This is a genomic window from Paraburkholderia sp. SECH4, assembly GCF_030511745.1.
Classification (GTDB): Bacteria; Pseudomonadota; Gammaproteobacteria; order Burkholderiales; family Burkholderiaceae; genus Paraburkholderia; species Paraburkholderia madseniana.
The window spans coordinates 338,774-394,786 of record NZ_JALOCP010000004.1 but is presented as its reverse complement, the minus strand read 5'-3'; the positions used below and the strand labels follow the sequence as shown (position 1 = coordinate 394,786).

Sequence of the window (56,013 nt, the reverse complement as noted above, 5' to 3'; positions counted from 1 at the left end):
TTCGACGCCGAGACGCTTCGCGGTCGATTCACGCATCATCACGAGCGCCGCGGCGCCGTCGGAAATCGACGACGAGTTCGCCGCCGTCACCGTGCCGGTTTTGCTGAACGCGGGCTTGAGCGTCGGAATCTTGTCGAGGTTCGCCTTGAACGGCTGCTCGTCGTGATCGATGGTCACGTCGCCCTTGCGGCTTTCCACCTTCACCGGCGCGATTTCCCATGTGAACGAGCCGTCTTCATTCGCGCGCTTCGCACGATTCAGGGACTCGACGGCGAACGCATCCTGCGCTTCACGCGTGAAGTCGAACGAGGCCGCGCATTCCTCGGCGAAGGTGCCCATCAGACGGCCCTTTTCGTAGGCGTCTTCGAGGCCGTCGTAGAACATGTGGTCGATCACCTGGCCGTGGCCCATGCGCATGCCGTTACGTGCCTTGGGCAACAGATACGGCGCGTTCGTCATGCTTTCCATGCCGCCCGCGACGATCACGTCGACCGAGCCCGCGGCCAGCATGTCGTGCGCGAACATCGCCGCGCGCATGCCGGAGCCGCACATCTTGTTGACGGTCGTGCTGCCGGTGCTCAAAGGCAAACCGGCGCCGAGCGCGGCCTGACGCGCGGGCGCCTGGCCGAGGCCTGCGGGCAGCACGCAACCCATTACCACTTCGTCGATCTGCTCAGGCTTCAACCCGGCGCGTTGCACGGCGGCTTCGATTGCAACCGAGCCCAACTGCGGCGCGGTTAGCGTTGCGAAATCGCCCTGAAATGCCGCCATCGGCGTACGGGCCACACCTACGATTACGATCGGATCAGACTTTGTCTCGCTCATGTTTGTCTCACTCGTGTTTAAGCTGTTTGATCACACCTTCGACGATGGCCGGCACGTCGCCGAGCTGGGCCGCTTCGGCGGCCGCCGCATCGTTGTCCTCCTGGTACGCACCGCCGGCCGATACGGCCGCGATGCAGCGCTTGTAGGTTGCATCGAGCGCCGCGGGGTCGTTGATTGTCATGCCGAGGTCGCGCACCTTGCCGTCATGCACGCCATATACCCAGCCGTGTACGGTCAGTTCCTGGCCGCGTGCCCACGCGTCGTTGATGATGGTGGTCCGGCATACGTTCATGACCTGTTCGATCGCATTCAGTTCGACCAGCCGCCGATGGCGCGCCTCACCAAGCGGCCATTCTTCGATCAGCGCAGCATGCTTGGTGCGCACGTCCTGCACGTGATGCAGCCAGTTATCCGCGAGACCCACGCGCCGGCCGTGCAGCGCCGCGCCGACGCCCGAGCAGCCATAGTGACCCACCACCATGATGTGCTTGACCTTCAGCAGATCGACGGCGAACTGGATCACCGACAGGCAGTTCAGATCCGTGTGCACCACCACGTTGGCGATATTTCTGTGCACGAACACTTCGCCCGGAGGCAGGCCGATGATCTGGTTGGCCGGCACGCGCGAATCGGAACAGCCGATCCACAGATATTCGGGTGTCTGCTGGTGCGCGAGGCGCGAGAAGTACTCCGGGTCTTCGGACAGCTTGCGGGCCACCCACGCGTCGTTGTTGTCGAACAGGTGGGCAAGCGGATTGGCAGCGGGAGAAGCGTTCGTGTTCATGTTGAGTCTGGGCGGTTGCTCGACCGATTGACCGGTCGATGTCGTTGCATAAGGTTCGGACGATGCATTCAACGATGCGGGCAGCGCATAGTGCTTACGCCACGCGCACGGTGCGTTCATCTGCCTGGTTCTCCGGTAGTCCGGACGCCGTATCGGCGAATCGTTCCGGATAGCGGATGCAGAAGCGCACGCTGCTGTCGTACGGGAAAAAGTCGGGCAGTTCGCCTTTCAATAGATGATCCTTGTGCCGTTGCCACAGCGCTGGATCGAAGAAGTCCGCGTGATGCTGCATGAAGGACCGGCGCACGCGTGGATCGCCGAGCAGAAACGTGCCGTATGTCTCCGGGAAAATGTCGTGCGGGCCGACCGAGTACCACGGCTCGCCCGACATTTCGTCTTCCTCGTAACGTGGCGCCGGCACCGCGCGCACGTTGCATTCCGTCAGGTATTCGATTTCATCGTAGTCGTAGAACACGACGCGGCCGTGACGCGTCACGCCGAAGTTCTTGTACAGCATGTCGCCAGGGAAGATGTTCGCCTGCATCAATTCCTTGATCGCGTTGCCGTATTCCTTGATGCCGTGCTCGACGTCCTCGTCGCTGCCGTTTTGCAGGAACAGATTGAGCGGCACCATTCGGCGTTCGATATACATGTGACGAATCACCAGGTTGTCGCCGTCGTATTCGATCAAGGACGGCACTTCCTTTTCTAGTTCGCGCAGCAGTGCTTCGTCGAGCCGCGAAATGGGCAGCGCGACGCTCGAATATTCGAGCGTGTCGGCCATCCGGCCCAAACGGTCATGACGCTTGACGAGCTGATACTTCCGCTGGATCTGCTCGCGCGTGGTTTCCTTCGGCGGCGGAAAGTGATCTTTGATCAGCTTGAATACGTACGGAAACGAAGGCAGCGTGAACACCAGCATCACGAGCCCCTTGATGCCGGGCGCGATGATGAACGGATCGCTGGAATGCTTCAGATGGTGCAGCAGATCGCGATAGAACAGATTCTTGCCCTGCTTCTGCAAACCCACCGACGTATAGATTTCCGCCTTCGGTTTGCCCTGCATGATCGTGCCGAGAAATTCGACGTAAGCGGACGGCACTTCCATGTCCACGAGGAAGTACGAATGCGAGAAGCTGAAGATGATCAGCAACTGGTCGCGTTTGAGCAGCACCGTATCGAGTGCAAGCACGCCGGGTTTTACGTGGCGCAGTGGCACCGCGAATGGCAGCAACAAATCGCCGTTGATGATCCGTCCAACGATATACGCCGACTTGTTCCGATAAAACAGTGACGAAAGCACGTGAATCTGGAAGTTGGGCGCTTCGTCGAACACGCCGAACGCATCGTGGATCGCCTGCATCACGCATTCGACGTCGCGCGTCAGATCCTCAAACGGCGGCTCCAACTGGAAGTTCGTGACGATGCGCTCGAGCGTCGCGGCAAGACCGTCCTTGCCGGGGTAATACGCACGATAGGTCGGCTTCGCCGCCGGTTCGTCATTCTCGATGTATTCGGTCGAGATCGCCGGGCGTACGAAAATAAAGTCGTTGTTGAAATACGAACGGTGCAGGATCTTGCAGCACACCGAATTGAAGAACGTCTCCGCGCACTCGGGCTGACGGTGCGTGGTCAGGAGGCCGATGTAGTGGAGCTTGATCTGCTGCCACACTTCGTCGTCGATATTTTCGGCGTCGTATTCGTCTTCGAGCAGTTCGACGCACTCCTCGACGCGATCGTCATACGAGGTGATGCGCTCGCGCGCCAGCGTTTGCAGGCCATGCCAGTCGGCAGCTTCGAAGAGCGTTTTGGCATGGATCGCGGCGTCACGGAAGATGCGGTAGTGCCGATCGAATCCTTCGAGCATCGTCTGGGCGACGTCAAAGCCGATCTGTGACGACAGCAGTTTGGGAAAGTGATTCATGTCGGCCGTGCATTTGTCCCATGTCATGAAGACACCCGTGATTGTATCGTCCGGGTGCACCCGCGGCGCGTCGCGCCGTTCTCCGCTCAGGCGGACCTGGTCTCGCGTGAACCGCCTTCCAGCAGCGCGCGCGCCTGGGTTTCGTACTGCGCGAGGTCTTCGAGCGTCGCGTTCAGATCTTCCAGTTGACGTTCGAGCACGTCGCGATGGCGCGCCACCGTGGCAAGGAAGGCCTGCAATTGCGGCACGGTGTCGGTCGGCGACTCGTAGACGTCGAGCAGATCGCGGATCTCCGACAGCGTGAAGCCGAGCCGTTTGCCGCGCAGCGTGAGCTTCAGGCGGGTGCGGTCGCGGCCCGAATAGACGCGCCGCAAGCCGCTCGATCCCTCACGGCTGGGCGAGAGTAAACCCTGGTCTTCGTAGAAGCGGATCGCCCGCGGCGTGACGTCGAATTCCCGCGCGAGCTCGGTGATCGTGTATTGCGTGTTCATCGGGGCATCCCGTAGCCGGGCAGAAAATCGGATTGAACGATAGAATCGACGTTTACGTTATCGTCAACTTGATCGAAACGCAACTACGGTGCAATACGGCACCGGCATGTCCTGGCCGGGCCGCAACCACGCCGTCCGGCATCGCATACCTCGCCATGCCGGATGGCCGACGGAGGAAGACAACCACAATGAATGCACTCGAACATCAACTCGACTACCCGTTCAACGACACCTTGCCCGAAGCGGGCCAGACGATGGAAGTCGCGCCCGGCGTGTTCTGGCTGCGCATGCCGCTGCCGTTTGCACTCGACCACATCAATCTGTGGCTGCTACGCGATGAGATCGACGGTCAAGAAGGGTGGACGGTAGTCGACTGCGGCATTACGTCGGACACGATCAAGGAGAACTGGGAGAAAGTGTTCGACTCGGTGCTCGACGGCCTGCCGGTGCTGCGCGTGATCGTCACGCATTGCCACCCGGATCACATCGGCCTCGCGCACTGGATCTGCAGCGGCGGCGACAAGAAGCGCTGGAATGTGCGTTTGTGGATGACGCTCGGCGAATACATGCAAGCCCGTGTAATGGCGGCGGGTGACGGTTCGAATGCGGGCGGCGAGGGCGCAGCGCGCCACTTCGCACGTCACGGCTTGAACGACGAGACGTCGCTCGAGAAACTGCGCAATCGCACGAGCTACTACTCGAGCCTCGTGCCAGCGATTCCTGGGCAGTACCGCCGCCTGCGCGAAGCCGATGGCGTGAAGATCGGTGGCAAAACGTGGCGCGTGGTAACGGGCTTCGGCCATTCGCCGGAACACTGCGCGTTGCATTGCGAAGAGACGGGCACGCTGATCTCCGGCGACATGGTGCTGCCACGTATTTCGACCAACGTCTCGGTGTTCGACATGGAGCCCGAAAGCACGCCGCTCGCGCTGTATCTGGAATCGCTCGGCCGCTACGAGACGATGCCTGAAGACACGCTCGTGCTGCCGTCGCATGGCAAGCCGTTTCGCGGTGTGCGTACGCGTATCAAGCAACTGCGCGAGCATCATGACGCGCGTCTGGCTGAAGTGCGCGAGGCCTGTGCGGAGAAACCACAGAGCGCTGCGGATATCGTGCCGTTGATGTTCAAGCGCCAACTCGACATCCATCAGATGACGTTCGCGATGGGCGAGGCGTTGGCGCACTTGCATCTGCTGTGGCTGGCCGGCGAGTTGAAGCGCACGCAGGATGCGGATGGGGTGATCCGGTTTTCGGCGTGATCGCGTCGACAGGTTGATAAGTCGATAAAAAAAGCCCGGTTGCGAAAAGCAAACCGGGTTTTTTTTAAAGCGGCGTGGCGGAAGCTTACTGCACCGCTACCGTCCCAAAGTTCTGCCGTCCGAACGGACTCACGTGATAGCCGCTCACGTTCGTACGCGTGATGGCCGCTGCGGTCGGATAACCCAGCGGAATCCACAGTGCCTGATCGTGGATGATCTGCTGCGCCTGTTCATACGCTTTCGCGCGTTTGGCCTGATCGGGCGTGGTCTTGCCGTCGGCGATCAGTTTGTCCAGATCCTGATCGCAGAAGCGCGCGAAATTGATCCCCGACTTCACCGCATTGCAACTGAAGAGCGGTGACAGATAGTTGTCCGGATCGCCGTTATCGCCAGCCCAGCCCATGAACAGCGTGTCATGCTGGCCTTGTTTGGCCTGCTTGATCAGCTCGCCCCATTCGATCACCTTCACATCCGCCTTCACGCCGATCTTGGCGAAGTCGGCTTGCAGCAGTTCGGCGCCGGCCTTCGGATTCGGGTTCAGCACGCTGCCGTTCGGACGCACCCAGATCGTCGTTTCGAAGCCGTTCGGATAGCCCGCGTCCGCGAGCAGTTTCTTCGCCTTTGCCGGATCGTACGGCCATGCCTTCACGCCCTTGTCATAGCTCCACGTGTTCGGCGGATACGGATTGACGGCCGGCGTCGCGGTGTTGTCGAAGATCGCCTTCAGATAGGTGGTGCGGTCGAACGCCATGTTCAGGGCCGCGCGCACCTTCTGGTTGTCGAGCGGCTTCTTCTGCGTGTTCAGTGCGACGAACGCGGTCATGAACGCCGGCGTCTGCACGATGGCGAGCGACTTATCCTCCTTCGCTTCGGCGAGATCCTGCGGCTTCGGCGACAGCGCGATCTGGCATTCGCCGGCCTTCACCTTTTGCGCGCGCACTGTGGCGTCCGGCGTGATCGCGTAGATCAGACGGTCGATCTTCGGTTTCGCGCCCCAGTACGTCGGGTTCACGTCGTAGCGGATCACCGCGTCTTTCGTGTAGCTCTTCAATTCGAACGGACCGGTGCCGATCGGCTTCGAATTCAGGTCGACCTGTTTGCCGGCCTTGAGCAACTGGTCGGCGTATTCAGCCGAATAGATCGAAGCGAAACCCATCGTCAGGATCGAAACGAAGGTCGCGTCCGGTGCGTTCAGTTCGAACTTGACGGTGTTGTCGTCGACCTTGCTGATCGACTTGATGAGCTTCGGCAAGCCCATCGATTGCGCGTGCGGGAAACCGCTCGCGCCCGCCACTTTGTGCCACGGATTGCTGTCGTTGAGCATCCGGTCGAACGTGAAGACGACGTCGTCGGCATTCAGCGCGCGGGTTGGCTTGAAGTAGTCGGTGGTCTGGAACTGCACGTTCGGGCGCAGATGGAACGTGTAGGTGAGGCCGTCGGCGCTCACGTCCCATTTGTCAGCCAGCGCGGGTACCACCTTCTTCGCGGCCTCGTCGTACGAGACCAGCGAATTGAAGATCACGTCGGCCGACGCATTGGTCGTCACCAGCGAATTGAACTGCACGACATCGAAGCCGTCGGGGCTCGACTCGGTACAGACGGTCAGCGGTTTGGCGAGCACGAGCGCGGGCGCCGTGAACAGTACGGCGGCTGCGAGCAGTTTGAAGCGCATAGGATCTCCCATAACAAGCGCAGTCAGGCAGTGCGTCTGGTTGTGTGGTTATGTTCCGTTGACGGGTGGCGACCGGTCTGGCCGTCGTCTTTATTGTGATACGTTTCCGGCGCTGGCGCATGCTTTGGCTGCTGCGCTACATGCACGTCCTCGCCTTCGCGAAAGCTTATCGAAGGGTGGTTGCGGCGACAACAATTTAATCCGCATATCCATATGGGTTGAGGGTGTTGCCGCTCATGACGCAGCCGCCCGCTGCAACAGGTAACCGATGCCTTCAATGGCGCGCACGCCGTACCACGATACCAACTCCCCATCTATCAACTCAATGCGCTTGCCGGCCAGACGCGGGTCACGCTTCAGCGCGTCACAATGCGCTTGTGTGAAGCGATAGGGCTCGTTGGAGAGGAGTATGCGATCGACGCCGGCAAGCCACGGCGCGTGGCCGAAGTCGAGCACGGGATAACGCGCTGCGCCGGCCGTGCCGCCTTCCACGTCGGGCAGCGTCTGCCAGTTCACGAGCCTCAGCATCGCGGCGATATAGGTATCGCGCGCCACCGTCATCCATGGTTCGCGCCAGATCAGATACAACACGTTTTGCTTGGGAAACACCTGCGCCGCGGCCTCGTGCAGGCGTATTTCGAGCGCCTCGCTCAAGCGCTGCGCTTCTTGTTCGCGGTCGAAGATCGCGCCCAGCAACGCGTACAGCGAGAGATTGTCCTGCGGCGTCTGCGGATGGGTCACGACGATATGCGGCACGAACGCGCGCAATTGCTCGACGGTATCGCGCTCGTTTTCGTCGATATTGACGATCAGATGGGTGGGCCGCAAAGCACGAATCGCGTCGACATTCACGGCCTTGGTGCCGCCGACCTTGTGCACCTGCCGCACCTTGTCGCGGGGATGCACGCAAAAACCGGTGCGTCCGACAATCTGCCTGTCGAGCCCCAGAGCGAACAGCAATTCGGTGATGCTCGGCACCAGCGAGACGATGCGAGTATTGGCGCCCCGAGTACCGACGCCCGACGCATGGGCATCCCCCATTTCGTACGCGACGCCGGCTGCATCGACCGCACGAGGCTGCATGACTTACTCGGTGGCGGCGCGCGGTTTGCGCGGCGCGCGTTCGAAGGCGCGGTCGTAGAGCCAGCGCGGCAGCACGTGCAGCAGCATCGCCACGATGCGCATCTGCCATGGGAACACGGCAAACGCGGTTTGACGCTCGACCGCCCCGGCGACCTTCACCGCGAAGCGGTCGGCGTCCATCAGGAACGGCATGGTGTACGGATTGTGCTCGGTCATCGGCGTGCGGATATACCCGGGGGCGATCGTGACCACGCCGACGCCGAGCGGGCGCATTTCGACGCGCAACGCTTCCAGATACTTGAGCGCAGCCGACTTCGACGCGCTGTACGCGCCTGACCCCGGCAAGCCCCGCACACTGGCGACGCTGGCGATCCCGACCAGCGTGCCTTTCTTCGCCGCGACCATCGCGGCGGCGAACGGCTCGAAGGTGGCGACCATGCCGAAATAGTTGATATCCATCACTTCGCGGAACGTGCGCAGATCGCCGTGCCCGGTGACCGCTCCGCGGCTGATGCCGGCATTGGCAATCACGACGTCCGGCAATCCGTGCTGCGCGATGAACTGCGCAGCCGCTTCGGCGAGCGCCTCGGCGTCGCGGACGTCGACGGAATAGGTGGAGATGGAATTCTGCGGATGGGACTGCTGGAAGGCGGCGAGCGCGTCGCCGCGGCGGGCAACCAGGCCGAGAATCGCGCCGCGCCGCGCATATTCGGCGGCAAGCGCGAGGCCGATGCCACTCGAGGCGCCGGTAATGAAGACCTTCAGGGGGGAGCTCATTCCGGCGTCTCGGCTTTACATCTTCTTGGCGCGGATCTGCTGCACCAGGTAGTCGAGTACCTGGGTCGTACCCGGCAGGCTGTTGGTCGCAGCCGGGCCGGTTTCATACTTGCCCTGCACGGCCAGCGTCGGCACGCCGTCGATCTTGTAGTCTTCCATCAACTTCTTGTCTTTTTGCAGCGCGCTTTGCGTCGAGAACGAGTTGTACGCGTCCATGTACTTCTTCGGATCGACGCCGTTCTTCGCGAGGAACTTGGCTTGGTCTTCCGGCGTCAGCAGGTAGTTCTTGTTGACGTGGATTTCATTGAAGACCTTCGGCGTGAGTTGCGTGGCGAGGCCGAGTGCGTCGAGCGCGTGGTACATCTTCGAGTGCGGAATGAAGTCGTCGCGGAAGGCGACCGGCACGCGCTTGAACACCACGTCCGGACCTTGCTTCTTCACCCACGCTTCGAGGAACGGGTTGAATTCGTTGCAGTGCGGGCAGCCGTACCAGAAGAATTCGGTGACTTCGATCTTGCCGGCCGGCACGTCCGTAGGTTGCGGCGTGGACAGCACGGTGTAGTCCTTGCCGGAAACCGGTGCGGTCGGCGATGCATGCGCCGTGGCGGCAACCAGGCCCAGCGAGAGGAACAGAATGCTCAGCAGTTTTTTCATGTTGTGTTGACCCAAGTAGGCGGTAAAGCGGTGGCGCCACGCAAATGCCCGTCACCGTTTTCAATATCGGCGTTGGACGCTCTAGTCGTCCGTTGTGTTTGCCGGTTGTGCTTGTGACCCGCACCGCACGCCAATAGTTCGGCGGCGGCGCGTTCCGGCAAATCACCGTTTGTTTATTGTTTGCTTATTGCTTCGTAAAGCGGATCACGGCTGTATCCACGCCCGCGTCGGACAGACGCTGACGGCTCGAATTCATGTCCTCGAACTTCGAAAACGGGCCGATACGCACACGGTAGTACGTCACGCCGCCCGCATCGCGCTGCGTGACCTTCGATTCGAAGCCCTGGAAGGCGAGACGCGCACGCTGCTGCTCGGCATCGGCCGAGGTCTTGTAGGCGCCCACTTGCAGGAAATAGCCCGTGTTCGCGTCACCCGCTGTCGGCGCCGCGCCCGAACCCGGCTTGGCGTTGGCAGCCGTGGTGGGCGACGTACCCTTCGGCGCGGAGCCTGCCGCGGTGGCGGCCGGTGCGCTTGCGCCTTGCGGCTTTTTCACCGGTCCGCTGGCCGTGCCGTTGCCGTTATCCTGCGCGGGCTTTGGTGCGACTGCCGTGCCGTTCGCATTACCGTTCGACGGCGGTACTTCGACGATCTGCGGTTCTTCCAGCATGCCCGACTGCGTTTGCGCGTTGGTCTGGCCCGGCGCGGTGTTTGGCGGCGCCGGCTGCGCGGCTTGCGGCACCGGCTGACCCGGCGTCTTGCCTTGCAGCGGACGGTTCGGGTCGTATTGCTGCGCCTGGCTCGCGCCGGTGTCGGGCGCCGCGGGCGGCGCGACCTTCGAGACGAACGGCGTAGGCGCACGGGTGATATACAGCGCCACCACTACCGCGATCGCGAGACCGACGATCAGGCCCAGCACGATGCCGAGAAAAGTCCCCCCGGTTTGTTTCGATTGCGATTGCTTTGTTGTGCGGCGTGGTTTTGCCATCGTATGAATCACCTGCAAAAAGAATCCTGGAACGGCCGTCGATTATAACGACGGCCGCATGCATGTTGCGCCGGAGGACTTACATCTTGACGGGAGCGGAGACGCCGATCGTCGCGAGACCGTTGGCCAGCACCTGACGCGTGGCCGCAAGCAGCGCGACGCGTGCGTTGCGCTCGGCAGCGTCGTCGACCAGCACGCGTTCGGCTCTGTCATTGTAGAACGAGTGGAATTCCCCGGCGAGGTCGCGCAGATAGAACGCAACCGCGTGCGGCGCGAGTTCGCCGGCGGCGTGCTCCAGCATGTCCGGGAACTCGGCGAGCTTGTTCAGCAGGGCCATGGCGCGTTCGCTGGTGAGCGGCGACACGTCCACCGTGGCCAGCGTGCTTTCGTCCGTGCTGTAGCGCGCCTTGCATTCCGCGATGACCGAGCAGATCCGCGCATGCGCATACTGCACGTAGTGCACCGGATTTTCGTCGTTTTGTTTCAACGCCAGGTCGATGTCGAACACGAATTCCGTATCCGCCTTGCGCGAAATCAGGAAGAAGCGCACGGCGTCGCGGCCGCGGCGAATCGTCTCTTCGTCGATCAGGTCGACGGCGGCTTCCGAGCCCGGCGTCGCGCCGCCCGACCATTCGATCAGGTCGCGCACGGTCACATAGCTGCCGGCGCGTTTCGAGATTTTCACCTCTTCGCCGTTGCGCATCACCGTGACCATCTTGTGCAGGATGTAGTCGGGATAGCCCTTCGGAATGCCGATGCCGAGACCTTGCAGGCCGGCGCGCACGCGCGCGATCGTGCCGTGGTGGTCCGAGCCCTGAATGTTGATGACCTTGGTGAAGCCGCGTTCCCACTTGGCGACGTGGTAGGCGACGTCCGGCACGAAGTACGTGTAGGTGCCGTCGGTCTTGCGCATCACGCGGTCTTTGTCGTCACCGTCGTCGGTGGTGCGCAGCCACAGCGCGCCTTCCTGTTCGTAGGTTTTGCCGGCGGCGATCAGCGCCGCGACGGTCTTCTCGACCCGGCCTTCCTTGTACAGCGACGACTCGAGGTAGTACTCGTCGAACTTGACGCCGAAGGCCTGCAAGTCCATGTCCTGCTCGCGGCGCAGGTAGGCGACCGCGAAGCGGCGGATCGCTTCGAGGTCGTCGACGTCGGCCGCGCCCGTGACGGGTTCGCCGTCGCTCGCGGCAACCGTGACGCCGTTCAGATAGTCTTTGGCGATGTCGGCGATGTACTCGCCGTTGTACGCCGAGGCCGGCCAGCCTTGGTCGCCTGGGGCGAGGCCGCGGGCGCGGGCCTGGGTCGACAGGGCGAGCGTCTGGATCTGCACGCCGGCGTCGTTGTAATAGAACTCGCGGTGCACGTCCCAGCCTTGCGAGGCCAGCACGTTCGAGAGCGCGTCGCCGAGCGCGGCCTGGCGGCCGTGGCCGACGTGCAGCGGGCCGGTCGGGTTGGCCGAGACGAATTCGATCAGCACATGCTTGCCGGCTTCGCGCTGCGAACGGCCAAAGGCGTCCTTTTCGGCGAACACGGCGGCGATGACCGCCTGCTTGGCGGCGGCCGCGAGGCGCAGGTTGATGAAGCCGGGGCCGGCTACTTCGGCGGCTTCCACGAGACCCTTGGCTTGCGGTTGCGCGAGCAGCGCGTCGACGATCTGTTGCGCCAACTGGCGCGGGTTGGCGCGCAGCGGTTTGGCGAGTTGCATCGCCACATTGCAGGCGACGTCGCCGTGCGCGGCGACCTTGGGACGCTCCAGCGTGATCGTGGGCGACACGAAGGCGGCTTCGCTCGCGCCTTGGGTTGCGTCAGCAACCTGCTTCACCGTGTCGGCGAGCAGTGTTTCGAGGGTATGTTTATGTGCAGGCAGCATGCTTGTTGCGAGTCCAGTGAGGCAATCCGGTGATGCGGAAGAAGCGGCGGCCGCGCGCGAGGCGCAGCCGATTCGTCAGAAGCGTGGAAAGCGGCAATGCACCGGCCGGGACGCGCCGGGCACGTCGGGGCGTCATCAGGCACGTGGCGTGCAACGCGTCTAGCGCGGTGCGCGGCGCGAGACCAGGACGCTTGCTGCAGCGGCCCGGTGCGGCAGCAGGCGGGGTTGCGGCCAACCGGCCCAGCCACGCCACCTTCACTATGCCGCGCGCGGCGCATTGCGGCGCGCTTTTCCGTCCAGACGGATTTTAGCAGGTGCTAATATGTTCAATGAGATGCCCACCAAGGGCCGTGGCCGCCGTGCCTGATCGGCGTGTCAACGTAACGCGCGCCGACGGCCGGCTTACAAGCCGTTCGCGCGTCAATCCAACATAACGAAAAAGGGAACAGTCATGCTGATTACTTTCAAATGTCGCGCCGCGCCGGACGTGATGATGCTGGAAAATCTCGCTCAATACCTGGTCGGCATCGTCGGCAAGCGCCTGGGTGAGCGTGGTGTCATCACCCACGACGAACTGAGCGTCGCGATCACGAAACTTGAATCGGCGATCAGCGTCGACAAACAGGAACGTGCCGAGCACGACGGCCATTTTCACGAAGGCGAAGACGGCCACGAGCATCATGAGATCCCGCCGGGACTCGCCCAGCGCGCGTATCCGTTTCTCGACATGCTGCGCGCCGCGCAGAAGGAAAACGCGGATATCGTCTGGGGTCTCTGATCCCGCGGCGGTCCGCCGGTGGAGGCGTTCGCCGCGTCTCGCGGTGCTGGTCGTGACGTGTCAATGAAAAGAGCCCGCATTCGCGGGCTCTTTGTCTTTCACGGGTCTTGACGGCCCGTCTGCCGAACCTGCTTACTGGCTGGCGGCGTCCGCCGGAGCGGCCATCGGTGCCGACGCACCCTTCTTGGCTTTCTGCTTCTTGGGCTTCTTGACGTGCTTCTCAGTGGGCGGCGAATACGAACTGACCGCGCTGGAGCCGGCCGGAGCGGCGGGCTGGGCCAGCGCCACCGAGGCGCTTGCGGCGAGCGAAACAGCAGTCAATAACAGCGTCAGCTTCTTCATACGATTTTCTCCGTTGACGATTGCAATTTGATAAGCCGACGCGTTTTGGCCGCGTCTGGCGGGGTGATGCCGTTTCAGTCTACAAAGCCGAAAATTGCACTGCCGCAAATATTCAGCCTAGCGCGCCCGATATAGTAGGTTTCCCGCCCCGCATGGCTTACAGCAAAGGCGCCAAGGCTCGCTCAGCGTCTGTTTTCGACAACGACATGCGTTTTGCGTAGTCTTCCAACTGGTCCTGGCCGATCTTGCCGACCGAGAAATAGGTGCTGTCCGGGTGCGCCAGGTAGAAGCCGGAAACGCTGGCCGCCGGCAGCATGGCCAGAGACTCGGTCACGCTCATGCCGATTTCAGTGGCTTGCAGCACGTCGAACATGTCGCGTTTCACGAGGTGGTCCGGGCAGGCCGGATAGCCCGGCGCCGGGCGGATACCGTGGTACTTTTCAGCGATCAGGTCTTCGTTGGAGAGGGTTTCGGCGTTCGCGTAGCCCCACAGATCGCGCCGCACGCGGGCATGCAGTCCTTCAGCGAAGGCTTCAGCGAAGCGGTCGGCGAGCGCCTTCAGCATGATCGCGCTGTAGTCGTCGAGATCCTTTTCGAACTGCTTTTCCTTCACGTCGACGCCCAGACCCGCCGTGACCGCAAACATGCCGATGTAGTCGGCCACGCCCGAATCCTTCGGCGCGATGAAGTCGGCGAGCGACCGGTTCGGCCGCATCACGCCGTCCACCACCGGCCGCACGCTTTGCTGGCGCAGGTTGCGCCACGTGAGCGCCACTTCGGAGCGCGATTCGTCCGTATAGATCTCGATGTCGTCGTCGTTCACCGTGTTGGCCGGCAGCAGCGCGATCACGCCGTTGGCCTGCAGCCAGCGGCCCTGGATCAGGCGCGCGAGCATCGACTTGCCGTCCGAGAACACGCGGCGGGCCGATTCACCGACGATCTCGTCATTCAGGATCGCCGGGTACGGGCCGGCCAGGTCCCAGGTCTGGAAGAACGGACCCCAGTCGATGTAGTTCGCCAGCTCGTTCAGATCGTAGTTCTTGAACACGCGGCGGCCGATGAACTTCGGCTTGACCGGCTGGTAGCCGGCCCAATCGACCTTGGTCTTGTTCGCGCGGGCTTCGGCGAGCGTGACCATGGGCAGGGCTTTCTTGTTGGCGTGCTGATCGCGGATGCGGTCGTAGTCGGCTTTGAGGTCGTCGACGTACTTCGCTGCGCCTTCATCGGACAGCAGGCTCGACGCCACGGAGACCGAGCGCGACGCGTCCGGCACATAAACCACCGGGCCTTCGTAATGCGGTGCGATCTTGACTGCGGTGTGCACGCGCGAGGTGGTTGCGCCGCCGATCAGGAGCGGGATCTTCTTCACGCGGAAGTAGTCGTCGCGCTGCATTTCCGAAGCGACGTAGGCCATCTCTTCGAGGCTAGGCGTAATCAGACCGGACAAGCCGATGATGTCCGCGCCTTCGACTTTCGCTTTGGCGAGAATGTCGTTGCACGACACCATCACGCCCATGTTGACCACTTCGAAGTTATTGCACTGAAGCACCACCGAGACGATGTTCTTGCCGATGTCGTGCACGTCGCCCTTTACGGTAGCGATGACGATCTTGCCCTTCGCGCGCACGTCGGCGCCGGCTTCGGCCATCAGCTTCTTTTCTTCTTCGATATACGGGATCAGATGCGCGACCGCCTGCTTCATCACGCGTGCCGACTTCACGACCTGCGGCAGGAACATCTTGCCCTGACCGAACAGGTCGCCGACGATGTTCATGCCGTCCATCAGCGGGCCTTCGATCACGTTGATCGGCCGGCCGCCGGCTGCGGCGATCTTCGCGCGGACTTCCTCGGTATCTTCGACGATGAAGTTGGTGATGCCGTGCACCAGCGCATGCGACAGACGCTTCTCGACGGGCTGGTTGCGCCACTCGAGGTTCTCTTCCTTTTTCGCGGCGCCGGTCTTGAACTTGTCGGCGATTTCCAGCAGACGATCGGTGCCGTCTTCACGGCGGTTCAGCACGACGTCTTCAACACGCTCGCGCAACTCCGGATCGAGGTCGGCATACACGCCGAGCTGACCCGCGTTGACGATGCCCATGTCCATCCCCGCCTGAATCGCGTGATAGAGGAACACGGTGTGAATCGCCTCGCGCACCGGATCGTTGCCGCGGAACGAGAACGACACGTTCGACACGCCGCCGCTGATCTTCGCGTACGGCAGGTTTTCCTTGATCCAGCGCGTCGCGTTGATGAAGTCGACGGCGTAGTTGTTGTGCTCTTCGATGCCGGTTGCAATCGCGAAGATGTTCGGATCGAAGATGATGTCTTCCGGCGGGAAGCCGACTTCGTTCACGAGAAAATCGTATGAGCGCTTGCAGATCTGCGTCTTGCGTTCGAAGGTATCGGCCTGGCCTTGCTCGTCGAAGGCCATCACGACCGCGGCCGCGCCGTAACGGCGGATCAGATTCGCGTGATGGCGGAACGCTTCCTCGCCTTCCTTCAGCGAGATCGAGTTGACGATCGCCTTGCCTTGCACACACTTCAGGCCCGCTTCGATCACGTCCCACTTCGACGAGTCGATCATGATCGGCACGCGCGCGATGTCCGGTTCCGACGCGATCAGATTCATGAAGCGGACCATCGCCGCTTTCGAATCGAGCATCGCCTCGTCCATGTTGACGTCGATGATCTGCGCGCCGTTTTCGACCTGCTGCCGCGCGACCGCGATCGCGTCGTCGAACTGGTCGTTCAGGATCATTCGCGCGAACGCCTTCGAGCCGGTCACGTTGGTGCGTTCGCCGACGTTGATGAAGAGCGTCCCGGACGTGACGTTGAACGGCTCGAGGCCGGAAAGGCGCATGGTGTGATCGGTCATGGCGTAGGTGCGGTTCGGTTGCGTGCGGTTACGTACGATTACGTGCGTCGGGTTCGATAGCGGAAGTGCGGCGGGTCAGGAGCGAGCCGCCGCACTCAGGCTGCGTCGCGGTATTGCGTCGGCCATTGGCGCGGCTTCACTTCAGCCAGCGCTTTGGCAATCGCCGCAATATGCTCCGGCGTCGTGCCGCAGCAGCCGCCGGCGATATTCACGAGGCCGGCCTGCGCGAACTCCTTCAGCAATCCCGACGTATCCGCCGGCAATTCGTCAAAGCCCGTGTCGCTCATCGGATTCGGCAAACCGGCGTTCGGATAGCACGACACATAGGTGTCGCACAGCTTGGCCAGTTCGGCGATGTACGGGCGCATCAGCGCCGCGCCCAGCGCGCAGTTCAAACCAAAGGTGAGCGGCTTGGCGTGACGCAGCGAGTTCCAGAAGGCCTCGACGGTTTGTCCCGAGAGAATCCGGCCCGATGCATCAGTGACGGTGCCCGAAATCATGATCGGCAGGCGCTCGCCGGTGTCTTCGAACAGCTCGTCCAGCGCGAACAGTGCAGCCTTGGCATTGAGCGTGTCGAAGATCGTTTCGACGAGGAACAGGTCGCAGCCACCGTCGAGCAATGCCTTCGCCTGCTGATAGTACGCCGCGCGCAGTTCGTCGAACGTCACGTTGCGTGCGCCCGGATCGTTCACGTCAGGGGAAATGCTTGCTGTTTTCGGCGTCGGTCCGATCGCGCCGGCGACGAAGCGCGGCTTGTCGGGCGTCGAGTATTTGTCGCAGGCGGCGCGCGCCAGCTTCGCCGATTCGAGATTCATCTCGATGGCGAGGTCTTCCATTCCGTAGTCGGCTTGCGCAACCGTGGTCGCACCGAACGTGTTGGTTTCGATGATATCCGCGCCCGCCGCGAGGTACTGCTCGTGAATCTCGCCGATGATCTGCGGCTGCGTGATCGACAGCAACTCGTTGTTGCCCTTGATGTCGCGACCGTAGTCCTTGAAGCGCTCGCCACGATAGCGGGCTTCGTCGAGCTTGTAGCGCTGGATCATCGTGCCCATTGCGCCATCAAGAATCAGGATACGTGACTTGAGCAGCGCGGGCAGCGCCGTGCCGCGTGTGTAGGCGGCGTCGGGACGGACTGGCGTGGCGGATTGAGCAGGCTGGTTCATGGCGGACGAGGGCTTGCGCCGGCTTTTTCGGGAAACCTGTCATTGTAGCCGCTGTGGGGCGGTCCCGCCGGACGCGCGCCCGACAGGCGGATGCGCGTGCCGCCCCAACGGTGGCCGGGGCTGTGGCCGCAGCGGAAACAAACAGCGGAAATGACAGTGGAAACTGCAGTGGAAACAAAACGGCCCAGTCAGGTGAAAGCCTGCTGGGCCGTGTTACTTCTGCTGACCGCCTTATAAAGGCCGCCGGCTAAGCCGGTCGGCGCGGTCGATATATGTCGCCAAACCGTTACGTTAAACCCTTCAGTTAGTGAAGAATCACGGGTTGATGCATCAGGCTGTCGAATTGCCCGAGGAATTCGTCTACCTCATCCAGCGACGGTTCCTCTTCGATCAGCTTTTGCACATGCTCGCGGAAACGCGCTGCCATTGCACCGTCAATGTAGATTTCGCGCTGCATGTTCTTGTCGACGATCTCGTAGCCGCCTGATTTCATGGCCAGCGGGCCTTCCTGCGGCGGAAACTCGACGACACAATAGTTGGGGCTGTTATAGATCATTTGCATGGCGACACTCCTTATTTCCGTTGGCTCCTGGCCATTCCTGCGCCATAGGTGGAGCTTGTGGTGTGGAATTCAAGGGGTGGGTCCGGATTGACGCTTGTAAAGTTCCGAACCTACCGGTTAGACCGGCTTTCCAAGAAACGTTTCAAGCAGTGCAGCAAAACGGTGAGATTGCTCGATGGGCGCGAGATGAGCGGCCTCGAGTAGTTCGAACTGGGCGCCTTGGATGGCGTCTGCTATTGCCTGCGTAGCAGCAGGTGGCGTGCCCGTGTCGTGGCGGCCTCCCACGGCCAACGTCGGGCAACGAATTGTTCCCAGCTTACCGCGTAGATCGAAATCGCGCAGGGCTTCGCACGCCATGGCGTAGCCTTCTGGCAACGTATGGCTCAGCACGTCGCGAATCTGCTCGACTGCTTCGGGATGCGCTGCCTGGAAATCGGGCGTCAGCCAGCGGCTCAATGTCGCGGGCACTAGGGACGCCATGCCGTCCGTGCGGGCCGCCGTCGCGCGTTGATCCCATAGCGCGCGGCCTTCGGGCGGCGTACCGCTCGTGGTGTCGGCGACGGTCAGCGTGTCGACGCGCGACGGGTGGTTCAGCGCGAATTGCTGCGCGATCATGCCGCCCATCGACATGCCGACGAGATGCGTGGTGGGTGCGCCGAGCGCATCGAGCAGCGCGGCGAGATCGCGGGACAGATCGGCGATGCTGAACGGTTCGCTCGATACCGCGGTCTTGCCGTGGCCGCGCAGGTCGTAGCGCAGCACGGTGTACTCGTCGCGGAAATAGCCGGCGAGTTGGTCCCAGACAGACAGATCGCCGCCGAGCTGATGAATGAACGTCAGCCACGGGCCGCCGCCCTCATTGCTCAGGACATAGCGCGTCTCGATACCGTTGATTTTCACTTGCATGCGGGCTCCTCGAAGGGGGACGCAGTGGAAAGAGCCGTTTGCGCGCTTCTCCCGCCTTCACTATACCTACGTGGCGGCCGCGCGAACGGTTGCAGTTCATCGTGCGAGTGAGTCGCGTCGCAGAAGTTTCAACGATCTGTTCGAGACCCTGCTCGGGTTCAGGGTTTTTCGGGCGCGTTGCCGGGCCCGGTCGAATCGACCGAGGGGCTGGTTTCGGGCGCCATTGCGGGTGGGTTGGCGGGTGATTGGTTTGCCGAATTGTCAGGCGAAGTATTGCCGGTGCTATCGGTGCCGCTAGTGCCGACAGTGCCACTCGTGCCTTCAACACTGTTGACCGGACTGCCGACGCCGTCTGCATTGAGCTTGCCGCGCCACACCAGTTCGAATTGCGTGCCATTTGGCTCGGTCTGCATGATTCGCGCGGGCAGCCAGCCAAGCGACGGCGCGAGCCAAACGTCGATGCGGCGCAGATCGCCGTCATGGCGAGGCAAGCGTTTGAAGTGGCGCGTCTCGAGGTAGCCCTGTGCGGTGCGGATGGTTTCGTCGCCGATCGTCTCGACTGGCCAGTTCTCGCCGCTGTTGTTATCGATCACGAAGAATTGCCGCGTCACGCCCGGCTTATAGGCGGCCGGGTCGCCGCGCACGAGGCTGGCGAGTTGCATCACCATGCTGAAACGGTCTTGCGCGCCGTCGGGCAGCGGCAGCGTGGCCGGCGTACGCGTGAAGGCGATCTTTTTGTCGGTGCGATTGAAGATCGCCACGTCTTCCGGACGACGGCCGCGCTTTTCGATGTACTGATCCGGTGCAAGTCCGAATGCGTCGATGCGGCCATGGCTCGAATACACGAACGTGCCGACGAACGGCAACGGCACGGAGACGACCATTTCGTAGCTCTGTGCGTTGCTGGTCCAGTGGATGGTGCCGGGCTGGTTGCGCACGCCGTTGTAGAACGTGTCGTACTGCAGTTCGCCGGACGGCGGAACGGAGAACTTCACGCCCGCGGCAGCTTGAGGCGCGCTCGCAGCGGCGGGGGCGCTGGCCGTGCCGGCGGCGGTTGCGCCCGCATTGGCGTTGGCATCGGAGTGACTCGCTGCAGCCGATGCGCTCGCCGCTGCATCCGATGCGGCCGTGGCCGCGGGTGCCTGTTTTGCCGGTTGCGTCGCCGTCAACACGTGTTCACGCGGCTTGCTCGCGACGGCCTTGTGCGCCGGAGCCGGCGTTGCCGCCTGCTGCGCGTCGGCAGCGGGTTTGCGTTCGATACGCTCGGGTGTCAGCAGTGCGACCTGCACGGGGACATGTTCGTTGTCTGATGGATTCAGCGTCGCGCGGTTGCGCTCGACCCATTGCGCCGCAATCCAGTGCAGGACGGCCACTGCCAGCAGAACCGCAAGCCATCGCCCCACCCGCAAACCGGCGCGCGGCCCGACGGGCGGCGTGCGATCAGAGCGGCGTGTGGCAGAAGGTGAGGACATGGGCGAATCGTCAGCGTGGCGCCGCACTATACCCGAGCTCATACGACAGCTTTTGCGCACATTCGCGCAGCGCCGTATCGATCTCGCCGCCCCAGCGGATATCGAACGCGCCTTCGTGACCGAGCGCGATCAGGCCCAGCGCAAGATCGCCGGTCGAGTCGAAGACCGGCATGCAGAACGCGTGGATGGTGGGCAGCAACATGCCTTCCACACGTGCTGCTTCGTGCTGCCGCACCTCCGCCAGCACCCGCTCGACCTCATCCCGCGTGCGCGGCCCGCCCATGTGCGATGAGCGGCGCGAATCGGCCAGTTCGCGCTCCAGCATCGCGGCGGTCTTGCTCGACGGCAGATAGGCGGCAAACAGCAGGCCGGTGGCGGAACTGAGCAGCGGCATCACGTCGCCGAGCTTGAGCGACGCCTTGGCCGGATGACTCGATTCCATCCAGTGGACCATCGTCGGCCCCTGATTGCCCCACACCGCGATGCCCACCGTCAGATCGAGCCGGTCGCGCAGTTCGGCGAGCGCAATGCGCGCGAGCTTCACGCCGTCGACGCGGGCAAGCCGCGCGAGCCCCAATTGCAACGCGAAGCCGCCCAGCTCGTAGCGGCCCGACAACGGATCCTGCGTCACCACGCCGAGGCGCAGGAAGCTCACCAGATAGCGGTGCGCTTTCGCCGGGCTCATGCCGGCGCGCTGTGCCAGATCGCGCAGCATCATCGCGCGCGGTTCGTGGGTCAGCACCTCGAGCAATCTGAAGCCGACCTCGATCGACTGGATGCCGGAGCGCAGCTTTTCCTCGCCGGTCTCGACGCTTTCGTCGTCGGGTTCGGGCGCGTCGAGTGGTTCCGGCGGTTCAGCGGAGTCGGTGTCGGTATGGATCGCGCCGGAGCGGGCAATTGGAGGCATGAGCGAGGCGCATCGAGCGCGTTCAAAGACAGTGAGAGAGGCGTTAGGCGCAACGGTGCTTGGGCCGCGCCGATTCACCATCGTAGAATAGATTCCCTCTATCGTCACTAACGGTTCACTCCCCTATGAAACTTGCCACGCTGAAGGACGGCACGCGCGACGGTCAACTGATCGTCGTGTCCCGCGACCTGCACACCGCGGCCGTCGCCGACGCGATCGCGCCCACCATGCAGCGCGTGCTCGATGACTGGGCCTTCTACGCGCCGCAATTGCAGGACCTGTACGACGGGCTCAACCAGGGCCGCGCGCGCAACACCTTCCCGTTCGACGCCAAAGAATGCATGGCGCCGCTGCCGCGAGCGTTCCAGTGGGCCGACGGTTCGTCGTACGTGAATCATGTGGAGCTGGTGCGCCGCGCGCGTGGCGCGGAAATGCCGCCGGAATTCTGGACCGATCCGCTGATGTACCAGGGCGGCAGCGACGACTTTATCGGCCCGAAAGACGACGTGCTGTGCGCCTCTGAAGAGTTCGGCATCGACTTCGAAGCGGAAGTCGCCGTGATCACCACCGACGTGCCGATGGGCGCCACCCCCGACCAGGCGCTCAGGAGCGTTCGTCTGGTAACGCTCGTCAATGACGTCTCGCTGCGCAATCTGATCCCCGCCGAACTCGCGAAGGGCTTCGGCTTTTTCCAGAGCAAGCCGGCCACGTCGTTCGCGCCGGTCGCGGTGACGCCCGATGAACTCGGCGAGAGCTGGCGCGAAGGGCGCCTGCACCGGCCGATGATCGTCCACTGGAACAACAAGAAGGTCGGCCAGCCCGATGCCGGTACCGACATGGTGTTCCACTTCGGCCAACTGATCTCGCACGCGGCGAAAACGCGTAACCTGCGCGCCGGCGCGATTGTCGGCTCGGGCACGGTGTCGAACAAGGACGCGAAGCGCGGCTATTGCTGTATCGCTGAGAAGCGTTGCCTCGAGACCATCGAGCACGGCGCGCCGCAAACCGAGTTCATGAAGTTCGGCGATACCGTGAAGATCGAGATGTTCGACGAAGCGGGCAAGTCGATTTTCGGTTCGATCGATCAGGGCATCGCGCCGCTGGATTGATGCGCCGGTTTGGTGCGGACCGCGGCATCAGGACCGCGCCGCACGCGCTTCGTCGCTTACGAAAGGGTTTCGCCCGATGTCGCCGTCACGACGCGCCGCTACACTGACTGGCGCGGCGGCGGCCCCGGGATAGCGGCTGTCCGTTGATCGCGAAACCGACGCAAAACGGCACGTGCGCAGGACTGAAGCAGGACACAAGCAGCACATCGGCGCGACATCAAAACGAAAAACCGAGGTGAGGAGACGGCATGCGGCGATTTGAAACCATCGAACGAGGAACCCAAGGCGCTCGTACAGCGAGCGTGCGCGCAACACCATCGCGGCGCGGGCTCGCCCGTTTTGCCGCCGCGCTGTGTGCCGCGCTGCCCGCCATCGCCTTCGCGCAGGTGAAGATCGGCCTCGTGCTGTCGCTGACCGGGCCGGCTGCTTCGCTCGGCATTCCCGCGCGCGACACCACCACGCTGCTGCCCAAACAGATTGGCGGCCAGAGCGTCGAATACATCGTGCTCGACGACGCGTCCGACACCACGCAGGCTGTGCAGGACACCAAGAAGCTGATCTCCGAGAATCACGTCGACGCGATCATCGGCTCGTCGATCACGCCGAATTCGCTCGCGATGATCGACGTGGTGGCCGATGGTGAAACACCCATGATCTCGTTGGCCTCGTCGGCGAAAATTATCGAACCCGTGGATGCGAAACGCCACTGGGTATTCAAGACCCCGCAGACCGACGCGATGATGGCCTCGGCGATTGCCGCGCACGCCAGTACGCACGGCGTCAAAACGATCGCGTTCATCGGCCAGGCCGACGCGCTCGGCGAAACCTTCTACACCGAAGTCGCGAAGTTCGCGCAACTGCATCACATCGACGTGGTGGCGAGCGAGCGCTTCAATCGCACCGATCCGAGCGTGACCGGCCAGGTCCTGAAGATTCTCGCGACCCATCCGGACGCGGTGGTGGTCGGCGCGGCCGGCACGCCCGCCGCGCTGCCGCCGAAGACACTCAGGGAGCGCGGCTACAAAGGGCTGATCTATCACAATCATGGCGTCGGCAATAACGACTTCCTGCGGGTGTGCGGCGCCGACTGCAACGGCACGTTCCTGCCCGCGAGCCCAGTGCTGGTCGCCGCGCAATTGCCGGCGGACCATCCGGCCAAACGTCTCGCGCTCGACTACATCGCGCGCTTCGAGGCCTTGCGCGGACCGGGCAGCGTGTCGGCGTTCGGCTCGTACACGTGGGACGCCGGCATGCTGCTCAGCAACGCGGTGCCGATCGCGCTCAAGGTAGCCGCGCCCGGCACGCCGGAATTTCGCGGTGCGTTGCGCGATGCGCTGGAAGCGACACGTGGTCTTTCGGACACCAACGGCGTGGTCAACATGAGCGCCACGGATCACCTCGGTCTCGATCAACGGGCGCGTGTGATGGTCGAAATCAAGAATGCGAAGTGGGTTTATCAACCGCATTGAAATTTTGCTGGGTTTGCGCGGGTCTTGCGCGGAATATGGCGAATGTGCCCTTAGCTTAGGGCGACGGTTTCAACCGACATACCGATAGACGGATTGCTCATCATGTCTCAGGCACCACACAGTAACGACGCGTTTTACGCGCACTACCACTCGCTGCAATTGCACCGCCATCCGCATGGCGTGCTCGAAGTCGTGATGAGCGGCGAGGGCGCGAACAAGAGCGGCCTTGCCACCGCTAATGCGCGGATGCACTTCGAACTCGCCGAAATCTGGCGCGATATCGATCGGGATCCCGACACGCGTGTCGCGATCATTCGCGGCGAGGGCAAGGGCTTTTCAGCCGGTGGCGACCTGCAACTGGTCGAAGACATGGCGACCGATTTCAACGTCCGCGCACGCGTGTGGCGCGAGGCGCGCGACCTGGTCTACAACGTGATCAATTGCAGCAAGCCGATCGTTTCGGCAATGCACGGTCCGGCGGTCGGCGCGGGGCTCGTAGCCGGGCTGCTCGCAGACATCTCGATCGCGACGAAGTCGGCGCGCATTATCGACGGCCATACGCGTTTGGGCGTGGCCGCCGGTGATCACGCGGCTATCGTCTGGCCGCTTCTGTGCGGCATGGCAAAGGCCAAGTATTACCTGCTGCTGTGCGAGCCGGTGAGCGGCGAGGAGGCCGAGCGGATCGGCCTCGTGTCGCTCGCCGTCGACGAAAACGATCTGCGGCCCAAAGCATTCGAAGTCGCGCAGAAACTGGCCAACGGCTCGCAAACGGCGATTCGTTGGACCAAGTACGCGCTGAACAACTGGCTCCGTTCGGCGGGGCCGGCGTTCGATACGTCGCTGGCGCTGGAATTCATGGGCTTCGCCGGGCCGGATGTGCGCGAAGGCGTGAGCTCGCTGCGCGAGCGGCGCGCGCCGGATTTTGGCGGCGCGGACCCGTGGAGTGGGCAGCCGCGGCACACGCCGGGCGGTGGCGCATCGGGCGGTGGGCGCTCCTGAAGCCGGAGGTCGGCGCATATTGCGCAAAGCCCCGCCGGTCGGCACCTTGAGGTGCAGCGTGAGCGGGACGAACAGCAGCCCAAACTAAGAGCGGTTCGCAGCGCCACGCGCGGTATGATCGAATCAGACGCGCGCGGGACGGCGCTATTTCCTTCCCTTTATGCAGCGAGGCGACAAGCATGACCGATACATCTGGCACCACGCCGCCCTTTCCCGGCTTTCCTGGTTTTCCGCCCGCTGAAATGCTCGAACGCATGTGGGGCATGATGCGTCTCTCGCCGTTCGGCTCGGCGTTTTCAGGCGCGCAGGCTGGCAGCAGCCTGGGGCCGTCGCTGTCGATGATGTCCGACATGATGGCACCGCTCACCAACGTCGAAGAACTCGATAAGCGCATCACCGATATGCGTGCGGTCGAGCAGTGGCTCAAGCTGAATCTGAACATGCTGCAGTCCGCCATTCAGGCGCTCGAAGTGCAACGCGCCACGCTTGCAACGCTGCGTGCGTTTGGTGCGTTCGCGCAGTCGTCGATGGGGCAGCCGGCTTCCGCGGCTGCCGCGCCGAGTCCCTCGCCGACCGGCTGGCCGCACCCGGAAGCCGCTTCGGCTTCTGCCAGTGCAAGCCCATCGGCCGCGCCCGAGCCGGCGCCCGAAGAAGGCGAGGCCGACGTGACACCGCCGTTCGACGCCTCCGCCTGGTGGAATCTGCTTCAATCGCAGTTCAATCAGATCGCCCAGTTTGCGATGACGCAGCCAGGTGCGACGGCCGCCGCGTCAGACGGCTCGGCAACGGACTCGCCAGAAGGCGCGGCGAGCGCTTCGGCATCGGCAGGCGAAGCGGCTGACGCGCCGGAGGGTACCGCAGCGGACGCCGGAGCTGCAGCCAAACGGCCGGCAACGAAACGGGCAACGACGTCGACTTCAACGGCCGCGAAGCGCGCAGGCAGTGCGAGTGCCGCTCCGCGAGCGACGAAAAAGGCTGTTTGACGGCAGGAAAGAAGCGGGTCGGCGCGACCTGTGCGCCGACAGAGTGCAAAGCCCGGCCGACCAGCAGTGCCAACGAAGTGAATTCGCCGCCTGTCATGGTTTTGACCCCGATCGTCGGCCACACTCCGTGAATCGGGTCGTTTATTGAGAGAAGTCAATCAGGCGCGGGAATTGCGTCTGCTACGGCACGGGAACCGTAAAGTCAGCGTGCTATCATTGTGTAAGCTTCATTGGGCTTTTGGGCGTGCGCTGAAAACAACCAATCCGGCCGCCCATGCTCCATTCGCCGCCGGTACCACCGGCGCAGGGCTGGACGGTGCGGATTCATCGCAGACTGGCTCGACCTCAGGCATAGGGTATCCCTCACCCACGGTTGGCCGCGCAGCGCGTAACTTCTGGTTAATAGCGCCGCGCAAACGCCGGACTTCTTTGCTGCCCGGTGCATCTAGGCGGCCGATTACCGCGTAAAATTGAATGCTTGGCCGATAAACGGTGCACAAAACGGTGCGTTTCGTTCGTCATAAGCAAAAGTGCTACACGTAGTAGTTACAGACACAGACAGTATGCGCAGAACAGGGGTGGGACTATGAACACCATGCTTTATCCGGAACTTTATAAATCGCTCGAATCCGTTCGATGGGACATGGAGAAAGACATTCCCTGGGACAAGTTCGATGCATCGCTATTGACCGACGAGCAGGCAGCGACGATCAAGATGAACGCGATCACCGAATGGTCGGCGTTGCCCGCCACGGAAATGTTTCTGCGTGACAACCATCACGACAGCGATTTCTCCGCATTCATGAGCGTGTGGTTCTTCGAAGAACAGAAGCATTCGCTGGTGCTGATGGAATATCTGCGCCGTTTCAAGCCGGAAATGTGTCCGACCGAAGAAGAACTGCACGCCGTGCGCTTCGAATTCGATCCGGCGCCGCCGCTCGAAACGCTGATGCTGCACTTCTGCGGCGAAATCCGCCTGAACCACTGGTATCGCCGTGCTGCCGAATGGCACACCGAGCCCGTCATCAAGGCCATCTACGAAACCATTTCGCGCGACGAAGCGCGTCATGGCGGTGCGTACCTGCGCTACATGAAGAAAGCGATGGTGCAAACCGGCGACATCGCGCGTGCCGCGTTCGCCAAGATCGGCGTCCTGATGGCATCGGCGCGCCGCACGGAAAAGCCGCTGCATCCGACCAACCTGCACGTGAATCAGGCGCTGTTCCCGCGCGACACGATTCAATCGCGTCTGCCGGATCCGGAATGGCTCGAACGCTGGCTCGACGAGCAGATCCGTTTTGACGACGGCTGGGAAAAGAAGGTGGTCGAGCGGATTCTGCACAACCTGTCGATTCTGTTCGAGCGCACGTTCAACACGGCGCAGGAATTGAACCGTTATCGCAAGGAAGTCGTCCTGCGCTTGCAGGCCGATCAGAAATCGGCTGAACAGCCGGCTTGATGGGTTCAGGTTCGCGGTTTTAAAGTTTCAGGAACGGCCCGGCAGGCGTGAGCTTGCTGGGCCGTTTTGCTTCATGCCGTCCGGCGTGTATCGTGGCGGCACTTCTTTTTTCTTTGCGACTCCGTCATGGCCGCCACTTTTGAACGCAAGATTTTTACGCGCGATGCGCTGGTGAAGCTGCGCGCTTCGATGTCCGCGCCGGTTGTATTTACCAATGGTGTGTTCGACATCCTGCATCGCGGGCATGTGACGTATCTGGCCGACGCCAAAGCGCTCGGCGCTTGCCTGATTGTCGGCGTCAATAGCGATGCTTCCGTGCGCATGCTAGGCAAAGGCGATGACCGGCCGATCAATAACGAGGCTGATCGGATGGCTTTGCTGGCGGCGCTGGAGAGCGTCGATTACGTGGTTTGTTTTGGCGAGAAGACGCCCGTGGAGCTGATTTCGGCGCTGCGGCCGGATGTGCTTGTCAAAGGCGGCGACTACGACATGGATGTTTTGCCGGAGTCGGCCATTGTGCGGGGTTGGGGCGGCAAGGCCTTGGCGATTCCGTTCGAGCATGAGCGCTCGACTACCGCGTTATTGAAGAAGGTTCGCGCGCAAGGGTGATCTTTACTGCGGCAGCGCCGATGCCGCGATCGGCGCCGTCGGCGCCGGACCGCCTACCACTGCCTGGTCGGCGGCTTCGGCTGCCGTGACGGGGTGCACCTTCAACCACTCCGCATGGAACTGGCGGTTCAGGTGGTTCGGCTCGCGGCCGCCGGCTGTGGGCGTGGGGCCGAATACGCCGCGCATCGCGACGAATGCCAGCATGTTGGCAAGAAACAAGATGGCGATCAGCCAGCGCAGCATCGTTAGTATTCCCCGTTAATGAGTTCAGCCGCTGTCATCCCGCCGTAATTCGGAAGGCCGCGGCTTAGACGTCGCGTTCCATCGCGCGCTCGGCAGCAATCAGCGCAAGCCCCGACAGCACCAGCGAATCGTGGCGAGTATGCGGCACTTTTAGCGCGCTTGTCACTTCGTCCACTGCGCCGCCGCTTACCACCAGGCGCACCGGCACCTGCCATTCGTCCTGCAAGTCACGCCACATGCGCTCGATCAGGCCGGCTTGCGCCAACGTGCATCCGGCCGACAACGAGCGTGGCGTATCTGTCGCGAAGAACGGGCCGCGGCGCTCGCGATGAGACGGGGCGTCCGCATCGAGCAAGCCGCGCGCTGAGTGGGCGTCGAGTGTCGGCAGTTGCGCTGTGTGCTCGCCTAGCGAGCGCATCATCAAGGTCCAACCCGGCGCAATCAGACCGCCGACAAAGCTGCCGTCCGCACGCAACGCTTCAAGCGTGGTCGCGGTGCCGAACGTCGCAATGAGCAGATTCTCACCGGGAAATGCAGCGTGCGCTCCAATCAGACCCGCCCAGCGATCGCTGCCGAGCGCATGCGGCGTCGTATAGCTATTGGTCACGCCGCATTGTTGAGCGCAGGCGCGGATCGTCGTGCGCGGCAGTTGCGGCCAGTGAGCGTCGAGTAGGGTGGCAATCCGTGCCGCGACGCTTTCGCCCGCCACGTTGGATAACCATGCGCCGCCCGGCGTCGGCAACGTCGACCAGTCAGGCTGGTCAGCGCTGCCGTGCGCGAGCGCGCCGGTCGCGATCTGCGTACCGTCCGGCTGCACCAGCGCCCACTTGACGCGACTATTGCCCGCGTCGATCAACAGATAAGGCGCGCCGCTCGTCATGCCGCACCGTCGGCCAGACGCAGCGAGACGTCACCGGTCGCGACGGTCAGACGCCCGGCCGCCGTGTTGAGCAGCAGTTGTCCGCGTTCGTCGACGCCTGCGGCCACGCCGCGCGCCAGCTCTTTACCTTGCTCCAGCAGCACGACTTCACGGCCTGCGTAGGCGTGCACGGCGTTCCAGCGCGTCTGGAACGGCGCGAAGCCTTCCGCGCCGAAGCGCTGCAGCGCGGGTTCGAGCGCGTTCAGTTCCGCCGCCAGCGTATCGGTGAGGTTTGCATTCGGCAGCGCGCGTTGCAGTGCTGTCGGTGTGGCGCCGCGCGCTTGCGCCGGCACGTCCGCGTTGAGCGCCCCGACCTTGGCGGCGAGCTCGTCCGCGCCCTTCACGTTGGTGCCGATACCGATCACCACGGCGCTCGCGTTGTCCGTGCTCCATGCGGTTTCGATCAGGATGCCGGCCAGCTTGTCGCCTTCGAGCAGCACGTCGTTGGGCCACTTCAGCGCGATTTGCCCAGGGCCTGCGACCGGCAACGAGCGCAGCCCGTCGACCAGCGCCACGCCCACCGCGAGACTCAAGCCCGCCAGTCCTTCGAGCGGGCGCGGCAGCACGCATGCCACCGAAAACAACAATGCATTGCCCGGTTCCGCATACCATGGGCGGCCACGACGGCCGCGGCCCGCGGTTTGCAGATACGCGACCCGCACGATCGGCCGCGGCAGCGCGCCGGCCTTGCGCGGCAATGCCTTGACGCGCGTCATCAGGTCGGCGTTGGTCGAGCCGGTTTCCTCGACGATTTCGATCGGCCAGTCGTGCGCGTGCGGACCGAATAGCGCGACGGCGCGCTCGCGGTCGATGCGCCAGTCGGAAGCCGCAGCGGCTTGGGGTGGGGTCTTGGAGGCGTTCATGTCTCATATTGTAGCCACAGCGAACGCTACGAGTCCGTGAGCACGGTTCAAGCGCCGCGCCTTCGTTACAATGACCCCTAATCCGATAACCAGATTCCAGCGATCCTTGAACTACGACACTCCGCCCGGCCTTGAAGTCGCGGCTGGCAGCCAAGGAAAGATCGTCCGGCTCTCGGGCCAGTGGACGGCGCTCGCGCTCGCACGCGACAAGGCCACCGGTCACGTGATCCCTTTGTTGCGCTCGCTGGTCGGCGCTGAAGGCATCGGCCAGTGGGACCTGTCGCGTATCGACCGGATGGACCACGTCGGCGGTCAGGCACTGTGGCGCGTGTGGGGCCACAAGATGCCCCCGGACACCACGCTCACCGATACGCAACGCGACATTTTCGAGCGCATCGCTCTGCTCGACACGGCGCGCGAAAAGGTCGAGCCGGTGATCAAGTTCGATCCGTTCACCCGGTTCGGCCTCGCGATTTTCTCGTTCTTCGAGCACCTGTACGGCGGATTCGGCATGCTCGGGCAGGTCGTGCTCGATCTTCTCGCGATCGCGCGCAAACCGAAAATCACGCCGTGGACCGAGATCTCGGCGAACGTCTATAACGCCGGCACCAAGGCGTTGCCGATCACCGCGCTGGTCGCGTTCCTGATCGGCATCGTGCTGAGCTATCTGTCGGCGCAGCAACTGCGGCTGTTTGGCGCGAATCAGTACATCGTCAATATTCTTGGGCTGTCGGTGATTCGCGAACTGGGGCCGGTGCTGTCGGCGATTCTGGTGGCGGGCCGTTCGGGCTCGGCGATTACCGCGCAGATCGGCGTGATGCGCGTCACCGAAGAACTCGACGCCATGCGCGTGATGGGCATCCCGCACGGCCTGCGGCTGATTTTGCCGCGCGTGGTCGCGCTCGGCGTCGCCATGCCGCTCCTCGTGATGTGGACTAACATCATCGCGTTGACGGGCGGTGCGCTCGCCGCGAAGATCGTGCTCGGCATCGACATGAGCTACTTCGCGCGCGCCTTGCCGAGCGTGGTGCCGGTCGCGAACTTGTGGATCGGCCTTGGCAAGGGCGTTGCGTTCGGCATGCTGATTGCGATCGTCGGCTGTCACTTCGGCTTCCGTATCAAGGCCAATTCGCAAAGCCTCGGCGAAGGCACGACGACCTCGGTGGTGACCTCGATCACCATCGTGATTCTCGCGGACGCGGTGTTCGCGATTCTCTTCCAGAACGTGGGGCTAGGATGATCGCGCCACTCACCCAGGCCGTACGCGGCCAACCGATGCCCGAGATTGCGGAGCCGGTGATCGAGGTGATCGATATCACCAAGCGCTACGGCCGCAACATCGTGCATCAGCATCTGAATTTCGACGTGCGGCGCGGCGAGATCGTCTCGATCGTCGGCGGATCGGGCTCGGGCAAGACCACGCTGGTGCGGCAGATTCTCGGGCTGGAGCGGCCGTCGTCGGGAACGATCAAGCTGTTTGGTCAGGACATTGCCACCATTTCGCCTGACGATGCGCTGCTCATGCGCAGCCGCTCCGGGATGCTGTTTCAGCGCGGCGCGTTGTTCTCGTCGCTTTCGGTGTTCGACAACGTCGCGCAGCCCTTGCGCGAACTCGGCAAGGTGCCCGAGGACCTGCTGCGCGACATCGTGATGCTCAAGCTCGAGATGGTCGGCCTGCCGTGCAAGCACGCGTCGAAGATGCCGTCCGCGCTTTCGGGCGGGATGATCAAGCGCGTGGGTATTGCGCGCGCCATTGCGCTCGAGCCGGAGTTGCTATTTCTCGACGAACCGACCGCCGGGCTCGATCCGCAGGCGTCCGACGAATTCGTCGAACTGATTTCCGCGTTGCATCGCGCGCTTGGTCTGACGGTGGTGATGGTCACGCACGATCTCGACACGATGATCGCGCTGTCCACCCGCGTCGCCGTGCTGGCGGATCGGAAGGTGCTGGTCGCCGCGCCGGTCGAAGAGGCGGCGGGCGTCGATCATCCGTTTATCCGCGAATATTTCCTCGGCCTGCGCGGGCGTCGTGCGCTGCAGGCGCTGCCGCCGGAACGCCGCGCGAAGTTGCCGCGCGCGGCGCTCGAATCGGCATCGTCCGAATTGCCGCTGTGAACCAGGGAACCTGACAATGGAAAACAAATCACATGCCTTCTGGGCAGGGATCTTCACGGTGGCCTTGCTGGCTGCAATCGCAGTGGCCGGTTTTTTGTTCAACGTCGACCGTTCCGTGCGGGTGCCGTACGATCTGATTGCGCGCACCAACGTCACGGGGCTCTATACCGACGCGGCAGTGCGCTATCGCGGGCTCGACGTCGGCAAGGTGCAGTCGATCAAATTCGATCGGGATCATCCGGGGCAAATCCTGATTCGCATTCTCGTCGACACGCACGCACCGATTACGCACTCCACGTTCGGCAGCCTCGGGTTCCAGGGTGTGACGGGTATTGCGTTCATCCAATTGGATGACAGTGGACGCGATCCGACGCCGCTCGCGTCGTCGGCGAAAGCGGTGGCGCAGTTGCCGATGCATCCGGGCTTGCTCGATCAGTTACAGCAACGCGGCGACGTTTTGCTGCGCAAACTCGAAAGAGTCACAGACGACGTCGACAATCTGTTGTCGCCGGAAATGGTTAGCCAGTTGCAGGGCACGGCAGCGAGCCTTCAGAAGGCCGCCGACGGTGTCGCCACGCTGACCCAGCAGATGGCGCCGGCAGCCGGCAAGCTGCCCGCCACGATCAACGCACTGGATCGCACGCTGGCGTCGACCAATCAGTTGATCACCAGTCTGAACCGCCCGGACGGGCCGTTCGAGACCAACCTGAACAAGGTCGGAACGGCTGCCCAGCAAGCGGGCGACGCGCTGGTGTCGATGGACAGTTCGATGCAGGAGTTGTCGGCGCGCGTCGGTTACGACACACTGCCGCGCGTCAATTCGCTCGCCGAAGACGTGCGCTCCGCGGCCCGTTCCGTGGACCGCGCTGCCGACACGTTCAGCACCAATCCGCGCAGCGTGCTGTTCGGTGCGCCGAGCGCTTCGCCGGGCCCTGGCGAAGCGGGTTTTACGTGGCCCGCCGCCCGAGCCGCCGCCCATGCTGCCCAATGAAATGATTTGCAGGTTTTGAAGAAGGAACATGGTTATGTCACGCTCGATTCACCGATTGTTGTCCTCGAGCGCCGCGCTTGCGATGCTGCTCGCGTTCGGCGTGCTGGCTGCAGGCTGCGCCGGCACCCCTGCGGCGATCTCGGACATCCGCTACGACCTCGGGCCGCCGAATCCGGCGGCCTCGGCCGGCACGCTGCCGGCGGTGAAGGTGCTCGATGTCAGCGCGCCCGACAACCTCGAATCTGACAAGCTGATTTACCGGCTTAGCTACGCCGACGCGCAGCAGACGGCGTCGTACGCGAACAGCCACTGGACCATGATGCCGTCGCAACTGCTGACCCAGCGTCTGCGCGGTGCGCTCAGTTCGCGTGGCACCGTGCTGACCGGGGCTGACGGCGTGCACGCGCCGGTCCTGAAGGTCGATCTGAGCGAGTTCGAACAGGTCTTCGATAGCCGGTCGGAAAGCCACGCCGCGGTCACCGCGCGCGCCACGTTGACGCAGAACGGCAAGGTGATCGGCCAGCGCACTTTCCTCGCGCGCGCGCCGTCCAGTTCTGCGGACGCAGCCGGCGGCGCGCAGGCGCTCGCCGCAGCCAGCGACGACCTCGTCTCGCAGATCGGCGCATGGCTCGGCGTGCAGGCGCTGGTCGCCGCGCAATGACCGGCATGCAGCGCAAAGAACGGAGCGCTGCATGAGCGTTAAGCCCTGGCAGCGCCGTCCTTCGGCGCTCTCCCGGCAGGCGCTGGGGCTGTACACGGCGCTGATCGTCTACGGGTCGTGGTATCCGTTTTCCGGCTGGCGTTCGCTCGGCCTCGCCCCGTTTGCCTATCTGTCCGATCCCATGCCGCAGTACCTGACGGCGTTCGACGTCGTCACGAACGTGCTCGGCTATATGCCGTTCGGCGCGCTGGTGGTGCTCGCGGTGTATCCGCGTTGGCGCGGCACGCTGGCGGTGGCGTTGGCTTTCGTGCTCGGTGGGTTGCTGTCGGGCGTGATGGAGGCGGTGCAAACCTATCTGCCGACGCGCGTTGCCTCCAATCTCGACCTGGCCGCCAACGCGCTCGGCGCGCTGCTCGGCGCGGCGATCGTGTCGCCGGCCACCGGCGCGTTGCTCGATCGCGGCTTGCTGCGGCGTGTGCGGCTCCTCTGGTTCGAGCGCGACACGGCGGCGCTCGCCTGTCTCGTCGCCTTGTGGCCGTGCGCGACCATGTACCCGGCGCCACGGCTTTTCGGTCTCGGTAACTGGCCGCGCGCGCTGTGGCTGCGTTTCGATTCGACGACGCAGGATGCCTTGCTCGCATGGACACCGCCTGCCTGGCACGTCGGCGCGTGGCCGGCGCTGGTTGCCGCCTGGCTGCCCGACGACGCTTGGGAAGCCGTCATCACCACGCTCAATCTGTTCGCCGCACTGGCTCTCGCCTCGCTGCCGGTGCGCCGCCATGCACCACTCGTGCGCCTGTTGATCGTGTTTATCGTCATGACTTTGTGCGTCAAGGCGGGCGCGACCTTTCTGCAATCGCAATCCGGTCTTGCGTTCGACTGGGCGACGCCCGGCGCGCTGGCAGGGCTCGTGTGCGGTACTGTCACCGCACTGCTGGCGCTGGGCTTGCGGCGCAGGTTGCGCGCGGCGCTCGCGGCCTGCGCGCTGACGATCGCGCTCGTGTTCGTCAATCTGCTGCCGGTCAATCCGTATTTCGATGCCGTACTGGCGGACTGGCGCCAGGGACGGTACCTGCACTTCAATGGTCTCGCGCATTGGATCGCGTGGATCTGGCCGTATGCGGCGCTGGTGTGGCTCGCCTATCTCGTCGAACAGGTGTGGCTCAAGCGGCGCGTGGAGCGCGCATGAAGCAAGGGCGACGCGTGCGTGCGGCCGTGCGTCCGCCGCTCAGCGACCGCCAGCCCCGCTCGCTATAATCTTCTGCACAACAGGCGCGCTGCGGCGCTTCCAGCGCCATTCCCACTCTTACAGTCTCGCCCCTCCGGACATCATGGACTCCTACTACAAGTACCACGTCTTCTTCTGTCTCAACCAGCGCGATCCCGGCGCGGAGCGTCCGAGTTGCGCGAATTGCAATGCGCAGGCGATGCAGGAACACGCGAAAAAGCGCGTGAAGCAACTCGGCCTTGCAGGCCCGGGCCAGGTGCGTATCAACAAGGCCGGCTGTCTCGAGCGTTGTGAGCTCGGCCCGGCGCTCGTCGTGTATCCGGAAGGCGTCTGGTACACGTATGTCGACGAGAGCGACATCGATGAAATCGTCGATTCGCATCTTGTGAACGGCAAAGTCGTCGAGCGTCTGAAAATCGATCAATAAGCCTCGCCATGAACGTACATACCAAGAAATATCTGATCGACGGCCCGATCGGCAAGATCGAAGTCGCGCTGGATCTGCCCGATGAGATGCGTGAGAACGGCGCCGCGCCGCGCGGCATCGCGCTGGTCGCGCACCCGCATCCGCTGTTCGGCGGCACGATGGACAACAAGGTCGCGCAGACGCTCGCGCGCACGCTCGTGCAGTTGAACTACGTGACGTACCGCTCGAATTTCCGCGGTGTCGGCGAAACGCAGGGCGAGCATGACGCCGGTGTCGGTGAGCGCGACGATCTGCGCGCCGTGCTCGATCACATGCGCGCGCAAGCAGGACAGGGCGATCTGCCCCTCGTACTGGCGGGTTTTTCGTTCGGCACCTTCGTGCTGTCGCACGTTGCCGCGAAGCTGCGCGAAGAAGGTCAGGCGATCGAGCGAATCGTGTTCGTGGGCACTGCGGCGAGCCGGTGGGAAGTCGCGCCTGTACCGGAAAACACGCTCGTGATTCACGGCGAAATCGACGAGACCGTTCCCATTCAGTCGGTTTTCGACTGGGCGCGGCCGCAGGAATTGCCGGTCGTCGTGATTCCGGGGGCAGAGCATTTTCTGCATCGCAAGCTGCACGTTCTGAAGCGGATCATCGTCGACGCGTGGCGTTAAAGCATGCGTCGCGCGTGTTTTCCGGGGTACAGGTACGTGCAAACGCAAATTAATCGCCGCCCTTTGCTCAAAGATACCAGGATAGCGCGCGTATAATGAGCGCTCTTTTTTGGGCGCAGCATCGCCCACCCGGCAGTTCGCGCGACGCGTAGCTTCTTTCTCGCGCGCAGCGGTGCCGGATGCGAGGCGTGCTGCGCGAACCGATCGCGTCGCCGGAAGTCCAATGGGCGCCGCGCCGTTTTTACGGCCTGACGCTCGCCGACCGGCTCCTCCAATCTGTGCGCCCTGCGCGCGATGTATTTTTCCGCACGAATCGACCCTATGCGTTTCTCCACCTCCGGCCGCACGTCATTCCCGTCAGTTTCTTCTTTCGTTCCCACTACGCTTAGCCGTGCCGTGACCCTCGGCATCGTGCTGCCGGCCACGCTCGTTGCCAGCACGGCGTTCGCGCAGGTGCCGCCGCCCGGGGTGAACGCGCGCTCGTGGGTGCTCGTCGATGCCACCAGCAATCAGGTGCTCGCCTCGGGCAATCCCGACGAACGTGTCGAACCGGCCTCGCTGACCAAGCTGATGACCGCGTACCTCGTCTTCGAAGCACTGCAGACGAAGAAGATCACGATGGACCAGACGGTGATGCCGAGCGAAGCGGTGCGCCGCGTGCGCACCGACGAATCGCGCATGTTCATCGAAGCCAACAAGCCGGTGACCGTGCACGATCTGGTGTACGGCATGATCATCCAGTCGGGTAACGACGCGGCGATCGCGCTGGCCGAACTGGTGGGCGGCAGCGAGGCGCAGTTCGTCAACATGATGAACACCGAAGCGCAGAAACTCGGCATGAAGAACACGCATTTCGCCGACGTGAACGGCATGCCCGACGCGCAGCACTACACCACTGCGGGCGACCTCGCGGTGCTGTCGGCGCGCCTGATTCGTGACTTCCCCGACTACTACAACATCTTCTCGGTCAAGGAATTCACGTACAACAAGATCAAGCAGCCGAACCGCAACCGTCTGCTGTGGATCGACCCGACGGTGGACGGCCTGAAGACCGGTCACACGCAAGCGGCCGGCTACTGCCTGATCGCCAGCGCGAAGCGTCCGCTGCCGGGCACGGCCGACGGCTCGCGCCGTCTCGTCTCGGTGATGATGGGCGAGGTCAAGGAACACGACCGCGTGCAGGACAGCCTGAAGATGCTGAACTACGGCTACACCGCGTACGACACGGTGCGTCTGTACAAGGCGAGCCAGGTGGTAGGCACGCCGCGCGTCTACAAGGGTGCGCAGGACACCGTGCAGATCGGCGTGAAGGGCGATCAGTACATCACCGTGCCGAAGGGCATGGGCGACAAGGTGAAGCCGCAGATCGAACAGATCGATCCGCTGATCGCACCGATCGCGAACGGTCAGCAGGTCGGCACCGCGAAGCTCGTGGCCGACGGGAAGGTGCTGGCGCAATTCCCGATCGTCGCGTTGCAGGCTGTGCCGCAAGCCGGCGTGGTCGGCCGTGTGTGGGATTCGCTGATGCTGATGTTCAACAAGAAGAAGTAAGAGCCCGATTGCGATGACCGCTGTTTCCGATGTTTCGCTCGACCCGATCGTTTATCTGAACGGCGAGCTGGTGCCCTTGTCCGAAGCGCGCGTGCCGGTTCTCGACCGCGGCTTTATTTTCGGCGACGGCATTTACGAAGTCGCGCCGTTGTATCCGCATGCGAGCGGCCGTACGGCGTTTCGCTTCAGGCATCATCTGGCGCGCCTTGCGCGCTCGCTGGACAAGATCGGCATCGTCAATCCGTTCGACGATGCCGGCTGGCGCGAGCTGATCGACCGCGTGGTCGCGGCTAATGAAGCGGACGCAGGCCTGCGCGCCGATCAGGACGCGATTGCTTACGTTCAGATCACACGGGGCGTCGCCAAGCGCGGTCACGCGTTTCCGGCCGGCATCCGGCCGACCGTGTTCGTAATGGTTACGCCGCTGAACCTGCCGGACGCCGCCCAGCGCGCGCAGGGCGTGCGCTGCGTCACTGCTGAAGACCGCCGCTGGCTCAATTGCGACATCAAATCGGTGTCGCTGCTCGGCAATGTTTTGATGGCGCAGTACGCGGCTGAAAACGACGCGTTTGAGACGATCCAGTTTCGCGATGGCATGCTGACTGAAGGTTCGTCTTCGAATATCTGGATGGTGAAGGACGGCGTGTTGTACGCGCCGCCGCGCAGCCGCAAGATTCTCGAAGGGATTCGCTACAGTCTGATCGAAGAGCTAACGAGCGAATGCGGCATTCGCTTCGAGGCGCGCGAGATCGCCGAAGCTGAGCTGCGTGCCGCCGACGAGATTCTGGTCAGTTCCGCCACCAAGGAAGTGCTGCCGGTTACGCAGCTTGACGGCCAGCCGGTCGGCAACGGCAAGCCGGGCGCGGTGTTTGCGGCCTTGTACGCGGCCTATCAGCGTGCCAAGGCCAAGGAAGCGCAAGAAGCGCAGCAAGGAGTAGAAAGTGAATCCCGCGAAAGAATCATTGCTTGAGTTTCCGTGCGACTTTCCCATCAAGATCATGGGCAAGTCGCATCCCGAGTTCGCCGAGACGATTGTCACGGTGGTTCGGCAGTTCGATAACGAAGTTGATCCCGCTCGCGTGGAAACGCGGCCGTCCAGCGGCGGCAATTACACCGGTTTGACGGTTACCGTGCGCGCGACGAGCCAGGCGCAGCTCGACGATATTTATCGCGCGCTCACTGGCCATCCGATGGTGAAGGTGGTGCTTTAACGCCAGGCTCTGTGCCTACGGATGCCTCTGGATTACGGCGTGACGCGCAATGCATCCGCCGCCAGATCGGCGCTTGCAGCAGAGCCCACCTCACAAGCCTGCTCAAAAAGCTGTTTGAACCGTCCCACTTCTTCGAATACCCAGGCGCGGAACGCCTTGACGCGCGCGGTTTCGAGCATCTGTGGCGGGCAGATGAAGTAGTACTGCCACGGGCTCGGTCCATCCACATCGAATAGCCGCACAAGGCGGCCTGCCGCGATCTCGTGCATCGCCAGCGAACGGCGCGTGAGCGCGACCCCTTGGCCGTCGATGGCCGCCTGCAGCAGGTTCGACGAATCCTGATATAGCACGCCACGCTTCGGCTCAGGCCAGTCGGTGAGGCCGGCGGCATCGAACCACGGGCGCCAGAGTTCGTCGTCCGAGCGCAGGAGCTGAACCTTGGCCAGATCGGCCGGCGTTTGCGGCAGCTTGCCACCGTTGAAATTCGGCGCGCAAGCCGGAAAGAAGATCTCCTCCAGCAGCAACTCCGCGTGCAGCCCCGAATATTTGCCGTAGCCGAAGCGGATCGCCACGTCGACGTCGTCGCGCGCGAAGTCCGTCAGCGCGTTCGTGGACAGCAGTTCGAGGTCCCACTGGGGATGCGCCTCGATAAAGCTGCCGATGCGCGGCGTCACCCAGCGCGCCGCAAACGAGGACAGCATGGACACGACCAGGCGCCGTTCGCGGTCGCCGGCACGGACTTCGCGGGTGGCGTCAGCAAGTCCCATCAACGCGGTGCGCACGCGCGTGGCATAGCGGCGGCCCGTGTCCGTGAGCCGTACGCGCTTGCCGTCGCGGGCGAACAGTGCGATGCCCAATTCTTCCTCCAGCGCGCGAATCTGGTGGCTGACGGCGCCGTGCGTGACGAACAGCTCGTCGGCGGCGCGCGAGAAGCTCTCGTGGCGGGCGGCGGCTTCGAACGCCTTGATGGCGTTCAGCGGGGGTAGTTGCCGGAGGTCCATCGCAATATTTCTCACATAGAGGTGAAAATAGATCGTTTTGCGTAAACCCTTGCTACGCCTAGGATTGTAGTCACGAAACGAATTTTGGCGAGGGCATGATGCGAGAAATTTCCTCTAGTATCGCGTTTGAAATCCGCAATGGCGAAACCATTCCTATGAAGGTAGCACGCAGCACCAAGCTGGTCGTGCACGGCGGCGCGGTGTGGGTCACGCGCAGCGACGATACCGAGGACTACTGGCTGCAGCCCGGCCACACGCTACGGCTGCGGCGCGGTGAGCGCTTGTGGTTGAGCGCCGAGGGCAGCACGCATGCGAAGGTCGCGTTTTCGGTGCCGACACGCTGCGATGAGCGTGCGCTGAACTGGCTCGCGCGGGTCGGCGAACGGCTGGCGGCCCGCATGCGTGGGGGCTGGCGCACGGTGTGAGCGCTGGCGGCGCCGTGACGCGATGGCGGACCGGCGCTGCAGTTGAACGGCGCTCCGGCGCGAAACGAAGCGCGACTCCGGTAAGCGGAGTTCCGGCAGGAAACGAAGCGCCGCCGAGTCCTGAAGTGGGCGCGTCCGGCGGGGATGTCAGGATTTCGGTAAACTGTCGGGATCATGTGCACCACCCCGGTTTCCCCGTCTCCCTTGCCCGCCACGGCGCCGCTTACGCTGCGCTGGCTCGGCAACGAACCTTACGAAGCCAGTTTCGAAGCGATGCGCGCGTTCACCGACGCGCGCACCGCCGATACACCCGACGAGATCTGGCTGGTCGAACACCCCCCCGTCTTCACGCTAGGCCAGGCCGGCGACCCGGCGCATCTGCTGGCCGCCGACAGCGGCATTCCGCTTGTGAAAGTCGACCGGGGCGGGCAGATCACGTATCACGGGCCCGGACAGGTGGTTGCCTACCTGTTGCTGGATCTGCGCCGACGCAAGCTGATGGTGCGTGAGATGGTCACCCGGATCGAGCAGGCCGTGATCGACACCCTCGCGGCGTATAATCTCGCCGGAGAACGCAAGGCGGGCGCCCCCGGTATCTACGTGGCGCCTGGGCCGGACGCCGGGTTGCATGCCGGCGCCAAGATCGCCGCGCTGGGTCTGAAAATCCGGAACGGCTGCAGCTATCACGGCGTGAGCCTGAATGTGAACATGGACTTGCAGCCGTTTCTGGCCATCAACCCATGCGGCTACGCGGGGCTCGAAACAGTCGATATGGCAACGCTGGGCGTTGCCGCCGGCTGGGACGACGTGGCCCGTACCTTTGCAGCACGCCTCACCGCAAACCTCGACGGCAGTCCCGCGGCCGTCGCCCAACCGCAGGCCGGTGCCCTCACCGCCTGACTGGACCGAACGAATGACTGACGTTACCGCGAACCTCGCAGCTTCTCCCGCTCCTGATGCCGTGCCGGCTCCCGCCGCTGCCTACGACGCCACCGCGAAGCAGAAAGCCCAAGCCAAAACCGCCCGTATTCCGATCAAGATCATCCCGATCGAAAAGCTGAAAAAACCGGACTGGATCCGCGTCAAAGCGGCCACCGGTAATTCGCGCTTTTCGGAGATCAAGCAGATTCTGCGCGAGCACAACCTGCACACGGTGTGTGAAGAAGCGAGCTGCCCGAACATCGGCGAATGCTTCGGCAAGGGCACCGCGACGTTCATGATCATGGGTGACAAGTGCACGCGCCGCTGCCCGTTCTGTGACGTTGGCCACGGCCGCCCGGATCCGCTCGATGTGGATGAACCGGGCAATCTGGCGCGCACCATCGCCGCGCTGAAGCTGAAGTACGTGGTGATCACCAGCGTCGACCGTGACGATCTGCGCGATGGTGGCGCTGCTCACTTCGTGGAATGCATCCGTCAGACGCGCGAACTGTCGCCGGAGACACGCATTGAAATTCTGACGCCGGACTTCCGCGGCCGTCTGGATCGCGCGCTCGGCATTCTGAACGCCGCACCGCCTGATGTGATGAACCACAACCTCGAAACGGTACCGCGTCTGTACAAGGAAGCACGTCCCGGTTCGGACTACGCGCATTCGCTGAAACTGCTGAAGGATTTCAAGGCGCTGCATCCGGACGTCGCGACCAAGTCCGGCTTGATGGTCGGCCTCGGCGAGACCGAAGAAGAAATTTTGCAGGTGATGCGGGATCTGCGCGAGCACGACGTGAACATGCTGACGATCGGCCAGTATCTGCAACCGTCGGAACACCATCTGCCGGTGCGCTCGTATGTGCATCCGGACACGTTCAAGATGTACGAAGAAGAAGCGTACAAGATGGGCTTTACCCACGCCGCTGTGGGCGCGATGGTTCGTTCGAGCTACCACGCCGATCTGCAGGCGCATGGAGCCGGGGTGGTTTGAATGGTTTAGTGTGTTGCCAGTTTGAAAATGCAAAGCCCGCACATGTTGCGGGCTTTGCTCTTTCTGGCAGGCCGGCTTGTGCAGTCTGAGTCATGCGCCGGCGGTCTACTTGCGCGGGCTACCGGTAATACCGTGCGAGCAGCATGCAGATCGAGGCGAGCGTTCCACCAATGATCGTGAAGGGGAACATGAGGTCGATAAAACGATCGCGAAAGGCACGGTTCTCGATGACGTAGTCGATCAGATTGGGCATGTGGGTTCTCCCTGTGAGGCGTGGTGACAAAGTATAGCCCAGCCGTTGGAAATTAGTTAGGTTAGCGAATAATGAGATATGGAGAACGAAGTCGCGATGATTGCTGTCATCACAAGTGAAAGCCATATCAGCCGCCGGTCACGAGTTCTCTCGCTGCAGTCATGTACCGGTTGGGATACGGAATCAGCCGCAGCGAATGACACGAGTACGGACGCCGCGACGATAAACAACACGTGCCACAGCAGCCCCGCCAACATGAAAGCGAGCGTGCTGTTCGTCGACGCTTCGCTCAATGCGCTACCGATCTCGTAGCAAGCGCTGGCACACATAGAAATGACGACCCATAGTAGCTGACCTTCCCGAATGGCTCTCGCTGAGATGCCTTTCGACGCGTACCTATAGAGGCGCGAAAAACTCAATAAGGGAAGCAGGGCGATCGGCGCGAATACGGGTACGCCGACATTAAAAAACAACCAACTCAAGCGGCTAAGGATAACGATCATAAGAATGCGAAGTGAGGGAGACGCAGTGATCATCCCGCTCTGGCCAACACGCGGTCAATCCGCCGAACGGCCAGCTTGTACAAAGGCATCCCAATCCGTAACCATTCGCTAGAACCCTTCTACTGGCCACCGCAGCAGTCGCGCCGATCCAACTCAGCGTGAAAAGCAATGCTCGAACAGCGTCATTAGCAATCGCGGATTAATTAGAACCGCCTGTGGACAAACTCCCTATAGTCGAAAGCCTCCCAGACAACACACACTAAAGGGGTTTCTCGATGAACCGCTTGCTTCGTCCGTTGGCCGCGTTCGCTACGCTGCTGGCGCTGTCCGCGCCGTTTTCTTCCGTTGCACACGCCGACACCAAAGAAGTCGTGATCGCGTATCAGGACATGGTCGTGCCTTGGCGTTATGCGCAGGCCACGGGCGAAGTCGAGAAAGCCACCGGCTACAAGGTCACCTATCGCAAGCTCGGCAGCGGCGCCGACGTGATCCGCGCGCTGGCTTCGGGCTCGGTGCAACTCGGCGAAGCGGGGTCGAGTCCGATTGCCGCCGGGCTGTCGCAGGGCGTCGATATTTCGCTGTTCTGGATTCTCGACAACATCAACGACGCCGAAGCGCTGGTCGCGCGTGACGGTTCCAATGTCACCAGTGTCGCGGGTCTGAAGGGCAAGAAGATTGGCGTGCCGTTCGTGTCGACCTCGCACTTTCATACGCTGGTCGCACTGCAAAACGCCGGCGTGAATCCGTCGGATGTGAAGATCGTCAATCTGCGTCCGCCTGAAGTCGCGGCGGCGTGGGAGCGCGGCGACATCGACGCGACTTACATCTGGGACCCGGTGCTGGCGAAGGTGAAGAAGAACGGCAAGGTGTTGATCACGTCCGGGCAGGTCGCGCAGCAAACCGGCAAGGCGACGTTCGACGGCTTCGTCGTCGACCGCAAGTTCGCGAGCCAGAACGCCGAGTTCGTCGCTCGCTTCGTGAAGGTGCTGGCCGCGACCGATGCGAGCTATCGCGATCACACGTCAGCATGGACCGCGACATCGCCGCAGGTCGAGGCGGTTGCGAAGGAGTCCGGCGCTACCGCACAGGAAGTGCCGGCGAGTCTCGCGCTGTATGCGTTCCCGACGCCGGCCCAGCAGGCGTCGAATGCATGGCTTGGGGGCGGTGCGCAATCCGGCGCGGCTAAATCTCTCGCTGCGACCGCTGCGTTCCTGAAGACACAAGGCACGATTCAGAACGTGCTGCCCGATTACTCGACCGGCGTCGATCCGCAGTTCGTACAGCGTGCGGCGCATTAAGTTGTGAGCATGGCTATCCATCAGCATCGTGAGGCACGGCGATGAGCGGTCTTGAGATACGGCGGTTGCACGTCGCCTACGAAGGCGCACGCGGCGCGGCGCCGCACATCGCGCTCGCCGACGTCGATCTGCACATCGAGCCGGGCGAGTTCGTCGTCGCGCTGGGTGCGTCCGGTTGCGGCAAGACGACTTTGCTGAACTGCATCGCCGGTTTCATTCAGCTGACCGAAGGCGAGGTGCGTCTGAACGGCGAACCCGTGCTTGGACCGGGCGCGGACCGCGGTGTCGTGTTTCAGAAGTACGCGCTGATGCCCTGGCTCGACGTACTCGACAATGTCGCGCTCGGCCTGCGTTTTCAGCGCGTGCCGAAAGCGCAGCGCGAGCGCATCGCGCAGGAGATGCTGGCGCTGGTTGGGCTCGAGAAGCATGCGCGTTCGCGGGTCTACGCACTGTCGGGCGGCATGCAGCAGCGCGTGGGCATAGCACGCGCGCTGGCAAGCGATCCGCAAGTGCTGCTGATGGACGAACCGATGGGCGCGCTCGACGCGATGACGCGCGAGTCGATGCAGGAACTCGTGCTCGACGTCTGGGGCCGCACACGCAAGACGGTGTTCTTCATCACGCATAGCGTGGAGGAAGCGCTGTTTCTGGCGACGCGCCTCGTCGTGATGACGCCGGGACCCGGCCGTATCGCCGAGAGCTACGACTTGCCATTCGCGCGGCGCTTTCTCGAGACACGCGACGCACGCGCGGTGAAGTCGTCGCCGGATTTCATCGAATGGCGCGAACGGCTGGTGCGCCGTCTGCACGAACGGAGCGAGCGCAACCAGGACCAGGAAGAGGTGCTGTCGTGACGGCTTCACGTGAATCGTTGGGCACCGTGCCCCTGACCCAGACAAGCGAGCCGCCGCGGCGTAAAGCCCGGCCGGTCCGCGGCTGGCGTTTGCCGGGCGAAGGTCCGACCGCGGTGCTGAGCGCGGTCTCGGTCACGACGCTCGCGGCGCTATGGTGGCTTGCCACGCATCTGCACTGGCTGCCTCCCCTCTTTCTGCCGACGCCCGAGGCGGTTTGGGCCGCGTTTCTGGACGCCTGGCACGGCCGTATTCAAGGCGGTTTGCCACTCTCAGAGCATCTCGCATGGAGTGCGCTGCGCGTGTTCGGTGCGTTCGCGCTGGCCGCGGTCACGGCGGTGCCGGTCGGAATCCTGATGGGCGTAAGCCGGGTTGCACGCGGTTTGCTCGATCCGCCGCTGGAATTCTACCGGCCGTTGCCGCCGCTTGCGTATCTGCCGCTGGTGGTGATCTGGTTCGGTATCGACGAGACGGCGAAGATCGTCGTGATCTATCTCGCCTGTTTCGCGCCGATTGCAATGGCGGCGCGTGCCGGTGTGCGCAGTGCGACCATCGAGCAGATTCATGCGGCGTATTCGCTGGGTGGCCGCTTCGCGCAGATCGTGCGCTATGTGGTCCTGCCGGCGGCGTTGCCTGAGATCCTGATCGGCTTGCGGATTGCCATCGGCTTTGGCTGGACCACCCTGGTTGCCGCCGAGATGGTTGCGGCCACAGCCGGTCTCGGTCAGATGGTGCTCAACGCGTCGAGCTTTCTGCGTACCGATGTGGTGGTGATGGGCATCGTGCTGATCGGACTGATTGCGTGGCTGTTCGATCTCGGCATGCGTGCGCTGGAGCGGCGCCTGGTGCCGTGGAAGGGGCGTGTATAGCCACAGCCCGCGCCAGCCCGCGCAATCTCAAGCAAACAGCTCAATCACCGGCCAGCCGCGTTCCGTGGCAATGGCACGCAGACGCGGGTCGGGATTGGTCGCGACCGGATGCGTGACGCGCTCGAGCAAAGGCACGTCGTTGATCGAATCGCTATAGAACCAGCTCTGCGGAAAGTCCTGCAGACGGTGGCCGAGCGAAGCCAGCCAACTCTCGGTGCGTGTGATCTTGCCTTCGCGGAAGGTCGGCACGCCGACGGCGTTTCCGGTAAAGCGCGCCAAAGGATCGCCGCCTTCGGTGCCCAGATCGATCCCCAGCAGATGGTCAAAGCCGAGCGCCTTGCCGATCGGCTTCGTAATGAACACATTGGTGGCGGTGACGATGCAGCACAGGTCGCCCGCTTCAATATGACGTTGCACGAGTTCCCGCGCAGCCGGCAGGATCGCCGGCGCAATCACATCCTTCATGAACTGTGCATGCCACGCGTCGAGCTGCTCGCGCGAGTGGCGAGCGAGCGGCGCCAATGTGTAGTTCAGATAGGCGGTCATATCGAGCGTGCCGGCCACGTACTGCCGGTAGTAGTCGTCGATTTCTTCCGCGTGCTGCGCAGCGCCGTCTATGCCCAATCCGGCGATGAAGTGGGCCCACGCCTGATCGCTATCGAGCGGCAGCAGCGTGTGGTCCAGGTCGAACAGCGCAAGGTTGCGGCTCATCCAGAGTCCTTGTGATGAAGTGGGCAAACGAAGTGATCGAGTGAATTGCGTTCCGGACGGATAAGCCGGCACACAGCAATCCACAGTTCGGCACGAGCGTATATTTAAAAGCACAAAATTACAATAAGGCAAAAATGTGCAACACTACTGTCATAAACGCCCCGGGTGCCGGTTCACGCGGCATGCGGTTCGGGTCATGGCAGCAGGAACGGATGCGCAGTGCCTTATGTTGATTCTCCTTAACCTTCTGGCTGGTGTGGCGCTCCTCGTGTGGGGCTCGCACATCGTACGTACCGGTATCCTGCGCGTGCTCGGCGCCGATCTGCGCAGTGTCCTCGGGCGCAGCACCAGTAGCCGCTGGCGTGCCTTCCTTTCTGGCGTCGGCGTCACGAGCCTCGTGCAAAGCAGCAATGCAACGGCGGTGATCGTCACGTCGTTCGCTGCGCAAGGTCTTCTGCCGCTCACCAGCGGCCTCGCCATCATGCTTGGTGCCGACGTCGGCACCGCACTGATGGCGCGGTTGCTCACACTCGATCTGTCATGGCTGTCGCCAATCCTGATTCTGGTCGGCGTGCCGCTCTTTCTGTCGCGCAAACAAATGCGCACGGGCCAGGTCGGCCGTACGCTCATCGGGCTCGGCTTGATCCTGCTGGCGCTGCACCTGATCGTCGAAGCCGCCCAGCCGATGATGCAGGGCGCCGGCGTGCGCGTGATGTTCGGCGCACTGACCGGCGACACCATGCTCGACGCGCTGGTCGGTGCGGCATTTGCGATGCTGTCTTATTCGAGTCTCGCGGCGGTCCTGCTGACAGCGACGCTTGCCTCGTCCGGTGTGATCGCACTCAAGGTGGCGCTGTGTCTCGTGATCGGCGCGAATCTCGGCAGCGGCCTGCTTGCGCTGATGGGCACCCTCGCGCAGAACGCGGCGGCACGGCGTCTCGCCTTGGGCAGTCTGGCGTTCAAGCTGGCCGGTGCGTTGCTGATCCTGCCGTTCGCGCCGTTGCTTGCACGCGGCCTGCCGGTGTTGATCGCGAATCCACGCGAAGCCGTGGTCGGCTTTCACGTGATCTACAACACGCTGCGTTGCTGCGCATGCCTCTCGCTGATCGATCCGGTGGCGCGCATCTGCACGCGGGTGTTGCCGGATCGGCCGCAGCCCAACGGCGAACTGCGGCCGCTGCATCTGGATGCCGCCGCGCTTTCCACGCCCACGCTCGCACTCGCGAACGCCGCACGCGAGGTGCTGCGCATTGGCGACATCGTGCGCACCATGCTCGATAACGTTGCAGGCCTGATCCATGAAAACAGCCTCGACAAGGCGCGCGAAACGGTCCGGATGGACGACGACGTCGACCAGCTCTACGCCGCGGTCAAAACCTATCTGACGCTGATCTCCCGCGAGCAACTCGACGAAGCCGATAGCCGCCGCTGGACCGACATCATTTCGTTGACGATTAACCTGGAGCATGCGGGCGACATCATCGAGCGGATTGTCGGCGATATCGAGGAAAAGAAGATCGCGCACCGGCTGTCGTTTTCGGAGGAGGGGTTGGGCGAGCTGGACGACCTGCAGGCGCGGCTCGTCAGCAATCTACAGCTTGGCCTGTCGGTGTTTCTGAATAACGATCTGCGTTGCGCAGAGCGGCTGCTGGCGGAGAAGGAGCGTTTTCGCGATCTGGAGCGCGCGTACTCATACAAACATCTGGACCGACTCGCCGGGCAAACCTTGCGCAGCATCGAAACCAGCGCGTTGCATCTGGATCTGATCAGCGACATGAAGCGGCTCAATTCGCTGTTCTGCTCGACGGCCTATCCGGTGCTCGAAGCTGCCGGCGCGCTGCGCGACACGCGCTTGCGCAAGCGCGTGCTCGACACAATGCATGTGAAGGAATAAGCGGCTTGCGCGGCGCGCTTGCAGCGCTCACTGAAGCGTTCGTGCGAAGCGCCGAACACACCGGCATCCTAAGCCAGAACGATCTCTTCCAGCTTCTTTTTCAGCGCTGCAAAGTCGGCGGCTTCGGCCGCCTTTTTGTTGGTGACCAGCACATCGATCCGATCGACCGGACAGTACGAAATCCGGCTGCGCTGACCAATCTTGCTGTAGTCGGCAAGGATCACCACGCGGTCCGCGTTGGCGACCATGGCGCGAGCCACTTCGGTTTCAGCGTGATCGTAGTTGGTGGCACCGTGCCGGTGATCGATGCCGACCGGCGAGAGCAAGGCCATGTCCGCGCGATAGCGCTGGATGTCGAGTACGGTGGTCGCGCCAGTGGTCGCCATCGCCCGATCGCTGATCGAGCCGCCCAGCAGAATCACTTCGTTGGCCGCTTCCGTTTGATCCACGGCGCCACGCATTTTCAGCGCGACGTCGATGGAATTGGTGACGATCGTCAGGTTCGCCAGTTTCGCCAGCTCTTCAGCGAGCGCCGCGGTGGTGGTGCCCGCGTCGATGAACAGTGTCTGGCCGCTCGCGATCAAACCGGTGGCCGCCTTCGCAATCGCGGTTTTGGCTTTGACACGCATGTGGGCGCGCTCGGCGATCGGCGCCTCGTCAGCGGGTTTGATCGCGCCACCATGTACGCGCTTCAGTTCACCGAGTGCTTCGAGGTCGAGCAGATCGCGCCGCACCGTTTCGCGCGACACCCCGAGGTCCGCCATGATCCGTTCGGTCGACACGCGCTGAAGCGTAGACAGCAACGCGCGAATTCTCTGATGACGGTCTTCCTGCCACATGCATTTTTCCTTGGATGCGAACGCGCGTTCACACGGCTTGTTTTAATGGTGTCATCGTGGACACGGATGTGTGTCCGGACAATGACAAGCGTACTACTTTAGCCGAATTGTGTTGTATTTTTTTGGCAGCTTGCAAGTTTGTGTATTTAACCTTAGCCTTCGCAGATCGAAGCGCGGCGCATATTTCGAACATCAAATGTTCGAAAAGGAATTGAAATGTCCGATTTCGAGCATTTCGCGGCGTTTTTTGGCAATTTGTTAGACACATGTCGTCGCCATAATGGATCTTGGGATCTGCCGTCTGAACCATTCGCTACTGTATACGGTGCTGCCGGGACGCCGCACGGTTCGGCATCCTGACAATAGGATTGCAGAGCTGTAGTGGGGCGTGACGTTGGCCGTGCGGCCAGCTATCGCAGCGTCGCCCATTGGCGCGATACTACGCGCGGGGCTCGCGCGTAAAAGGCTGCATGGCGCAGTTGTGGCATGACGGCAGTGGCAGCTTGGAACGTGTCGAGAGCATACTTAACCCGCTCTATCTGGAAGGTAACGAGACGTGGGAAACGGGATTGATCGCACCTTATCCGCAGACTGGCCGTATCCGAGGCTGGTTGCGCATCGCTGCGGCGGCACGCTGGCGCCGGAGAACACGCTGGCCGGTTTCGACGCATGCGTGCGTTACGGCTACCGCATGGTCGAATTCGACGCCAAGCTCTCTGCTGACAACCAGCTCTTTCTGTTGCACGACGACACGCTGGAACGCACGACCAACGGTCATGGCGCCGCTGCTGAACACACGTGGAACCAACTGGCCGCGCTCGACGCCGGCGCCTGGTTCGGCCCGCAGTTCGCCGGTACGCATCTGCCGACGCTCGCCGAAGCCGCCGGACGTTGCGCACGAGATGGCATTGCCGCCAACATCGAAATCAAACCCTGCCCGGGGCGGGACGAGATCACCGGGCGTCTGGTCGCAAGCGGCGCATTGACTTTGTGGCAAGGGCAAACGCCGCCGCTGCTGTCGTCGTTTTCGTTCGAGGCGCTTGCGGCAGCGCGCGATGCGGCGCCCTCGCTGCGACGCGGTATGCTGTTCGAAGAGGTGCCGGCTGACTGGCTGCGCATCGTGCGGAAGTTGGACTGCGTGTCGCTGCATGCGAGCCACCGGTACCTGACCGAGCCGCTGGTCGCCGAGATCAAGGCGGCCGGATTGCGCGTGCTGGCCTACACGGTGAACGACCCCGAGCGTGCGAGGCTGCTTGCGCAATGGGGTGTCGACATGATTTGCACAGATCGCATCGATAGACTGGAACACGACATGTTTTCGGCGCCGGTCAATCCAGACTGAGCCGGACTGAGCACGACACGGGTGCGCGAGTGCGAACTTGCACAGGCGTGTACCCATAGAGCTAGAAATTAGAAATTTTCCAAACGTAGCAATTTCGGCAGAGGATGGGGATAACTATGAAGCGCACCGCGTTAGCTCGTTTACTTTCGATGTCGGCCGCTGCGGGTGTCGCCGCAGCCGGCGTGAGCAGCGCCTCGGCCGCGCCGCTCGACGCACTGGTCGCAGCCGCCAAGCAGGAAGGCCAACTCACCGTGATCGCGTTGCCGCACGACTGGTGCAACTACGGTGAACTGGTGGCCGGTTTTCAGAAGAAGTACGGCATCAAGATCAACGAGCTGAACCCGGATGCGGGTTCGGGCGACGAAGTCGAAGCCATCAAGGCGAACAAGGGCAACAAGGGTCCGCAAGCGCCTGACGTGATCGACGTGGGTCTGTCGTTCGGTCCGACCGCGAAGGCCGAGGGTTTGCTGCAGCCGTACAAGGTCGCTTCGTGGAACTCGATTCCCAAGGAGTCGAAAGACGCCGACGGCTATTGGTATGGCGATTACTACGGCGTGCTGTCGTTTGAAGTGAACGCCGACATGATCGACAAGGCGCCGTCCGACTGGAGCGATCTGCTCAAGTCAGACTATAAGAACGCCGTCTCGCTGGCCGGCGACCCGCGCACGGCCAATCAGGCGATCCAGGCCGTGTTCGCAGCAGGTCTGTCGCAAAGCAAGGGCGATGTGAGCAAGGCCGACAAGGCCGGCCTCAAGTATTTTGCCGACCTGAACAAGAACGGCAACTTCGTGCCGGTGATCGGCAAGGCCGCATCGCTCGCGCAAGGCACCACGCCGATCGTCGTGCGTTGGGACTACAACGCGCTGGCCGACCGCGACACGCTGAAGGGCAATCCGAAGGTGCAGGTGGTGATTCCGAAGACGGGCGTGGTCGCCGGCGTGTACGTTCAGGCGATCAGCGCCTACGCACCGCATCCGAACGCCGCCAAGCTGTGGATGGAATACCTGTACTCCGACGAAGGCCAGATCGGCTGGCTGACCGGCTATTGCCACCCGATGCGCTATAACGAATTGGTAGCGGCGAAGAAGGTTCCGCAAGCGCTGCTCGACAAGCTGCCGCCGCCGTCGTCATACAAGAACGTGGTGTTCCCGACGCTGTCCCAGCAGGACGCCTACAAGGACACCATTACGAAGCACTGGGACGAAGCGGTCGGCGCGAACGTCAAGTAATCGTCGCGGCGCACGCGGTTGCGGCGGCAGCGGGGGCGGCGATCTATCGCATGCCGCACACGCCGCCGCTTCTAACCGCAACGTGCAGTTTCAAAGGTAGCGTGCCGCTCCACGAGAGCGGCGCGCCAGGCGTTAGCCAGATTGCCTAAGGGTGAGCTATGAGCGCTTCATCGGATGCTGGATCGGTGCAGCCGGAATTGCTGGTTCCGCCTGTACCCACGCCAACGCCTCGCGTCAACGGTCCGGGCCGCGCGTCGCAGTTCCTCGCCTGGATCGGCGTGGTGCCGTTTTTCACCTTCGCACTGCTGTTCCTGATTCTGCCGACCGGCTTTCTGATGGTCGGCGCGTTTCAGGATCCGCAAGGCCACTTCACGCTCGGCAATTTTCGCGACTTGCTCCAGCCCACGGTGCTGGACGCCTACTGGATCAGCTTCAAGGTAAGCGCCGCTTCAGCGCTCGGCGGCGCGTTGATCGGCTCGCTGCTCGCGTGGGCGGCGGTGCAAGGCAAATTGCCGGGTTGGATTCGTCCTACGTTGATGACGTTCTCCGGCGTCGCCTCGAATTTTGCCGGCGTGCCGCTCGCATTTGCCTTCATCTGCACGCTGGGGCGCGTCGGTCTCGTGACCGTATTGCTGAAGAAGTACCTCGGCTTCAACCTGTACTCGACGGGCTTCAGCGTTCTGAGTTTTTCCGGGTTGACGCTGACTTACCTGTACTTCCAGATTCCTTTGATGGTGCTGATCGTCACGCCCGCGCTCGACGGCCTGAAGCGCGAGTGGCGCGAAGCCTGCGACTGTCTCGGCGGCACGGCCTTCCAATATTGGCGCCACGTAGCGTTGCCGGTTTTGTGGCCGAGCGTGCTTGGCGCGACGCTGCTGCTGTTCGCCAATTCGTTCGGCGCGGTCGCCACGGCCTACGCACTGACCGGCAGTTCGCTGAACATCGTTACGATCCTGCTGTACGCGCAGATTCGCGGCGACGTCATGCACAACCAGAACCTCGGCTACGCGCTCGCGCTCGGCATGGTGCTCGTGACGGGCTTGTCGAATGGCGGCTACATCTGGCTGCGTTCACGCGCTGAAAGGGGCCGTCGATGAAAAGCCAGTCGCGTGTGGGTGCGTGGACCGCGATGATCGTCGGTTCGCTGTACTTTCTGATTCCGTTGCTCGCCACCTTCGAATTCAGCCTGCGCATGAAACGCGGCGTTTACAGCTTCGAGGCGTATAGCGTCGTGCTGAGCGATCCACGCTTCCAGGCCTCGTTCGGCTATTCGATCCTGATGGCGGTGCTGACGATCATTGTTGGCGTATTGCTGGTGGTGCCGACCGCGTACTACGTGCAGTTGCGGCTGCCGAAGCTGCGGCCGGTCGTCGAATTCATCACGCTGTTGCCGCTGGTGGTCCCGGCGATCGTGATCGTGTTCGGTTATCTGCGCATATACAACAGCAGTTCGATTCTGCCGCTCACGGCCAACGAACGCGCGACCGACCTGTTACTGGTGTTCGGTTACGTCACGCTCTCGCTGCCGTACATGTATCGCGCAGTCGACGCCGGTTTGCGCGCGGTCGACGTGCGCTCGCTGACCGAGGCCGCCGAATGTCTCGGGGCGAACTGGCCGACGATTCTGTTCAAAGTGATCTTCCCGAATATCCGCTCGGGCATTCTGTCCGGCGCGTTTCTCACCTTTGCTGTCGTGATCGGCGAGTTCACGCTGGCGAGTCTGCTCGACCGCCCCGCGTTCGGCCCGTATCTGCAATTGATCGGCGCGAACCGCGCGTATGAACCGTCGGCGCTTGCGATCATCGCGTTCGTGATCACATGGGCGTCGATGGGTTTGATTCAGGTATTCGGCTCGGCACGCGCGCTTAGCGGCCAGAAAATTTGACGGACTAATTTGACCGACTAAGGCAGCGAATCATGGCATTCCTTGAGATCGAAAATCTGCATAAGTCCTTCGGGGCGAACACTGCGCTGCATCACTTCGACATGAAGATCGAGCGCGGCGAATTCATCACGTTTCTTGGACCGTCCGGCTGTGGCAAGACCACGGTGCTGCGGATGATCGCCGGCTTCGAAACGCCGACGCGCGGCATCATCCGGCTGGATAACAAGGACGTGACGTACCTGCGCACGCGGCAGCGCAAGGTCGGCATGGTGTTCCAGTCGTACGCGCTGTTTCCGAACATGACGGTGGCCGACAACATCGGCTTCGGACTGAAGATCACGCACCGTCCGCAGGCGGAGATCAACAAGCGCGTCGAGGAGATGTTGCAACTGATCAAGCTGCCGCATCTCGGTGAGCGCTATCCGTGGCAGTTGTCGGGTGGCCAGCAGCAGCGCGTGGCGCTGGCGCGCGCGCTCGCCGGCAAGCCACAGGTGCTGTTGCTCGATGAACCGCTGTCGGCGCTCGACGCGAAGATCCGCATTTCGTTGCGGCAAGACATCCGCGCGTTGCAGCGCGAGTTAGGTATCACGTCGATTTTCGTCACGCACGATCAGGAAGAGGCGCTGTCCATTTCCGACCGCATCGTGGTGATGAACGAGGGGCGCGTCGAACAGATCGGCACGCCTTCGGAAATCTACAACTATCCGCGTACGCGCTTTGTCGCGTCGTTCGTCGGCACGCTGAACATTCTGGCGGGGCATGTGATCGACCCGAAGACCGGCAAGATGGCCGTCGACGGTCAGGAGTTGACTACCACGCAAGAACTGCCGGCAGACGACGCGGGCAAGAAGCGCATGCTCGCGCTGCGGCCCGAAGCCATTGTGCTGGAACCGGCCGCGCCGGGCCGCAATACGCTGAACGCGACCGTCGAAGAAGTAAATTTCCTCGGCGCGGTGGTGCGTATCAGAGCGCGCGTGAAAGACGCGGTGATTTCACTCGATGTGTTCAACGACCCGAATCGCGGCTTGCCCGAACGGGGTCAACCGGTATCGCTGGGTTTCTCGCACGAGAACTTGCTGGTGCTGGAAGAGGGTGGTGCATAGAAGGCGAACAGCAGTATCTGACGTTGGCGAAAGCCCCGCGTACAGACCAGGCGGTTTCGGATGAAGTGGGCGAAAGCCCCAGCCCCAAAGGCTCTCCGGGTTTTCCCGGATTTGTGGCATGGACGGATTCCGGATTCCCCGACGCCCCTCGTCCGGATTTCCGGAATCCCGGACTGCGCGTGCTGTAACACGCCAAAAAACCTATAAAAATCAAAGCGGTTCGCTTTTCGTCAAGCTGGCATCGACCTTGCAATTTAGATCACGCGGCCGCAACGGTCCGACAACTAAAGCAAGGAGACAACGATGTCTGATTTCCCTTCCCGGTATATCTGAATTCGTCGTCTTGTCGCGGCCTAATGCCGTGCACAGGCGTGACGACTATTCGTTCGCATGATGCGCAGCGTGGCAGGCCTTGAGCTCACCCATATCGCAGGAAACATCGTGAAGAAACCTATCCACAAAGTGCTGTACGTCCAGGTGATCGTGGCGATCATCATCGGCATTGCGCTTGGCCATTATTCGCCGGACTTCGCTGTCGACATGAAGCCGCTCGGCGATGGCTTCATCAAGCTGATCAAGATGGTGATCGGGCCGATCATCTTCTGTACGGTGGTGACGGGTATCGCCGGTATGGAAGACATGAAGAAGGTCGGGCGCGTCGGCGGCAAGGCGCTGCTGTACTTCGAAATCGTCTCGACGTTCGCGCTGGTGCTCGGCCTGATTGCCACGCACGTGCTGAAACCGGGCGTCGGCTTCAACATCGATCCGGCTACGCTCGACGGCAAGGCTGTCGCTTCGTATGCCGCGAAGGCACACGGCCAGACCACGGTCGACTTCCTGATGCACATCATCCCGGACACGCTCGTGTCGGCGTTCGCACAGGGCGAAATCCTGCAGATCCTGCTGATCGCACTGTTGTTCGGCGCGGTGCTGGCCACGGCCGGTGAGAAGGGCAAGGTCGTCACCAACTTCATCGACGGGCTTTCGCATGTGCTGTTCGGCATTGTGCGCATCATCACGAAGCTGGCGCCGATCGGCGCGTTCGGCGCGATGGCGTTCACCATCGG

At 62.7% G+C, this 56,013-nt stretch carries 56 protein-coding genes (2 of these 56 only partly in view); 32 read left to right on the top strand and 24 right to left on the bottom strand.

From position 1 onward, the window contains the following. From M0D67_RS09120 to M0D67_RS09105, 4 genes are all read right to left on the bottom strand, one after another. A protein-coding gene (locus M0D67_RS09120) for an acetyl-CoA C-acetyltransferase (protein WP_154564103.1) crosses the window boundary here: on the bottom strand, positions 1-825 show its 5' portion. Its footprint begins 369 nt before the window's first position; the window shows 825 of its 1,194 coding nt (coding positions 1-825); it begins with the start codon at positions 823-825; its stop codon lies off the left edge, out of view. A gap of 7 nt (positions 826-832) precedes the next feature. After that, entirely contained in the window at positions 833-1,609 is a 777-nt protein-coding gene (can, locus tag M0D67_RS09115) for a carbonate dehydratase (protein ID WP_154564192.1), read from the bottom strand. A 94-nt stretch (positions 1,610-1,703) separates the two neighbouring features. Next, positions 1,704-3,533, bottom strand: a complete 1,830-nt coding sequence (gene aceK, locus M0D67_RS09110) for a bifunctional isocitrate dehydrogenase kinase/phosphatase (protein WP_171925195.1) — start codon at positions 3,531-3,533, stop codon at positions 1,704-1,706. Positions 3,534-3,619: 86 nt separating this feature from the next. After that, positions 3,620-4,024 (bottom strand): MerR family DNA-binding transcriptional regulator, encoded by a 405-nt coding sequence (locus M0D67_RS09105; RefSeq protein WP_054035656.1) that lies wholly within the window; start codon positions 4,022-4,024, stop codon positions 3,620-3,622. Between the two features lie 188 nt (positions 4,025-4,212). On the opposite strand from M0D67_RS09105, the gene M0D67_RS09100 reads away from it, so the two are divergent. Further along, positions 4,213-5,283, top strand: coding sequence for an MBL fold metallo-hydrolase (locus M0D67_RS09100; RefSeq protein WP_171925123.1), 1,071 nt, complete (start codon positions 4,213-4,215; stop codon positions 5,281-5,283). Positions 5,284-5,368: 85 nt separating this feature from the next. Here the strand turns inward: M0D67_RS09100 and M0D67_RS09095 are convergent, their stop codons facing one another. The 6 genes from M0D67_RS09095 to argS form a co-directional block, all read right to left on the bottom strand. Then, positions 5,369-6,955, bottom strand: coding sequence for an ABC transporter substrate-binding protein (locus tag M0D67_RS09095; protein WP_171925124.1), 1,587 nt, complete (start codon positions 6,953-6,955; stop codon positions 5,369-5,371). A gap of 234 nt (positions 6,956-7,189) precedes the next feature. After that, a complete protein-coding gene (locus M0D67_RS09090; protein WP_171925125.1) occupies positions 7,190-8,038 on the bottom strand; it encodes a helical backbone metal receptor in 849 nt (282 codons plus the stop codon). Between the two features lie 3 nt (positions 8,039-8,041). Continuing rightward, positions 8,042-8,815: an SDR family oxidoreductase gene (locus M0D67_RS09085; protein WP_171925126.1), complete on the bottom strand. Its 774-nt coding sequence runs from the start codon at positions 8,813-8,815 to the stop codon at positions 8,042-8,044. 15 nt (positions 8,816-8,830) lie between these two features. Then, the gene (locus M0D67_RS09080) at positions 8,831-9,469 is read right to left on the bottom strand and encodes a thiol:disulfide interchange protein DsbA/DsbL (RefSeq protein ID WP_154564113.1); all 639 of its coding nucleotides are present in this window, start codon (positions 9,467-9,469) and stop codon (positions 8,831-8,833) included. 184 nt (positions 9,470-9,653) lie between these two features. Continuing rightward, positions 9,654-10,472: an SPOR domain-containing protein gene (locus M0D67_RS09075; protein WP_154564115.1), complete on the bottom strand. Its 819-nt coding sequence runs from the start codon at positions 10,470-10,472 to the stop codon at positions 9,654-9,656. 61 nt (positions 10,473-10,533) lie between these two features. Further along, positions 10,534-12,324, bottom strand: coding sequence for an arginine--tRNA ligase (gene argS, locus M0D67_RS09070; protein ID WP_171925128.1), 1,791 nt, complete (start codon positions 12,322-12,324; stop codon positions 10,534-10,536). 451 nt (positions 12,325-12,775) lie between these two features. Here argS and M0D67_RS09065 point away from each other — a divergent pair, with 451 nt between their 5' ends. Further along, positions 12,776-13,102 carry a DUF1840 domain-containing protein gene (locus M0D67_RS09065; RefSeq protein WP_054035663.1) on the top strand — a complete coding sequence of 109 codons (327 nt, stop codon included), beginning with the start codon at positions 12,776-12,778 and terminating at the stop codon, positions 13,100-13,102. Between the two features lie 132 nt (positions 13,103-13,234). On the opposite strand, the gene M0D67_RS09060 is transcribed toward M0D67_RS09065, so the two are convergent. The 7 genes from M0D67_RS09060 to M0D67_RS09030 all read right to left on the bottom strand — a co-directional run bounded on the left by M0D67_RS09060 (position 13,235) and on the right by M0D67_RS09030 (position 21,332). Beyond that, on the bottom strand, positions 13,235-13,444 hold the full coding sequence (locus M0D67_RS09060) for an acid-shock protein (protein ID WP_154564119.1): 210 nt from the start codon (positions 13,442-13,444) through the stop codon (positions 13,235-13,237). A gap of 157 nt (positions 13,445-13,601) precedes the next feature. Then, on the bottom strand, positions 13,602-16,358 hold the full coding sequence (gene metH / locus M0D67_RS09055; RefSeq protein ID WP_266238630.1) for a methionine synthase: 2,757 nt from the start codon (positions 16,356-16,358) through the stop codon (positions 13,602-13,604). 56 nt (positions 16,359-16,414) lie between these two features. Further along, positions 16,415-17,485 carry a homocysteine S-methyltransferase family protein gene (locus M0D67_RS09050; RefSeq protein WP_154564123.1) on the bottom strand — a complete coding sequence of 357 codons (1,071 nt, stop codon included), beginning with the start codon at positions 17,483-17,485 and terminating at the stop codon, positions 16,415-16,417. Between the two features lie 304 nt (positions 17,486-17,789). Further along, on the bottom strand, positions 17,790-18,047 hold the full coding sequence (locus M0D67_RS09045; RefSeq protein ID WP_007179533.1) for a DUF3567 domain-containing protein: 258 nt from the start codon (positions 18,045-18,047) through the stop codon (positions 17,790-17,792). Positions 18,048-18,164: 117 nt separating this feature from the next. Next, a complete protein-coding gene (locus M0D67_RS09040; protein ID WP_171925130.1) occupies positions 18,165-18,953 on the bottom strand; it encodes an alpha/beta fold hydrolase in 789 nt (262 codons plus the stop codon). A gap of 158 nt (positions 18,954-19,111) precedes the next feature. Further along, complete coding sequence (locus M0D67_RS09035) at positions 19,112-20,425, bottom strand: DUF3108 domain-containing protein (RefSeq protein ID WP_266238605.1); 1,314 nt, start codon at positions 20,423-20,425, stop codon at positions 19,112-19,114. A 10-nt stretch (positions 20,426-20,435) separates the two neighbouring features. After that, a complete protein-coding gene (locus M0D67_RS09030) occupies positions 20,436-21,332 on the bottom strand; it encodes an IclR family transcriptional regulator (protein WP_171925132.1) in 897 nt (298 codons plus the stop codon). A 125-nt stretch (positions 21,333-21,457) separates the two neighbouring features. Between M0D67_RS09030 and M0D67_RS09025 the strand changes: the two genes are divergently transcribed. From M0D67_RS09025 to rfaE2, 6 genes are all read left to right on the top strand, one after another. Next, positions 21,458-22,441 (top strand): fumarylacetoacetate hydrolase family protein, encoded by a 984-nt coding sequence (locus M0D67_RS09025; protein ID WP_171925133.1) that lies wholly within the window; start codon positions 21,458-21,460, stop codon positions 22,439-22,441. A gap of 248 nt (positions 22,442-22,689) precedes the next feature. Then, positions 22,690-23,910 carry an ABC transporter substrate-binding protein gene (locus M0D67_RS09020; protein ID WP_171925134.1) on the top strand — a complete coding sequence of 407 codons (1,221 nt, stop codon included), beginning with the start codon at positions 22,690-22,692 and terminating at the stop codon, positions 23,908-23,910. A gap of 102 nt (positions 23,911-24,012) precedes the next feature. Beyond that, positions 24,013-24,909 carry an enoyl-CoA hydratase/isomerase family protein gene (locus M0D67_RS09015; RefSeq protein ID WP_154564138.1) on the top strand — a complete coding sequence of 299 codons (897 nt, stop codon included), beginning with the start codon at positions 24,013-24,015 and terminating at the stop codon, positions 24,907-24,909. Positions 24,910-25,088: 179 nt separating this feature from the next. Further along, on the top strand, positions 25,089-25,892 hold the full coding sequence (locus tag M0D67_RS09010; RefSeq protein ID WP_154564140.1) for a PhaM family polyhydroxyalkanoate granule multifunctional regulatory protein: 804 nt from the start codon (positions 25,089-25,091) through the stop codon (positions 25,890-25,892). 586 nt (positions 25,893-26,478) lie between these two features. Next, the gene (locus M0D67_RS09005) at positions 26,479-27,351 is read left to right on the top strand and encodes a ferritin (protein WP_054035670.1); all 873 of its coding nucleotides are present in this window, start codon (positions 26,479-26,481) and stop codon (positions 27,349-27,351) included. 126 nt (positions 27,352-27,477) lie between these two features. Then, positions 27,478-27,960, top strand: a complete 483-nt coding sequence (gene rfaE2, locus M0D67_RS09000; protein ID WP_054035671.1) for a D-glycero-beta-D-manno-heptose 1-phosphate adenylyltransferase — start codon at positions 27,478-27,480, stop codon at positions 27,958-27,960. A gap of 3 nt (positions 27,961-27,963) precedes the next feature. Here the strand turns inward: rfaE2 and M0D67_RS08995 are convergent, their stop codons facing one another. From M0D67_RS08995 to M0D67_RS08985, 3 genes are all read right to left on the bottom strand, one after another. Continuing rightward, on the bottom strand, positions 27,964-28,203 hold the full coding sequence (locus M0D67_RS08995; RefSeq protein WP_154564142.1) for a hypothetical protein: 240 nt from the start codon (positions 28,201-28,203) through the stop codon (positions 27,964-27,966). A gap of 64 nt (positions 28,204-28,267) precedes the next feature. Beyond that, complete coding sequence (locus tag M0D67_RS08990; RefSeq protein WP_154564144.1) at positions 28,268-29,083, bottom strand: type III pantothenate kinase; 816 nt, start codon at positions 29,081-29,083, stop codon at positions 28,268-28,270. After that, positions 29,080-29,985 carry a biotin--[acetyl-CoA-carboxylase] ligase gene (locus M0D67_RS08985; RefSeq protein ID WP_154564146.1) on the bottom strand — a complete coding sequence of 302 codons (906 nt, stop codon included), beginning with the start codon at positions 29,983-29,985 and terminating at the stop codon, positions 29,080-29,082. Before M0D67_RS08985 ends, M0D67_RS08990 begins: the two co-directional genes overlap by 4 nt. A gap of 106 nt (positions 29,986-30,091) precedes the next feature. Between M0D67_RS08985 and M0D67_RS08980 the strand changes: the two genes are divergently transcribed. The 10 genes from M0D67_RS08980 (at position 30,092) to M0D67_RS08935 (ending at position 38,822) form a co-directional block, all read left to right on the top strand. Continuing rightward, on the top strand, positions 30,092-31,225 hold the full coding sequence (locus tag M0D67_RS08980; RefSeq protein ID WP_266238600.1) for an ABC transporter permease: 1,134 nt from the start codon (positions 30,092-30,094) through the stop codon (positions 31,223-31,225). Continuing rightward, positions 31,222-32,100 (top strand): ABC transporter ATP-binding protein, encoded by an 879-nt coding sequence (locus M0D67_RS08975; RefSeq protein ID WP_171925136.1) that lies wholly within the window; start codon positions 31,222-31,224, stop codon positions 32,098-32,100. Before M0D67_RS08980 ends, M0D67_RS08975 begins: the two co-directional genes overlap by 4 nt. 16 nt (positions 32,101-32,116) lie before the next feature. Then, entirely contained in the window at positions 32,117-33,091 is a 975-nt protein-coding gene (locus tag M0D67_RS08970; RefSeq protein ID WP_154564152.1) for an MlaD family protein, read from the top strand. Positions 33,092-33,125: 34 nt separating this feature from the next. Further along, on the top strand, positions 33,126-33,752 hold the full coding sequence (locus M0D67_RS08965; RefSeq protein ID WP_171925137.1) for an ABC-type transport auxiliary lipoprotein family protein: 627 nt from the start codon (positions 33,126-33,128) through the stop codon (positions 33,750-33,752). Positions 33,753-33,783: 31 nt separating this feature from the next. Then, entirely contained in the window at positions 33,784-34,941 is a 1,158-nt protein-coding gene (locus M0D67_RS08960) for a VanZ family protein (RefSeq protein WP_266238596.1), read from the top strand. Between the two features lie 142 nt (positions 34,942-35,083). After that, entirely contained in the window at positions 35,084-35,407 is a 324-nt protein-coding gene (locus M0D67_RS08955) for a ferredoxin (RefSeq protein ID WP_054035677.1), read from the top strand. 8 nt (positions 35,408-35,415) lie between these two features. Beyond that, positions 35,416-36,060 (top strand): alpha/beta hydrolase, encoded by a 645-nt coding sequence (locus M0D67_RS08950; RefSeq protein WP_171925138.1) that lies wholly within the window; start codon positions 35,416-35,418, stop codon positions 36,058-36,060. Positions 36,061-36,381: 321 nt separating this feature from the next. Further along, complete coding sequence (locus M0D67_RS08945) at positions 36,382-37,611, top strand: D-alanyl-D-alanine carboxypeptidase family protein (protein ID WP_171925139.1); 1,230 nt, start codon at positions 36,382-36,384, stop codon at positions 37,609-37,611. Between the two features lie 13 nt (positions 37,612-37,624). Next, positions 37,625-38,581: a D-amino acid aminotransferase gene (locus M0D67_RS08940; RefSeq protein WP_154564162.1), complete on the top strand. Its 957-nt coding sequence runs from the start codon at positions 37,625-37,627 to the stop codon at positions 38,579-38,581. Next, the gene (locus M0D67_RS08935) at positions 38,553-38,822 is read left to right on the top strand and encodes a DUF493 family protein (RefSeq protein WP_054035680.1); all 270 of its coding nucleotides are present in this window, start codon (positions 38,553-38,555) and stop codon (positions 38,820-38,822) included. Before M0D67_RS08940 ends, M0D67_RS08935 begins: the two co-directional genes overlap by 29 nt. Before the next feature lie 32 nt (positions 38,823-38,854). On the opposite strand, the gene M0D67_RS08930 is transcribed toward M0D67_RS08935, so the two are convergent. Then, entirely contained in the window at positions 38,855-39,823 is a 969-nt protein-coding gene (locus M0D67_RS08930; RefSeq protein ID WP_154564164.1) for a transcriptional regulator GcvA, read from the bottom strand. A 98-nt stretch (positions 39,824-39,921) separates the two neighbouring features. On the opposite strand from M0D67_RS08930, the gene M0D67_RS08925 reads away from it, so the two are divergent. From M0D67_RS08925 to lipA, 3 genes are all read left to right on the top strand, one after another. Then, a complete protein-coding gene (locus M0D67_RS08925) occupies positions 39,922-40,248 on the top strand; it encodes a DUF2917 domain-containing protein (protein ID WP_054035681.1) in 327 nt (108 codons plus the stop codon). A gap of 174 nt (positions 40,249-40,422) precedes the next feature. Further along, positions 40,423-41,148 (top strand): lipoyl(octanoyl) transferase LipB, encoded by a 726-nt coding sequence (gene lipB / locus M0D67_RS08920; protein ID WP_154564166.1) that lies wholly within the window; start codon positions 40,423-40,425, stop codon positions 41,146-41,148. Positions 41,149-41,161: 13 nt separating this feature from the next. After that, on the top strand, positions 41,162-42,169 hold the full coding sequence (lipA, locus tag M0D67_RS08915; RefSeq protein ID WP_266238593.1) for a lipoyl synthase: 1,008 nt from the start codon (positions 41,162-41,164) through the stop codon (positions 42,167-42,169). Positions 42,170-42,287: 118 nt separating this feature from the next. Here the strand turns inward: lipA and M0D67_RS08910 are convergent, their stop codons facing one another. Beyond that, the gene (locus tag M0D67_RS08910; protein WP_266238591.1) at positions 42,288-42,422 is read right to left on the bottom strand and encodes a hypothetical protein; all 135 of its coding nucleotides are present in this window, start codon (positions 42,420-42,422) and stop codon (positions 42,288-42,290) included. A 78-nt stretch (positions 42,423-42,500) separates the two neighbouring features. Here M0D67_RS08910 and M0D67_RS08905 point away from each other — a divergent pair, with 78 nt between their 5' ends. From M0D67_RS08905 to M0D67_RS08890, 4 genes are all read left to right on the top strand, one after another. Further along, positions 42,501-42,734 carry a hypothetical protein gene (locus tag M0D67_RS08905; RefSeq protein ID WP_171925142.1) on the top strand — a complete coding sequence of 78 codons (234 nt, stop codon included), beginning with the start codon at positions 42,501-42,503 and terminating at the stop codon, positions 42,732-42,734. Between the two features lie 466 nt (positions 42,735-43,200). Continuing rightward, complete coding sequence (tauA, locus tag M0D67_RS08900; RefSeq protein WP_171925143.1) at positions 43,201-44,223, top strand: taurine ABC transporter substrate-binding protein; 1,023 nt, start codon at positions 43,201-43,203, stop codon at positions 44,221-44,223. A gap of 41 nt (positions 44,224-44,264) precedes the next feature. Further along, positions 44,265-45,077, top strand: a complete 813-nt coding sequence (locus M0D67_RS08895; RefSeq protein WP_171925144.1) for a taurine ABC transporter ATP-binding protein — start codon at positions 44,265-44,267, stop codon at positions 45,075-45,077. Further along, a complete protein-coding gene (locus tag M0D67_RS08890; protein WP_171925145.1) occupies positions 45,074-45,943 on the top strand; it encodes an ABC transporter permease subunit in 870 nt (289 codons plus the stop codon). Before M0D67_RS08895 ends, M0D67_RS08890 begins: the two co-directional genes overlap by 4 nt. A 27-nt stretch (positions 45,944-45,970) precedes the next feature. Here M0D67_RS08890 and M0D67_RS08885 read toward each other — a convergent pair whose 3' ends face one another. Then, a complete protein-coding gene (locus M0D67_RS08885) occupies positions 45,971-46,654 on the bottom strand; it encodes an HAD family phosphatase (RefSeq protein WP_154564174.1) in 684 nt (227 codons plus the stop codon). A 226-nt stretch (positions 46,655-46,880) separates the two neighbouring features. Between M0D67_RS08885 and M0D67_RS08880 the strand changes: the two genes are divergently transcribed. Then, on the top strand, positions 46,881-48,548 hold the full coding sequence (locus tag M0D67_RS08880) for a Na/Pi cotransporter family protein (RefSeq protein ID WP_266238586.1): 1,668 nt from the start codon (positions 46,881-46,883) through the stop codon (positions 48,546-48,548). Positions 48,549-48,616: 68 nt separating this feature from the next. Here the strand turns inward: M0D67_RS08880 and M0D67_RS08875 are convergent, their stop codons facing one another. After that, entirely contained in the window at positions 48,617-49,387 is a 771-nt protein-coding gene (locus M0D67_RS08875) for a DeoR/GlpR family DNA-binding transcription regulator (RefSeq protein ID WP_266238584.1), read from the bottom strand. A 556-nt stretch (positions 49,388-49,943) separates the two neighbouring features. Here M0D67_RS08875 and ugpQ point away from each other — a divergent pair. From ugpQ to M0D67_RS08845, 6 genes are all read left to right on the top strand, one after another. Beyond that, positions 49,944-50,729, top strand: coding sequence for a glycerophosphodiester phosphodiesterase (gene ugpQ / locus M0D67_RS08870; RefSeq protein WP_266238582.1), 786 nt, complete (start codon positions 49,944-49,946; stop codon positions 50,727-50,729). Between the two features lie 116 nt (positions 50,730-50,845). Then, a complete protein-coding gene (locus M0D67_RS08865) occupies positions 50,846-51,958 on the top strand; it encodes an ABC transporter substrate-binding protein (RefSeq protein WP_154564180.1) in 1,113 nt (370 codons plus the stop codon). Positions 51,959-52,116: 158 nt separating this feature from the next. Next, positions 52,117-53,055 (top strand): ABC transporter permease subunit, encoded by a 939-nt coding sequence (locus tag M0D67_RS08860; RefSeq protein WP_093645614.1) that lies wholly within the window; start codon positions 52,117-52,119, stop codon positions 53,053-53,055. Continuing rightward, positions 53,052-53,843, top strand: coding sequence for an ABC transporter permease (locus M0D67_RS08855; protein WP_093645611.1), 792 nt, complete (start codon positions 53,052-53,054; stop codon positions 53,841-53,843). Before M0D67_RS08860 ends, M0D67_RS08855 begins: the two co-directional genes overlap by 4 nt. A gap of 32 nt (positions 53,844-53,875) precedes the next feature. Continuing rightward, positions 53,876-54,946: an ABC transporter ATP-binding protein gene (locus M0D67_RS08850; protein WP_171925149.1), complete on the top strand. Its 1,071-nt coding sequence runs from the start codon at positions 53,876-53,878 to the stop codon at positions 54,944-54,946. Between the two features lie 441 nt (positions 54,947-55,387). Next, positions 55,388-56,013, top strand: the 5' end (the start) of a protein-coding gene (locus M0D67_RS08845; protein ID WP_168435856.1) for a dicarboxylate/amino acid:cation symporter. 655 nt of this gene lie beyond the right edge of the window; the window shows 626 of its 1,281 coding nt (coding positions 1-626); its start codon is at positions 55,388-55,390; its stop codon lies beyond the right edge, outside the window.

Bases quoted from the DNA above. Each gene is read 5' to 3' on its own strand.
- can (WP_154564192.1), bottom strand. From the start codon at position 1,609: ATGAACACGAACGCTTCTCCCGCTGCCAATCCGCTTGCCCACCTGTTC.
- aceK (WP_171925195.1), bottom strand. From the start codon at position 3,533: ATGAATCACTTTCCCAAACTGCTGTCGTCACAGATCGGCTTTGACGTC.
- M0D67_RS09105 (WP_054035656.1), bottom strand. From the start codon at position 4,024: ATGAACACGCAATACACGATCACCGAGCTCGCGCGGGAATTCGACGTC.
- M0D67_RS09100 (WP_171925123.1), top strand. From the start codon at position 4,213: ATGAATGCACTCGAACATCAACTCGACTACCCGTTCAACGACACCTTG.
- M0D67_RS09095 (WP_171925124.1), bottom strand. From the start codon at position 6,955: ATGCGCTTCAAACTGCTCGCAGCCGCCGTACTGTTCACGGCGCCCGCG.
- M0D67_RS09090 (WP_171925125.1), bottom strand. From the start codon at position 8,038: ATGCAGCCTCGTGCGGTCGATGCAGCCGGCGTCGCGTACGAAATGGGG.
- M0D67_RS09085 (WP_171925126.1), bottom strand. From the start codon at position 8,815: ATGAGCTCCCCCCTGAAGGTCTTCATTACCGGCGCCTCGAGTGGCATC.
- M0D67_RS09080 (WP_154564113.1), bottom strand. From the start codon at position 9,469: ATGAAAAAACTGCTGAGCATTCTGTTCCTCTCGCTGGGCCTGGTTGCC.
- argS (WP_171925128.1), bottom strand. From the start codon at position 12,324: ATGCTGCCTGCACATAAACATACCCTCGAAACACTGCTCGCCGACACG.
- M0D67_RS09065 (WP_054035663.1), top strand. From the start codon at position 12,776: ATGCTGATTACTTTCAAATGTCGCGCCGCGCCGGACGTGATGATGCTG.
- M0D67_RS09060 (WP_154564119.1), bottom strand. From the start codon at position 13,444: ATGAAGAAGCTGACGCTGTTATTGACTGCTGTTTCGCTCGCCGCAAGC.
- M0D67_RS09050 (WP_154564123.1), bottom strand. From the start codon at position 17,485: ATGAACCAGCCTGCTCAATCCGCCACGCCAGTCCGTCCCGACGCCGCC.
- M0D67_RS09045 (WP_007179533.1), bottom strand. From the start codon at position 18,047: ATGCAAATGATCTATAACAGCCCCAACTATTGTGTCGTCGAGTTTCCG.
- M0D67_RS09040 (WP_171925130.1), bottom strand. From the start codon at position 18,953: ATGCAAGTGAAAATCAACGGTATCGAGACGCGCTATGTCCTGAGCAAT.
- M0D67_RS09035 (WP_266238605.1), bottom strand. From the start codon at position 20,425: ATGTCCTCACCTTCTGCCACACGCCGCTCTGATCGCACGCCGCCCGTC.
- M0D67_RS09030 (WP_171925132.1), bottom strand. From the start codon at position 21,332: ATGCCTCCAATTGCCCGCTCCGGCGCGATCCATACCGACACCGACTCC.
- M0D67_RS09025 (WP_171925133.1), top strand. From the start codon at position 21,458: ATGAAACTTGCCACGCTGAAGGACGGCACGCGCGACGGTCAACTGATC.
- M0D67_RS09020 (WP_171925134.1), top strand. From the start codon at position 22,690: ATGCGGCGATTTGAAACCATCGAACGAGGAACCCAAGGCGCTCGTACA.
- M0D67_RS09015 (WP_154564138.1), top strand. From the start codon at position 24,013: ATGTCTCAGGCACCACACAGTAACGACGCGTTTTACGCGCACTACCAC.
- M0D67_RS09010 (WP_154564140.1), top strand. From the start codon at position 25,089: ATGACCGATACATCTGGCACCACGCCGCCCTTTCCCGGCTTTCCTGGT.
- M0D67_RS09005 (WP_054035670.1), top strand. From the start codon at position 26,479: ATGAACACCATGCTTTATCCGGAACTTTATAAATCGCTCGAATCCGTT.
- rfaE2 (WP_054035671.1), top strand. From the start codon at position 27,478: ATGGCCGCCACTTTTGAACGCAAGATTTTTACGCGCGATGCGCTGGTG.
- M0D67_RS08995 (WP_154564142.1), bottom strand. From the start codon at position 28,203: ATGCTGCGCTGGCTGATCGCCATCTTGTTTCTTGCCAACATGCTGGCA.
- M0D67_RS08990 (WP_154564144.1), bottom strand. From the start codon at position 29,083: ATGACGAGCGGCGCGCCTTATCTGTTGATCGACGCGGGCAATAGTCGC.
- M0D67_RS08985 (WP_154564146.1), bottom strand. From the start codon at position 29,985: ATGAACGCCTCCAAGACCCCACCCCAAGCCGCTGCGGCTTCCGACTGG.
- M0D67_RS08975 (WP_171925136.1), top strand. From the start codon at position 31,222: ATGATCGCGCCACTCACCCAGGCCGTACGCGGCCAACCGATGCCCGAG.
- M0D67_RS08970 (WP_154564152.1), top strand. From the start codon at position 32,117: ATGGAAAACAAATCACATGCCTTCTGGGCAGGGATCTTCACGGTGGCC.
- M0D67_RS08965 (WP_171925137.1), top strand. From the start codon at position 33,126: ATGTCACGCTCGATTCACCGATTGTTGTCCTCGAGCGCCGCGCTTGCG.
- M0D67_RS08960 (WP_266238596.1), top strand. From the start codon at position 33,784: ATGAGCGTTAAGCCCTGGCAGCGCCGTCCTTCGGCGCTCTCCCGGCAG.
- M0D67_RS08955 (WP_054035677.1), top strand. From the start codon at position 35,084: ATGGACTCCTACTACAAGTACCACGTCTTCTTCTGTCTCAACCAGCGC.
- M0D67_RS08950 (WP_171925138.1), top strand. From the start codon at position 35,416: ATGAACGTACATACCAAGAAATATCTGATCGACGGCCCGATCGGCAAG.
- M0D67_RS08945 (WP_171925139.1), top strand. From the start codon at position 36,382: ATGCGTTTCTCCACCTCCGGCCGCACGTCATTCCCGTCAGTTTCTTCT.
- M0D67_RS08940 (WP_154564162.1), top strand. From the start codon at position 37,625: ATGACCGCTGTTTCCGATGTTTCGCTCGACCCGATCGTTTATCTGAAC.
- M0D67_RS08930 (WP_154564164.1), bottom strand. From the start codon at position 39,823: ATGGACCTCCGGCAACTACCCCCGCTGAACGCCATCAAGGCGTTCGAA.
- M0D67_RS08925 (WP_054035681.1), top strand. From the start codon at position 39,922: ATGCGAGAAATTTCCTCTAGTATCGCGTTTGAAATCCGCAATGGCGAA.
- lipB (WP_154564166.1), top strand. From the start codon at position 40,423: ATGTGCACCACCCCGGTTTCCCCGTCTCCCTTGCCCGCCACGGCGCCG.
- lipA (WP_266238593.1), top strand. From the start codon at position 41,162: ATGACTGACGTTACCGCGAACCTCGCAGCTTCTCCCGCTCCTGATGCC.
- M0D67_RS08910 (WP_266238591.1), bottom strand. From the start codon at position 42,422: ATGCCCAATCTGATCGACTACGTCATCGAGAACCGTGCCTTTCGCGAT.
- M0D67_RS08905 (WP_171925142.1), top strand. From the start codon at position 42,501: ATGGAGAACGAAGTCGCGATGATTGCTGTCATCACAAGTGAAAGCCAT.
- tauA (WP_171925143.1), top strand. From the start codon at position 43,201: ATGAACCGCTTGCTTCGTCCGTTGGCCGCGTTCGCTACGCTGCTGGCG.
- M0D67_RS08895 (WP_171925144.1), top strand. From the start codon at position 44,265: ATGAGCGGTCTTGAGATACGGCGGTTGCACGTCGCCTACGAAGGCGCA.
- M0D67_RS08885 (WP_154564174.1), bottom strand. From the start codon at position 46,654: ATGAGCCGCAACCTTGCGCTGTTCGACCTGGACCACACGCTGCTGCCG.
- M0D67_RS08880 (WP_266238586.1), top strand. From the start codon at position 46,881: ATGTTGATTCTCCTTAACCTTCTGGCTGGTGTGGCGCTCCTCGTGTGG.
- M0D67_RS08875 (WP_266238584.1), bottom strand. From the start codon at position 49,387: ATGTGGCAGGAAGACCGTCATCAGAGAATTCGCGCGTTGCTGTCTACG.
- M0D67_RS08865 (WP_154564180.1), top strand. From the start codon at position 50,846: ATGAAGCGCACCGCGTTAGCTCGTTTACTTTCGATGTCGGCCGCTGCG.
- M0D67_RS08860 (WP_093645614.1), top strand. From the start codon at position 52,117: ATGAGCGCTTCATCGGATGCTGGATCGGTGCAGCCGGAATTGCTGGTT.
- M0D67_RS08855 (WP_093645611.1), top strand. From the start codon at position 53,052: ATGAAAAGCCAGTCGCGTGTGGGTGCGTGGACCGCGATGATCGTCGGT.
- M0D67_RS08850 (WP_171925149.1), top strand. From the start codon at position 53,876: ATGGCATTCCTTGAGATCGAAAATCTGCATAAGTCCTTCGGGGCGAAC.